This window comes from Burkholderia sp. SRS-W-2-2016, assembly GCF_001931485.1.
Classification (GTDB): domain Bacteria; phylum Pseudomonadota; class Gammaproteobacteria; order Burkholderiales; family Burkholderiaceae; genus Paraburkholderia.
The window spans coordinates 1-57,671 of the sequence record NZ_MSDV01000037.1; the positions used below are offsets into that span (position 1 = coordinate 1).

General features: G+C 65.4%; 42 protein-coding genes and 1 tRNA gene (1 of these 43 running past the window's edge). 15 read left to right on the plus strand and 28 right to left on the minus strand.

Going from position 1 to position 57,671, the window contains the following annotated elements; genetic code table 11:
* Nucleotides 1-194: 194 nt before the first annotated feature.
* Both BTH42_RS16815 and BTH42_RS16820 read right to left on the minus strand, forming a co-directional pair.
* Complete coding sequence (locus BTH42_RS16815) at nucleotides 195-1,610, minus strand: lactate utilization protein B (RefSeq protein ID WP_075301381.1); 1,416 nt, start codon at nucleotides 1,608-1,610, stop codon at nucleotides 195-197.
* A 34-nt stretch (nucleotides 1,611-1,644) separates the two neighbouring features.
* The gene (locus BTH42_RS16820) at nucleotides 1,645-2,367 is read right to left on the minus strand and encodes a (Fe-S)-binding protein (protein WP_075301383.1); all 723 of its coding nucleotides are present in this window, start codon (nucleotides 2,365-2,367) and stop codon (nucleotides 1,645-1,647) included.
* A gap of 177 nt (nucleotides 2,368-2,544) precedes the next feature.
* Between BTH42_RS16820 and BTH42_RS16825 the strand changes: the two genes are divergently transcribed.
* On the plus strand, nucleotides 2,545-3,375 hold the full coding sequence (locus BTH42_RS16825) for an IclR family transcriptional regulator (protein WP_075301385.1): 831 nt from the start codon (nucleotides 2,545-2,547) through the stop codon (nucleotides 3,373-3,375).
* A 93-nt stretch (nucleotides 3,376-3,468) separates the two neighbouring features.
* Here BTH42_RS16825 and pbpG read toward each other — a convergent pair whose 3' ends face one another.
* The gene (gene pbpG, locus BTH42_RS16830) at nucleotides 3,469-4,665 is read right to left on the minus strand and encodes a D-alanyl-D-alanine endopeptidase (protein ID WP_075301387.1); all 1,197 of its coding nucleotides are present in this window, start codon (nucleotides 4,663-4,665) and stop codon (nucleotides 3,469-3,471) included.
* A 783-nt stretch (nucleotides 4,666-5,448) separates the two neighbouring features.
* Here pbpG and BTH42_RS16835 point away from each other — a divergent pair.
* A complete protein-coding gene (locus BTH42_RS16835; RefSeq protein WP_075301389.1) occupies nucleotides 5,449-6,021 on the plus strand; it encodes a phasin family protein in 573 nt (190 codons plus the stop codon).
* 353 nt (nucleotides 6,022-6,374) lie between these two features.
* Here BTH42_RS16835 and lpdA read toward each other — a convergent pair whose 3' ends face one another.
* The 3 genes from lpdA to aceE form a co-directional block, all read right to left on the minus strand.
* Nucleotides 6,375-8,138 (minus strand): dihydrolipoyl dehydrogenase, encoded by a 1,764-nt coding sequence (gene lpdA, locus BTH42_RS16840; RefSeq protein WP_075301391.1) that lies wholly within the window; start codon nucleotides 8,136-8,138, stop codon nucleotides 6,375-6,377.
* Between the two features lie 132 nt (nucleotides 8,139-8,270).
* Nucleotides 8,271-9,896 (minus strand): dihydrolipoyllysine-residue acetyltransferase, encoded by a 1,626-nt coding sequence (gene aceF / locus BTH42_RS16845; protein WP_075301393.1) that lies wholly within the window; start codon nucleotides 9,894-9,896, stop codon nucleotides 8,271-8,273.
* Between the two features lie 83 nt (nucleotides 9,897-9,979).
* Nucleotides 9,980-12,676, minus strand: a complete 2,697-nt coding sequence (gene aceE / locus BTH42_RS16850; protein ID WP_075301395.1) for a pyruvate dehydrogenase (acetyl-transferring), homodimeric type — start codon at nucleotides 12,674-12,676, stop codon at nucleotides 9,980-9,982.
* Between the two features lie 276 nt (nucleotides 12,677-12,952).
* On the opposite strand from aceE, the gene fixL reads away from it, so the two are divergent.
* The 3 genes from fixL (at nucleotide 12,953) to folD (ending at nucleotide 17,410) form a co-directional block, all read left to right on the plus strand.
* Nucleotides 12,953-15,469 carry an oxygen sensor histidine kinase FixL gene (gene fixL / locus BTH42_RS16855; protein WP_075301397.1) on the plus strand — a complete coding sequence of 839 codons (2,517 nt, stop codon included), beginning with the start codon at nucleotides 12,953-12,955 and terminating at the stop codon, nucleotides 15,467-15,469.
* Complete coding sequence (fixJ, locus tag BTH42_RS16860) at nucleotides 15,466-16,110, plus strand: oxygen response regulator transcription factor FixJ (protein ID WP_075301399.1); 645 nt, start codon at nucleotides 15,466-15,468, stop codon at nucleotides 16,108-16,110. Before fixL ends, fixJ begins: the two co-directional genes overlap by 4 nt.
* A gap of 436 nt (nucleotides 16,111-16,546) precedes the next feature.
* Nucleotides 16,547-17,410, plus strand: a complete 864-nt coding sequence (folD, locus tag BTH42_RS16865; RefSeq protein ID WP_075301401.1) for a bifunctional methylenetetrahydrofolate dehydrogenase/methenyltetrahydrofolate cyclohydrolase FolD — start codon at nucleotides 16,547-16,549, stop codon at nucleotides 17,408-17,410.
* Between the two features lie 34 nt (nucleotides 17,411-17,444).
* On the opposite strand, the gene BTH42_RS16870 is transcribed toward folD, so the two are convergent.
* On the minus strand, nucleotides 17,445-18,563 hold the full coding sequence (locus BTH42_RS16870; protein WP_075301403.1) for an acyltransferase: 1,119 nt from the start codon (nucleotides 18,561-18,563) through the stop codon (nucleotides 17,445-17,447).
* A 384-nt stretch (nucleotides 18,564-18,947) separates the two neighbouring features.
* On the opposite strand from BTH42_RS16870, the gene BTH42_RS16875 reads away from it, so the two are divergent.
* Nucleotides 18,948-21,053 (plus strand): M3 family metallopeptidase, encoded by a 2,106-nt coding sequence (locus tag BTH42_RS16875; RefSeq protein WP_075301405.1) that lies wholly within the window; start codon nucleotides 18,948-18,950, stop codon nucleotides 21,051-21,053.
* Nucleotides 21,054-21,146: 93 nt separating this feature from the next.
* Here the strand turns inward: BTH42_RS16875 and BTH42_RS16880 are convergent, their stop codons facing one another.
* A complete protein-coding gene (locus BTH42_RS16880) occupies nucleotides 21,147-22,457 on the minus strand; it encodes an amidohydrolase family protein (protein WP_075301407.1) in 1,311 nt (436 codons plus the stop codon).
* A 213-nt stretch (nucleotides 22,458-22,670) separates the two neighbouring features.
* On the opposite strand from BTH42_RS16880, the gene BTH42_RS16885 reads away from it, so the two are divergent.
* Nucleotides 22,671-23,369 carry an aspartate/glutamate racemase family protein gene (locus BTH42_RS16885; RefSeq protein ID WP_075301409.1) on the plus strand — a complete coding sequence of 233 codons (699 nt, stop codon included), beginning with the start codon at nucleotides 22,671-22,673 and terminating at the stop codon, nucleotides 23,367-23,369.
* Nucleotides 23,370-23,470: 101 nt separating this feature from the next.
* Here BTH42_RS16885 and BTH42_RS16890 read toward each other — a convergent pair whose 3' ends face one another.
* Nucleotides 23,471-24,124: a LysE family translocator gene (locus tag BTH42_RS16890; protein ID WP_075301411.1), complete on the minus strand. Its 654-nt coding sequence runs from the start codon at nucleotides 24,122-24,124 to the stop codon at nucleotides 23,471-23,473.
* Between the two features lie 251 nt (nucleotides 24,125-24,375).
* Between BTH42_RS16890 and BTH42_RS16895 the strand changes: the two genes are divergently transcribed.
* A complete protein-coding gene (locus BTH42_RS16895) occupies nucleotides 24,376-25,305 on the plus strand; it encodes a LysR substrate-binding domain-containing protein (protein WP_256702068.1) in 930 nt (309 codons plus the stop codon).
* A gap of 77 nt (nucleotides 25,306-25,382) precedes the next feature.
* On the opposite strand, the gene BTH42_RS16900 is transcribed toward BTH42_RS16895, so the two are convergent.
* Nucleotides 25,383-25,459, minus strand: a tRNA-Met gene (locus BTH42_RS16900).
* 300 nt (nucleotides 25,460-25,759) lie between these two features.
* Between BTH42_RS16900 and xth the strand changes: the two genes are divergently transcribed.
* Nucleotides 25,760-26,536: an exodeoxyribonuclease III gene (gene xth, locus BTH42_RS16905; protein ID WP_075301413.1), complete on the plus strand. Its 777-nt coding sequence runs from the start codon at nucleotides 25,760-25,762 to the stop codon at nucleotides 26,534-26,536.
* A gap of 46 nt (nucleotides 26,537-26,582) precedes the next feature.
* Here xth and BTH42_RS16910 read toward each other — a convergent pair whose 3' ends face one another.
* The 4 genes from BTH42_RS16910 to glnA all read right to left on the minus strand — a co-directional run bounded on the left by BTH42_RS16910 (nucleotide 26,583) and on the right by glnA (nucleotide 33,148).
* Nucleotides 26,583-28,691, minus strand: coding sequence for a prolyl oligopeptidase family protein (locus tag BTH42_RS16910; protein WP_075301415.1), 2,109 nt, complete (start codon nucleotides 28,689-28,691; stop codon nucleotides 26,583-26,585).
* A gap of 169 nt (nucleotides 28,692-28,860) precedes the next feature.
* Nucleotides 28,861-30,399 (minus strand): nitrogen regulation protein NR(I), encoded by a 1,539-nt coding sequence (gene ntrC / locus BTH42_RS16915; RefSeq protein ID WP_075301417.1) that lies wholly within the window; start codon nucleotides 30,397-30,399, stop codon nucleotides 28,861-28,863.
* 34 nt (nucleotides 30,400-30,433) lie between these two features.
* Nucleotides 30,434-31,576 carry a nitrogen regulation protein NR(II) gene (glnL, locus tag BTH42_RS16920; RefSeq protein ID WP_075301419.1) on the minus strand — a complete coding sequence of 381 codons (1,143 nt, stop codon included), beginning with the start codon at nucleotides 31,574-31,576 and terminating at the stop codon, nucleotides 30,434-30,436.
* Between the two features lie 156 nt (nucleotides 31,577-31,732).
* Nucleotides 31,733-33,148, minus strand: coding sequence for a type I glutamate--ammonia ligase (glnA, locus tag BTH42_RS16925; protein ID WP_075301421.1), 1,416 nt, complete (start codon nucleotides 33,146-33,148; stop codon nucleotides 31,733-31,735).
* 471 nt (nucleotides 33,149-33,619) lie between these two features.
* On the opposite strand from glnA, the gene BTH42_RS16930 reads away from it, so the two are divergent.
* The gene (locus tag BTH42_RS16930) at nucleotides 33,620-34,084 is read left to right on the plus strand and encodes a rhodanese-like domain-containing protein (protein WP_075301423.1); all 465 of its coding nucleotides are present in this window, start codon (nucleotides 33,620-33,622) and stop codon (nucleotides 34,082-34,084) included.
* Between the two features lie 240 nt (nucleotides 34,085-34,324).
* Here the strand turns inward: BTH42_RS16930 and BTH42_RS16935 are convergent, their stop codons facing one another.
* From BTH42_RS16935 to hrpA, 5 genes are all read right to left on the minus strand, one after another.
* Nucleotides 34,325-35,170, minus strand: coding sequence for a molybdopterin-binding protein (locus BTH42_RS16935; RefSeq protein WP_075301425.1), 846 nt, complete (start codon nucleotides 35,168-35,170; stop codon nucleotides 34,325-34,327).
* Nucleotides 35,171-35,181: 11 nt separating this feature from the next.
* A complete protein-coding gene (locus BTH42_RS16940) occupies nucleotides 35,182-36,024 on the minus strand; it encodes an EI24 domain-containing protein (RefSeq protein ID WP_075301427.1) in 843 nt (280 codons plus the stop codon).
* 175 nt (nucleotides 36,025-36,199) lie between these two features.
* Nucleotides 36,200-37,201 (minus strand): sterol desaturase family protein, encoded by a 1,002-nt coding sequence (locus tag BTH42_RS16945; protein WP_075301429.1) that lies wholly within the window; start codon nucleotides 37,199-37,201, stop codon nucleotides 36,200-36,202.
* 81 nt (nucleotides 37,202-37,282) lie between these two features.
* On the minus strand, nucleotides 37,283-38,302 hold the full coding sequence (locus BTH42_RS16950; RefSeq protein ID WP_075301431.1) for a beta-propeller fold lactonase family protein: 1,020 nt from the start codon (nucleotides 38,300-38,302) through the stop codon (nucleotides 37,283-37,285).
* Between the two features lie 205 nt (nucleotides 38,303-38,507).
* Entirely contained in the window at nucleotides 38,508-42,485 is a 3,978-nt protein-coding gene (gene hrpA / locus BTH42_RS16955; RefSeq protein WP_075301433.1) for an ATP-dependent RNA helicase HrpA, read from the minus strand.
* Nucleotides 42,486-43,669: 1,184 nt separating this feature from the next.
* On the opposite strand from hrpA, the gene argA reads away from it, so the two are divergent.
* The 3 genes from argA (at nucleotide 43,670) to proP (ending at nucleotide 47,567) form a co-directional block, all read left to right on the plus strand.
* Nucleotides 43,670-45,058, plus strand: a complete 1,389-nt coding sequence (argA, locus tag BTH42_RS16965; protein WP_075301437.1) for an amino-acid N-acetyltransferase — start codon at nucleotides 43,670-43,672, stop codon at nucleotides 45,056-45,058.
* A 63-nt stretch (nucleotides 45,059-45,121) separates the two neighbouring features.
* Nucleotides 45,122-45,394, plus strand: coding sequence for an oxidative damage protection protein (locus BTH42_RS16970; RefSeq protein WP_075301439.1), 273 nt, complete (start codon nucleotides 45,122-45,124; stop codon nucleotides 45,392-45,394).
* Nucleotides 45,395-46,103: 709 nt separating this feature from the next.
* Complete coding sequence (gene proP, locus BTH42_RS16975; RefSeq protein WP_075301441.1) at nucleotides 46,104-47,567, plus strand: glycine betaine/L-proline transporter ProP; 1,464 nt, start codon at nucleotides 46,104-46,106, stop codon at nucleotides 47,565-47,567.
* 173 nt (nucleotides 47,568-47,740) lie between these two features.
* On the opposite strand, the gene BTH42_RS16980 is transcribed toward proP, so the two are convergent.
* The 7 genes from BTH42_RS16980 to BTH42_RS17010 all read right to left on the minus strand — a co-directional run bounded on the left by BTH42_RS16980 (nucleotide 47,741) and on the right by BTH42_RS17010 (nucleotide 54,781).
* The gene (locus BTH42_RS16980; protein WP_075301443.1) at nucleotides 47,741-48,265 is read right to left on the minus strand and encodes a metallophosphoesterase family protein; all 525 of its coding nucleotides are present in this window, start codon (nucleotides 48,263-48,265) and stop codon (nucleotides 47,741-47,743) included.
* Nucleotides 48,266-48,287: 22 nt separating this feature from the next.
* Entirely contained in the window at nucleotides 48,288-48,863 is a 576-nt protein-coding gene (locus tag BTH42_RS16985; protein WP_075301445.1) for a TMEM175 family protein, read from the minus strand.
* A gap of 117 nt (nucleotides 48,864-48,980) precedes the next feature.
* Nucleotides 48,981-49,352, minus strand: a complete 372-nt coding sequence (locus tag BTH42_RS16990; protein WP_075301447.1) for a cupin domain-containing protein — start codon at nucleotides 49,350-49,352, stop codon at nucleotides 48,981-48,983.
* Nucleotides 49,353-49,362: 10 nt separating this feature from the next.
* Nucleotides 49,363-50,766, minus strand: coding sequence for an FAD-containing oxidoreductase (locus BTH42_RS16995; RefSeq protein ID WP_075301449.1), 1,404 nt, complete (start codon nucleotides 50,764-50,766; stop codon nucleotides 49,363-49,365).
* Between the two features lie 178 nt (nucleotides 50,767-50,944).
* On the minus strand, nucleotides 50,945-51,133 hold the full coding sequence (locus BTH42_RS17000) for a hypothetical protein (protein WP_075301545.1): 189 nt from the start codon (nucleotides 51,131-51,133) through the stop codon (nucleotides 50,945-50,947).
* 177 nt (nucleotides 51,134-51,310) lie between these two features.
* The gene (locus BTH42_RS17005) at nucleotides 51,311-53,629 is read right to left on the minus strand and encodes a bifunctional diguanylate cyclase/phosphodiesterase (RefSeq protein ID WP_075301451.1); all 2,319 of its coding nucleotides are present in this window, start codon (nucleotides 53,627-53,629) and stop codon (nucleotides 51,311-51,313) included.
* Nucleotides 53,630-53,983: 354 nt separating this feature from the next.
* Entirely contained in the window at nucleotides 53,984-54,781 is a 798-nt protein-coding gene (locus tag BTH42_RS17010; RefSeq protein ID WP_075301453.1) for an SH3 domain-containing protein, read from the minus strand.
* Between the two features lie 291 nt (nucleotides 54,782-55,072).
* On the opposite strand from BTH42_RS17010, the gene BTH42_RS17015 reads away from it, so the two are divergent.
* Both BTH42_RS17015 and BTH42_RS17020 read left to right on the plus strand, forming a co-directional pair.
* Nucleotides 55,073-55,648 carry a lysozyme inhibitor LprI family protein gene (locus tag BTH42_RS17015; RefSeq protein ID WP_075301547.1) on the plus strand — a complete coding sequence of 192 codons (576 nt, stop codon included), beginning with the start codon at nucleotides 55,073-55,075 and terminating at the stop codon, nucleotides 55,646-55,648.
* 175 nt (nucleotides 55,649-55,823) lie between these two features.
* Nucleotides 55,824-56,573, plus strand: a complete 750-nt coding sequence (locus tag BTH42_RS17020) for an SDR family oxidoreductase (RefSeq protein WP_075301455.1) — start codon at nucleotides 55,824-55,826, stop codon at nucleotides 56,571-56,573.
* 117 nt (nucleotides 56,574-56,690) lie between these two features.
* On the opposite strand, the gene BTH42_RS17025 is transcribed toward BTH42_RS17020, so the two are convergent.
* Both BTH42_RS17025 and BTH42_RS17030 read right to left on the minus strand, forming a co-directional pair.
* Nucleotides 56,691-57,071 (minus strand): helix-turn-helix domain-containing protein, encoded by a 381-nt coding sequence (locus BTH42_RS17025; protein WP_075301457.1) that lies wholly within the window; start codon nucleotides 57,069-57,071, stop codon nucleotides 56,691-56,693.
* Nucleotides 57,072-57,160: 89 nt separating this feature from the next.
* Nucleotides 57,161-57,671, minus strand: the end of a protein-coding gene (locus tag BTH42_RS17030) for a PLP-dependent aminotransferase family protein (RefSeq protein ID WP_075301549.1). The gene runs 926 nt beyond the window's last position; only the last 511 of its 1,437 coding nucleotides appear in the window; its start codon lies beyond the right edge, outside the window; the stop codon is at nucleotides 57,161-57,163.

Consider the following 57,671-nt stretch of genomic DNA (forward strand, 5'->3'; position numbering starts at 1 on the left):
CCCCCCCCCCCCCCCCCCCCCCCCCCCCGCGCCCCCCCCCCCCGCGCGGCCCCCCCCCCCCCCCCCCCCCCCCCCCCGCCGCGGCCCCCCCCCCCCCCCCCCCCCCCCGCCCGTTTCACTCGCCTCACTCACTCGCCTCACCGGCTTCGCGCTCACGCGCCGCCGTTCAAACCATTCCCACCCGAACCGCCCGCTCAGCCGATATGGCTGCGCTGCGCCGCATACAGCTCCCTGAAAGTTCGTCCGACCGGCGCCGGCATCTCGCGCGTATTGGTCCAGCCCGCGCCGCCGAGCGGCAGTTTCGCGATCGACCGCTTGCTCCCGCCCATGCGCTCCAGCACCCGCACCGCCAGTTTGGTCACGAGCGCATAGGCATCCGGATGTAACGCGAACCAGCCCCACAGCGCGAGGCCCGCCCGCTCCTTCCACGGCCGCAGACGTCGCTCCATCTGTTTCTCGCGCAGCTTGCGCAACAGATCCGACAGCGGAATGCCGACCGGACACACGCTATTGCATTCGCCGCACAGCGTCGCGGCCTGCGGCAGGTCGAGCGCCTTGTCGATGCCGACATAGCTCGGCGTCAGCACCGAGCCCATCGGCCCCGGATAGACCCAGCCGTACGCATGGCCGCCGACCTTCTGATACACCGGGCAATGATTCATGCAAGCGCCGCAGCGGATGCAGCGCAGCATCTCCTGAAAGTCGCCGCCGATCAGCCCGGTGCGCCCACCGTCGACCAGCACCACATACATATGCTCGGGCCCGTCCTGATCGCCCGCGCCGCGCGGCCCGGTCAGCATCGAGAAATAGTTCGAGGTCGCCTGACCGGTCGCCGAGCGCGGCAGCAGACGCATCGCGGTCGCGAGATCCTCCAGAGTGGGCAGCACCTTCTCGATGCCGGTCACCGCCACGTGCACGCGCGGCATCACCGTGCACATGCCTTCGTTGCCCTCGTTCGTCACGACCACCACCGAGCCCGTTTCCGCGACGATGAAGTTGCCGCCGGTCACGCCCATGTCCGCACTCAGAAAATGCGGGCGCAGCATTTCGCGCGCCTCGCGCGTCATGTCGGGGATCTCGGTCAGACGCGGCCGGCCGTGGGTCTTCGCGAACAGGTCGGCGATCTCGTCCTTATCCTTGTGCACGACCGGCGCGATGATGTGGCTCGGCGGCTCGTTGTCGTTGATCTGCAGAATGTATTCGCCGAGATCGGTTTCGATCGACTGCACGCCCATCTGCCCAAGCACTTCGTTCAGGCGCATTTCCTCGGTGACCATCGACTTGGTCTTGATCACCTTCTTCACGTCGTGCCGGCTCGCGATCTCGCCAACCAGCCGCGCGGCGTCCTGGGTGCTCTCGGCGAACAGCACGGTCACGCCGCGCCGGGTCGCCTCGCGCTCGAAGGTTTCCAGCCATACGTCCAGATTGTCGAGCGCGCGATTGCGGCGCTCCTTCAACGCGGCGCGCGTCGCCGGAAAGTCGATCGCGGTCATCGCGTCCGCGCGCGCCGACACGAACTTGGTGGACAGCTTGGTCAGGTTCTGTTGCAGGCGCTGGTCGGCGAGCTTCTGACCGGCGCGAGCCTTGAACTGCATCGATTGAATCTGCATGGCAGCCTTGAGGGAGTCGGATCGGAGCGCGGGATTACACGTCGCCGGCCAGCACCTGCGCAATGTGCAGCACGCGGGTGGTCGAATCGCCGTTGCGGCGCAGCCGCCCTTCGATATTGAGCATGCAGCCGAGGTCGCCGAGCACCACGGTGCCCGCGCCGCTCGCCGCGATGTTCGCGCATTTTTCGTCGACGATCGCGGTCGAGATATCGCCGTATTTGACCGCGAACGTGCCGCCGAAGCCGCAGCAATGCTCGCAGCCCTTCATCTCGGTCACCGCGACGCCGACCTGCGCGAGCAACTCGCGCGGCTGCTTCTTCACGCCGAGTTCGCGCAAGCCGGAGCACGAGTCGTGATAGGTCACCTGCCCGGCGAACTCGCCCGGCTGCAGCTGTACCTTCGCGACGTTGACGAGGAAATCGGTCAGCTCGAACACCTTCGCGCGCAAGCGGCCGAAGCGGTTCATCAGCTCGGGATCGTCGCCGAACAGATCGCCGTAGTGCGCGCGGATCATCCCGCCGCACGAACCGGACGGGACCACCACGTAGTCGAACTGTTCGAATTCGCGCAGCGTTTTTTCGGCGAGATCGCGTGCGAGGGGGCGGTCGCCCGAGTTGTACGCGGGCTGCCCGCAGCAGGTTTGCGCGGGCGGCACGACGACCTCGAAGCCGGCGCCTTCGATCAGCTTGATGACCGAAAAACCAATTTCGGGCCGCATCAGGTCGATCAGGCAGGTAACGAACAATCCGACTCGCATGAGCCCTCCTTCGGGGAAACTTGCCTGATTATCCGCTGTTTGGCGCGGCAATACCAACGGCCGAACGGCATAGGACGCGGCTCACGCGGATTCGAAGCACCCTTCGACCGCGTTCGCTTTTTTCACCATACGAGATACAATCAGTTTTCGCTGTTTGACGCATCCACCGATTCTCATATGAGCGATACCAACCCGGATCCCAAAACTTCGATCCAGGTGATCGAACGCATGATGCGCCTGCTCGATGCACTGGCGGCGCATAGCGACCCGGTCAGCCTGAAAGAGCTGGCCCTCCGCACGGAACTGCACCCGTCCACCGCGCACCGCATCCTGAACGACATGGTGATGTGCCGGCTGGTCGACCGGTCGGATCCGGGCACCTACCGTCTCGGCATGCGCCTGCTCGAACTCGGCAATCTGGTCAAGGCGCGTCTGTCGGTCCGCGACGCGGCGCTCACGCCGATGCGCGAGCTGCATCGGCAGACCGGCCAGACCGTCAATCTGTCGGTCCGTCAGGGCGACGAAATCGTCTATATCGAGCGCGCGTATTCGGAGCGCTCGGGCATGCAGGTGGTGCGGGCGATCGGCGGCCGCGCGCCGCTGCACCTGACCTCGGTCGGCAAGCTGTTCCTCGCCGCCGACGAAGCGACCCGCGTGCGCGCGTACGCGACGCGCACCGGCCTGTCGGGTCACACGCAAAACAGCATCACCGATCTGGCCAAGCTCGAACGCGAGCTGTCGCACGTGCGCCAGCAGGCCTGCGCGCGCGATAACGAAGAGCTCGAACTCGGCGTGCGCTGCATCGCCGCCGGCATCTACGACGACACCGGCAAGCTGGTCGCGGGTCTGTCGCTGTCGGCGCCGGCCGACCGTCTGCAGGATTCGTGGCTGGGCCAGCTGAGCCAGACCGCGCTGATGATTTCGGAATCGCTCGGCTATCGGCCCCAGCCGCAGCAGGATCATGGGCATGGTCACGGGCACGGGCACGGACATAGCCACCATTCGTGACCGGCGCCCCGCTCATTCCGCCCCTGCCGGCGGCATAAAAAAAGCCTCGCATCCGCGAGGCTTTTTCTTTTACGGCTACCGAACCTGCAGGCTTCAGGTCCCCGCGCCGCCGGCATCGGCGCTGGTGATGCGCGGTTGCTCGCCGCCGCCGTTGTCGAGCCACGTGCGCAGACGCGTCGCATCGGCGAAGCGCGAATACTTGCCGGACGAATCGAGCAGCACCATGACCGTCGGCCGGCCGTGGATGGTCGCCTGCATCACGAGACACTCGCCCGCTTCGTTGATGAAGCCGGTCTTCTGCAGACCGATGTCCCACGTCGGATTACGCACCAGCGCGTTCGTGCTGTTGTAAGCGAGCGAGCGCTTGCCGGTGTACACCTCGTAGCTGTGATCGGTCGAGAACTTGCGGATCAGCGGATATTGATACGCCGCGTTGACCATCTTCACCAGATCGCGCGCGCTCGACACGTTCTGGCTCGTCAACCCGGTCGAGTTCTCGAAGTGCGTGTCGGTCATGCCGAGTTGCCTCGCCTTCGCGTTCATCGCCGCGAGGAAGGCCGGACGGCCGCCCGGGTAGTAGCGCGACAACGACGCCGCCGCGCGGTTCTCCGACGCCATCAGCGCGATATGCAGCATGTCTTCGCGCGACAGCACCGAGCCGACCGACAGACGCGAGCCGGTGTTCTTCTCGTAGTCGCGGTCTTCGTCGGTGACTTCGATCTGGTCGGTCATCGGCTCTTTCGAATCGAGCACGACCATCGCGGTCATCAGTTTCGTGATCGAGGCGATCGGCACCACCGCGTGCGAGTTCTTGTCGAACAGCGGCTCGCCGGTGTTCTGGTCGATCACGTAGGCGACGCTCGAACGCAGCATCAGCGCGTCCGGCGTGTCGTGCAGGCCGAACGCCTGGCCGACCGTCGGCGGACGCGGCTCGTACGCGACCCGGCGCACCGCCGAATGGTGACGGCCATTGGCGGCGGTAAACGACACGCGCTTGCGCTTGGCGCCGGCACGCGGCGCGTCGTCATCGGCGGCGGCCGCTTTCACGGCCGCGCTCTTGCCGGCCTTCGCGGCCCGGCTCGACACCTTCGCGGGAGCCGTGGCCGGGGCTGCCTTTTTGGCGGCCTTCGTGTGTTTGGTGGTTTTTGCGGTTGCAGCAGAAGTGGCTGCAAAAGTGTCGACCGGCGCGGCGAACGCTGCCGCGACGGCCAGCGACACGGCCACCGACAGAGCGGTGTTGCGCGCCGCGCCGTGGAGCACTTTTAGCGACGAAAACATGTCGGTTTTCATGGGTGTTCAGTAGGGAGCGGCGAGAGGTTTCCGCAAGTGTAGTAAAGCAACGAAAAATTAGCAATTTGAAGCACTTATACGCGCTCCTTAAACCGGCTTGTAAGCTCCGATCGTAAAAACACGAATAAGTGCCGCGCATCGATCGAAAAAAGCGATCGTCGCTAGCCATGCCTCGCTATTGCCGCCGCTCAATGGAATCGAGCAGATCCTTGCAGCTTAACGGCAATTTCGAGACAACCTTGATCCGGGGAACTACGGTCGGTGCATCGGCGGGTATCGCGCCGCCGTGCGGTGAAGGCGTTGCGGGCAAGCGACACACACTGTTAAGCGTCTGCCGAAAGTCGCTAACGCGCGTTCGACTATCGCACTTTCTTAACGTTCCGCAGCACTTTGTGGTTTACATCGAATTTGTGATGACGGCTTTTTTCAGGGGACGAATCGTAGCATCCAGACGCTATCCTGCCTGCATATGCGTTTTGGTGGGGAAAAATAATTTCCGGCACGCGCACCAACTAGTCTTTTATCCCGCACCGGAACGGTGCGACAAAAAATCATCGCCTGTCATCCGTATGACATGCCTACTGCATAAGGTCTTGTTTTATTAGCGTTTTCCCTGAATTGTGCGGCGCACAAAAAGTGCTTGACATTATTTGTGACCATCCTAAAATGGGAACCATTGCTGCGATGCACAAATACATCGCGGTCCGGGCAGACGATCCACTGCGTCTCGCCACCAACCCAATGCGGTCCGCACAGACCGACCGCGATCCAGGAGCGTAAACGATGACTCTGCTGACCCCCGAACAATTCGCCGCCGCCCAGAAAGCCAACTTCGAAACGCTGTTCGGTCTGACGACCAAGGCATTCGAAGGCGTTGAAAAGCTGGTTGAACTGAACCTGCAAGTCGTGAAGTCGACGCTGGCGGAAAGCCAGGAAAACGCCCAGCGCGCGCTGTCGGTGAAGGACGCGCAGGAACTGCTGGCACTGCAAGCGAGCCTCGCGCAGCCGGTCGCCGAAAAGGCGCTGTCGTATGGCCGTCACGTGTACGAAATCGTCTCGGCAACGCAAGGCGAATTCACCCGCGTCGCTGAAGCGCAATTCGAAGAGCAAAACCGCAAGGTCCAGGCTCTGGTCGAAAACGTCGCGAAGAACGCACCGGCTGGTTCGGAAACCGCCGTCGCCGTGATGAAGTCGGCTATCACCGCCGCCAACACGACGTACGAAACGGTCCACAAGGCAACCCGCCAGGCTGTCGAAATCGCTGAAAGCAACTTCAATGCAGCTGCAACGGCCGCATCGAAGGCAGCTTCGCAAGCTGCTGCGCAAGCATCGCGCGCTGCCAAGAAGACCGCCTAAGCTTTACGGCGTTCAGGCATCGCGACGCCAGGCTTCGGCCTGGCGTTGTCGTTTCTACGCCAGCCAGCGCAGCCGCTGCGCCGGCGTCACCGCAAGCAACAGCGTCGTGCCGTTGCCGCTCATACAGCGTGATTGGCCGAACGCTCCGATACGTCGAATGACGTATCGTTTGCCCGGCCATCGCGCCGGGATTTTTTTGTCCGCCGGCCGGCATCTGCACTCGCAACCGAGTTCGCACGCGTAGACGCACACACCGCACCAAACAGAAACGGCGCGCTCCGCAAGGAACGCGCCGTTTTGCATTTGCCGCCCTGCCCCGCCCGTATCTCGCGACGCAGGCGGAACCGCTGGCTTTACTTCTTCTTGACCGGCGGCAGATCGGTACAGACGCCTTCGTACAGCTCGGCGGCCATCCCGACCGATTCGCCGAGCGTCGGATGCGGATGGATCGTCTTGCCGATATCCGTCGCGTCCGCGCCCATTTCGATCGCCAGGCACACTTCGCTGATCAGGTCGCCCGCGTTCAGACCGACGATACCGCCGCCGATCACGCGATGCGTTTCCTCATCGAACAGCAGCTTCGTGAAGCCTTCGTCGCGGCCGTTGGCGATCGCGCGGCCCGATGCGGCCCACGGGAACACCGCCTTGCCGAACTTGACACCTTCGGCCTTCAGCTGGTCTTCCGTCTTGCCCGCCCACGCCACTTCCGGATCGGTGTAAGCAACCGACGGAATCTGCATCGCGTCGAAGTACGCCTTCTCGCCATGCGCGGCTTCCGCCGCCACGTGACCTTCGTGCACCGCCTTGTGCGCGAGCATCGGCTGACCGACGATGTCGCCGATCGCGAAGATGTGCGGCACGTTGGTGCGCTGCTGCTTGTCGACGTCGATGAAGCCGCGATCGGTCACCGCGACACCGGCCTTGTCCGCGCCGATGCGCTTGCCGTTCGGCGTACGGCCGACCGCCACCAGCACGAGGTCGTAGCGCTGCGGTTCGGCCGGCGCTTTTTCACCCTCGAACGTCACGTAGATGCCGTCGTCCTTCGCTTCGGCCGCGGTGGTCTTGGTCTTCAGCATCACGTTGGCGAAACGCTTGCTGTTGTACTTCTCCCAGACCTTGACCAGATCGCGGTCCGCGCCGGCCATCAGGCCGTCGAGCATTTCGACCACGTCGATCTGCGCGCCGAGCGTCGAGTAGACGGTCGCCATTTCCAGACCGATGATGCCGCCGCCGATCACCAGCATGCGTTGCGGAATCTGGCGCAGTTCGAGCGCGCCGGTCGAATCCACCACACGCGGATCTTGCGGAATGAACGGCAGCTTCACCGCTTCCGAACCCGCGGCGATGATCGCCTGCTTGAACTTGACGACCTTCTTGCCGCCCTCGCCCTGCACTTCCATGTGGTACGGATCGACGAACGAACCGGTACCGACGACCACTTCGACCTTGCGCGCCTTCGCCATGCCGGCGAGACCGCCGGTCAGCTTCTTGACGACGCCCGACTTGAAGTCGCGCAGCTTGTCGAGATCGATCTGCGGCTTGCCGAACGTGATGCCGTGCGACGCCAGATCCGCCGCTTCGTCGATCACGAGCGCGGTGTGCAGCAGCGCCTTCGACGGAATACAGCCGACGTTCAGACACACGCCGCCGAGCGTCGAATAACGCTCGACCAGCACGGTCTTCATGCCGAGGTCGGCGGAGCGGAACGCAGCCGAATAGCCGCCGGGGCCCGAACCGAGCACCAGCATGTCGCATTCGATATCGGCGCCGCCCGCATAGCTGCCGGCTTGCGGCGCGGGCGCCGCGGCCTTCGGTGCGGCAGCGGGCGCGGGCGCTGCGGCGGGAGCCGGCGCCGGAGCCGCGGCGGCCGCGCCGCCAGCCGCTGCCTCGACCAGCGCGATCACCGTGCCCTGCGAGACCTTGTCGCCCGGCTTGATGCGCACTTCCTTGACGGTGCCGGCGGTATCGCTCGGCACTTCCATCGACGCCTTGTCGGATTCGAGCGTCAGCAGCGACTGCTCTTTCTCGATGGTGTCGCCCGGTTTGATATTGACTTCGATGACGTCGACGTCCTTGAAGTCACCGATGTCCGGCACTTTTACTTCGACGAGACTCATAGTGTCCCCTTCTCCTGTTGATCGGTGATGAGTCGCGCCCCCTGCGGAGCGCAACACGCGCGAATGCGCGGACGGCGCGACGCGGATCAGTCGAAACGATCCGCACCCGCGCCGTTACAGCTCACCAGCCGGTCAAAGAATCACACGCCGGAAATCGGCAAGAATCGCACCCAGGTACGCATTGAAGCGCGCCGCTTCCGCCCCATCGATCACGCGATGGTCATACGACAGCGACAGCGGCATCGTCAGGCGCGGCACGAACTGCTTGCCGTCCCACACCGGCTTCATCGCGCTGCGCGACAGACCGAGAATCGCGACTTCAGGCGCGTTGATGATCGGCGTGAAATGCGTGCCGCCGATCCCGCCCAGCGACGAGATCGAGAAGCAGCCGCCCTGCATCTGGTCCGGCTTGAGCTTGCCCTCGCGCGCGGCCTTCGACAGATCGGCCATTTCCTTCGCGATGTCGATCAAACCCTTCTTGTCCGCGTCGCGGATCACCGGCACCACGAGGCCGTTCGGCGTGTCCGCCGCGAAACCGATGTGGTAGTACTGCTTGAACACCAGGTTATCGCCGTCGAGGCTGGCGTTGAAGGTCGGGAATTTCTTCAGGGCCGCGACGCAGGCCTTGATCACGAACGCGAGCATCGTGAACTTCACGCCCGCCTTTTCGTTTTCCTTGTTCAGCTTCACACGCAGCGCTTCGAGCTCGGTGATGTCCGCTTCGTCGTTGTTCGTGACGTGCGGGATCATCACCCAGTTGCGGTGCAGATTCGCGCCGGAGATCTTCTTGATGCGCGACAACGGCTTCGGATCGACCGGACCGAACTTCGTGAAGTCGACCTTCGGCCACGGCAGCAGGTTCAGCTCGCCACCACCGCCCGCGGCCGGCGCGGCACCAGCCGGCGCGGCGCGCTGGCCGGTCATCACGCCCTTCACGAACGCGGTCACGTCGGCCTGGGTGATACGGCCCTTCGGACCCGTGCCCTTGACCTGACCGACGTCGACGCCGAGTTCGCGCGCGAACTTGCGCACCGACGGCGACGCGTGGCTCGGATGGCGCGAACCGCCCTCGCCGGCCGGGATCAGCGGCGCCTGCGCGAGCGCGGACGGCGCGGCCGGTGCCGGGGTCGGCGCGACCGGTGCGTCGGACGGCTTCTCTGCCTGCTTCGGCGCGGCGGCCGGAGCCGGTGCCGCGGCGCCGCCTTCCGCTTCGATCACGACGATGACCGAGCCTTCCGACACCGTATCGCCAACCTTGACCTTCACTTCCTTGACGACGCCGGCGGCCGAGCTCGGCACGTCCATCGTCGCCTTGTCGGATTCGAGCGTGACGAGCGACTGCTCTTTCTCGACCCGATCGCCGACCTTCACCGCGATCTCGATCACGGGAATGTCTTTGTAGTCGCCGATATCCGGGACCTTGACTTCCTGGGTACCGCCGCCCGCCGCGGGCGCGGCGGCCGGAGCCGCGGCAGGCGCCGCAGCGGCAGCCGGTGCCGGGGCGGGAGCCGCCGCACCCGCGGCTTCCAGCACGACGATCAGCGAGCCTTCCGACACGTTGTCGCCGACCTTGACCTTCACTTCCTTGACGACGCCGGCCGCCGAACTCGGCACGTCCATCGTCGCCTTGTCCGATTCCAGCGTAACGAGCGATTGCTCTTTCTCGACGGTATCACCCGCCTTCACCAGCACCTCGATCACAGGAATGTCCTTGTAATCGCCGATGTCCGGCACCTTGACTTCGATCGCTTGACTCATTGTTAGTGTCTCCTGGGCCGCGCACGCCGCCCGCCCCCCGGTTCGAGGAGCGGACGTGTGCGACATGGCACACGGGTGATGCCTTAGACGGTCATCGGGTTGGGTTTGGCGGGATCAAGGTTGTACTTCTTGAGCGCCTCGGCGACCACCTTGCGTTCGATCGTGCCTTCGTCCGCCAGCGCGTTGAGCGCGGCGACCGTGACCCAGTAGCGATCGACTTCGAAGAAGTGACGCAGCTTTTCACGCGTGTCCGAGCGGCCATAGCCGTCGGTGCCCAGCACGACGAAGCGTTGCGGCACGAACGCGCGGATCTGCTCGGTCAGCGCGCGCACGTAGTCGGTCGACGCGATCACCGGGCCCGGCGCATCCTTGAGCAGCTTCTCGACGTGCGAGAGCTTCTTCTCTTCGGTCGGGTGCAGCAGGTTGAAGCGCTGCACTTCGTGACCTTCGCGCGCCAGTTCGGTGAAGCTCGGCACGCTCCACAGATCGGCGTTGACGCCCCAGTCGTTCTTCAGCAGGTCGGCGGCGGCGATCACTTCGTTGAAGATCGTGCCCGCGCCCATCAGCTGCACGTGCGGCGCCTTCTTGTCGGCGCTGACCTTGCGGAACGAGTACATGCCCTTGATGATGTCCGCGGCTACGGTGTCGCCCTGCGGAATCGCCGGGTGCTCGTAGTTCTCGTTCATCACCGTGACGTAGTAGTACACGTCCTCCTGCTCCGCGACCATGCGGCGCAGACCGTCCTGCATGATGACCGCGAGTTCGTAACCGAACGTCGGGTCGTAGCTGATGCAGTTCGGCACCGAAGCGGCCCACAGCAGCGAGTGGCCGTCTTCGTGCTGCAGACCTTCGCCGTTCAGCGTCGTGCGGCCCGCGGTGCCGCCCAGCAGGAAGCCGCGCGAACGCATGTCGCCCGCCGCCCATGCGAGGTCGCCGATGCGCTGGAAGCCGAACATCGAGTAGAAGATGTAGAACGGGATCATGATCTCGCCGTGCGTCGAGTACGACGTCGCGGCTGCGATCCAGTCGGCCATGCCGCCGGCTTCGTTGATGCCTTCCTGCAGGATCTGACCGGTTTCCGACTCACGGTAGAACATCAGCTGGTCGGAATCTTCCGGCACGTACTTCTGGCCGTCCTGATTCCAGATACCGATCTGGCGGAACAGGCCTTCCATACCGAAGGTACGCGACTCGTCCGGCACGATCGGCACGACGCGCTTGCCGAGCGCCTTGTCCTTGAGCAGGATGTTCAGGATCCGCACGAACGCCATCGTCGTGGAGATCTCGCGGCCTTCGCCGGTGCCCTTGAGCAGCGGATCGAATGCCGACAGTTCCGGCACCGGCAGCGAGTCGGCCTTCTGGCGACGCGCCGGCAGATAGCCGCCGAGGTCCATGCGCTTCTGGCGCATGTACTCGAGCTCCTTCGAGCCTTCTTCGAACGTCAGGTACGGCACGTCGACGATCTGCTCGTCGGTGATCGGCAGACGGAACTGGTCGCGGAATTTCTTCAGCTGCTCCACCTGCATCTTCTTCTGCTGGTGGGTGATGTTCATCGCCTGACCGGCTTCGCCCATCCCGTAGCCCTTGATCGTCTTCGCGAGGATGACGGTCGGCTGGCCCTGCGAGTTCGATGCTTCGGTGAATGCCGCGTAGATCTTGTGCGGATCGTGACCGCCGCGGTTCAGATTCCAGATGTCGTCGTCGGACCAGTCGGCGACCAGCGCCTTCAGTTCCGGCGTGTTGAAGAAGTGCTCGCGCACGAACGCGCCCGACTCCGACTTGTAGGTCTGGTACTCGCCGTCGACGACTTCCATCATCCGGCGCATCAGCGCGCCCGACTTGTCGCGCTGGAACAATGCGTCCCAGCGGCTGCCCCAGATCACCTTGATGACATTCCAGCCGGCGCCGCGGAATTCGCTTTCGAGTTCCTGGATGATCTTGCCGTTACCGCGCACCGGACCGTCGAGGCGCTGCAGGTTGCAGTTGATCACGAACACGAGGTTGTCCAGACGCTCGCGGCCGGCCATGCCGATCGCGCCGAGCGATTCCGGCTCGTCCGTTTCGCCGTCGCCGAGGAAGGCCCAGACCTTGCGTCCGTCGGTCTTCGCGATGCCGCGCGCCTGCAGGTACTTCATGAAGCGCGCCTGGTAGATCGCCATGATCGGGCCGAGACCCATCGACACGGTCGGGAACTGCCAGAAGTCCGGCATCAGCCACGGATGCGGATACGACGAGATGCCCTCGCCGCCGACTTCCTGACGGAAGTTGTCGAGCTGCTTGTCGGTCAGGCGGCCGAGCAGGAACGCGCGCGAGTAGACGCCCGGCGACGAGTGACCCTGCACGAACACGAGGTCGCCGCCATGCTCTGCCGACGGCGCATGCCAGAAGTGGTTGTAGCCGACGTCGTACAGCGTGGCGGCCGACGCGAACGACGCGATGTGGCCGCCGACGTTGGTTTCCTTGCCGGCGCGCAGCACCATCGCCATTGCATTCCAGCGGGTGTACGAGCGGATCCGGTGTTCGATGTCCTGGTCGCCGGGGTTTTTCGCCTGGCGCGCGACGGGAATCGTGTTGATGTACGGGGTGTTGGCGGAGAACGGCAGATGTTCGCCATGCACGCGCGCGAATTCGATCTGCTTCTCGATCAGGTAGTGGGCACGGTCAGGGCCAACAGCAGAAATCACGCCATCCAGCGCTTCCAGCCATTCGCCGGTTTCCTGGGGATCGTCGTCTTTCTCGGCGGCGACATATTTCATGACTTCGTCGGGTACAGCGGACATGCTCGTCTCCTGGGTATGGGGAACGCACTTTGAACAGACCACGCGGAACGCAGTAACGACCGCGGCAGCTCCGGCCGATTGTAATAAGGGTCCCGACGTCCGCGCAAGGAAATTTTCAAATTACGAGATCGATTCTCATAATGCGGAAAATTGCTGCACTGCAACCTGATTTGACTGCTAATCGACGAATCAGTCGGCTAGTTTGCGCCGATTAACGATACTTTCCGTGCTTTTTTGCGTCATTTGTCAGGGACGTGCTGCGCTACAATGCCACGCATGTTGACCGAACGGCTTTTCTCACGCTCGGCGCGCACCGCCGGTTCGCCAGCGGATTCGTCGCCGTCTCCTCGCTGGCACCATGGCCCATGGTGGTCCAATTCGTATTTGCTGACGCCGCTGCTGTCGATCCTGGTTTTCCTGGTCGTCATGAGCCTGATTCTGTGGAGTCTGAACCGGCGCGAGCAGCAACAGCAGGAAGACACGCTGTACCGCAACGTGGCATGGGCGCAGCAGCAGATCCGCCTGTCGATGACCGGCGCGCAGGAACAGATTCAGGCGCTCGCGCGGGATCTCGCCGCCGGCCATGCGGACCAGCATTCGTTCGAGGTCAGCACCACGGACATCATGCAGGGGCACCCCGAAATCCTCTACATGAACTGGTATACCGGCCAGCAGCAGCCGCGCTGGCCGAACGCGGCGCCGCCGGTGCTGGGCCAGCGGCTCGCGCGCCCGAACGACGCGCAGATGGACGAAGCGGTCAAGTCCGGTTTCGCGGAAGCGCGCAACACCCGCCGCCAAGTGTATTCGCCGCTCATCTACGACGACCTCGGCAACGGCTTCATCACGCTGCAAACCCCGATCTTCCGCGACCGCGAATTCCTCGGCACGATCGCCGCGGTGTTCTCGGTCGAAGGGATCCTGAAGCGCGATATCCCGCCCGAGCTGTCGGCCAAATACAAGATCTCGATCATCGACGTGAACAACCGCGAGTTGACCACCACGTCGACCCGCCCGCGCCTGCCGCGCGACATGTTCTACGACCTGCCGCTCGATCCGCCCGGCCAGGGCATTTCGGTGCGCGTGTACGCGTTCCCGCAAATCACCAACTTCACCAACAACACGCTGGTGTGGCTGGTCGCCGGTCTCTCCTGCTTCGTGCTGTGGAGCCTGTGGAGTTTGTGGAAACACACCCGCCAGCGCTTCGAGGCGCAGCAGGCGCTGTACGCGGAAGCGTTCTTCCGCCGCGCGATGGAAAACTCGGTGCTGATCGGCATGCGCGTGCTCGACATGCACGGGCGCATCACTCACGTGAACCCGGCGTTCTGCCGGATGACCGGCTGGGATGAAAGCGACCTCGTCGGCAAGAGCGCGCCGTTCGCGTACTGGCCGCGCGACGCGTACCCGGAAATGCAGCGCCAGCTCGACATGACGCTGCGCGGCAAGGCGCCGTCGTCCGGCTTCGAGTTGCGGGTGCGCCGCAAGGACAGTTCGACCTTCCACGCGCGGCTCTACGTGTCGCCGCTGATCGACAGCTCGGGGCGTCAGACCGGCTGGATGTCGTCGATGACCGACATCACCGAGCCGAAGCGCGCGCGCGAGGAACTGGCCGCCGCCCACGAGCGCTTCACGACCGTGCTCGAAAGCCTCGACGCGGCGGTCTCCGTGCTGGCCGCCGACGAAGCCGAGCTGCTGTTCGCGAACCGCTACTACCGCCACCTGTTCGGGATTCGCCCGGACGGCCATCTGGAACTGGCGGGCGGCGGTTTCGACAGCTCGCAGGCGTCGTCCGATTCGATCGACATGGTCGACACCTATGTCGGCCTGCCCGCCGCCGCGCTGACCGAAAGCACCGCCGACGCGCAGGAAATCTATATCCCCGGCATCCAGAAATGGTTCGAGGTGCGTCGCCAGTACATTCAGTGGGTCGACGGCCATCTCGCGCAGATGCAGATCGCGACCGACATCACGACCCGCAAGCAGGCGCAGGAGCTGTCGCGCCAGCAGGACGAAAAGCTGCAGTTCACCAGCCGCCTGATGACAATGGGCGAAATGGCCTCGTCGCTCGCGCACGAACTGAATCAGCCGCTCGCCGCGATCAACAACTATTGCTCCGGGACCGTCGCACTGGTTAAATCCGGTCGGACGACGCCCGACAACCTGTTGCCCGTGCTCGAAAAGACCGCGCAGCAGGCGGTGCGCGCCGGCATGATCATCAAGCGCATCCGCGAGTTCGTGAAGCGCAGCGAGCCGAAGCGCCAGGCGACCCGCGTCGCCGATATCGTCGCGGACGCGGTCGGGCTCGCCGAGATCGAGGCACGCAAGCGGCGGATTCGCATCGTCACCGATCTGCGCTCGCGCCTGCCGGTGATCTACGTCGATCCGGTGCTGATCGAGCAGGTGCTGGTCAACCTGCTGAAGAACGGCGCCGAGGCGATGGCCGAGGCCCGCCCGAACGCGGTCGATCCGGTGATCCGGGTGGTCGTGCGGCTCGAGGGCGGCTTTGTCTGCATCAGCGTCGTCGACCAGGGGCCGGGCGTCGACGAAGCAACCGCCGAGCGCCTGTTCGAACCGTTTTACAGCACCAAGTCCGATGGTATGGGCATGGGGCTGAACATTTGCCGTTCGATTATCGAATCGCACCGCGGCCGTCTGTGGGTGGTCAACAACGTCGAATCCGACGGCCACATCACAGGCGCCACCTTCCATTGCAGTCTGCCCATTGGGGAGCCTGACGGCCCGAGCAACGGCGGGTCCGAGGCGCCGACACCACAAACCGTTACGGGAGAGCTATGAACAGCCCAGTCACCACACAGGAAACCGTCTTTGTCGTCGACGACGACGAGGCCGTGCGAGATTCGCTGCGCTGGCTGCTGGAGGCGAACGGCTACCGCGTGCAGTGCTTTTCGAGCGCCGAGCAGTTCCTCGACGCATGGCAGCCGCACCAGCATCCGGGCCAGATCGCGTGCCTGATCCTCGACGTGCGGATGTCCGGCATGAGCGGGCTCGAGCTGCAGGAGCGCCTGATCGCCGACAACACGCTGCTGCCGATCATCTTCGTGACCGGCCACGGCGACGTGCCGATGGCGGTCTCGACGATGAAGAAAGGCGCGATGGACTTCATCGAGAAGCCGTTCGACGAAGCCGAACTGCGCAAGCTGGTCGAACGCATGCTCGACAAGGCACGCAGCGAAAGCAGCAGCGTCCAGCAGCAGCGCGCCGCCGCCGAGCGGCTGGGCAAGCTGACCGCGCGCGAGCATCAGGTGCTCGAGCGGATCATCGCCGGCCGCCTGAACAAGCAGATCGCCGACGACCTCGGGATCAGCATCAAGACGGTCGAAGCGCATCGCGCGAACATCATGGAAAAGCTGAACGTCAACACGGTCGCCGATCTGCTGCGACTCGCGCTGTCGAACAAGCCGCAGGCCGCGCAGTAAGTACCGCGGTCGTTGCGCGCGCGTTGCGCAGTTGAGCCGCGCGCGCATCCTCACCGCGGCGCGCGCGGCTTCTTCATCGGAAGGGCTGCGCGTGCCGGACGGGCGCCAGCCCGATAGCGTCCCCACCGCGCCTCATCGCGCTCCCCTCGCATCTGCACGGCCCATCTCACAGCGCCGCCACGCCCCTCACCTTCGCCACACCCCGCCTCGAATCCCTGCGGAAGCCCGCCGCCGCGCCGGTATAATGTCCGACTTTGCCGTCGCGCTGCCCCAACCCGCCGTTGCATGCCTGCCGCGAACCGACAGATTCGTGCCGCGACGCGCCAACGCACTGCGCCATCATTGCGCCATTGAGCGTGCCGACGCGAACACTGCAACCGCGCCGCGCCAATCCGCTCCTGTCCCGATTCATTCTCGACTCAACGCTCGACCGACCATGACTGCCAAACTGATCGACGGCCTCGCCCTCTCCAAGACCTTGCGCGCCGACGTCGCCACGCGCGCCGCCGCCCTCACCGCCCGCGGCCATCAGCCGGGCCTCGCCGTGATTCTGGTCGGCGACAACCCGGCCAGCGAAGTCTACGTGCGCAACAAGGTCAAGGCCTGCCACGACAACGGCCTCGGTTCGTCGTTCGACCGCTATCCGGCCGACCTGTCCGAAGCCGACCTGCTCGCGCGCATCGACGAACTGAATCGCGATCCGTCGATCCACGGCATCCTCGTGCAACTGCCGCTGCCCAAGCATATCGACAGCCACAAGGTGATCGAGGCGATCGCGCCGGAGAAGGACGTCGACGGCTTTCACGTCGCCAATGCCGGCGCGCTGATGACCGGTCAGCCGCTGTTCCGTCCGTGCACCCCGTACGGCGTGATGAAGATGTTCGACGCTTACGGCATCGATCTGAAGGGCGCGAACGCGGTGGTGATCGGCCGCTCGAACATCGTCGGCAAGCCGATGGCGCTGCTGCTGCTCGAAGCGGGCGCGACCGTCACGATCTGCCATAGCAAGACGCGCGACCTCGCCGCGCACACCCGCAACGCCGATGTCGTGGTCGCCGCGACCGGCCTGCGCAACATCCTGACCGCCGAGATGGTGAAGCCGGGCGCGACCGTGATCGACGTCGGCATGAATCGCGACGACGCCGGCAAGCTGTGCGGCGACGTCGACTTCGCGGGCGTGAAGGAAGTGGCCGGCTACATCACGCCGGTGCCGGGCGGCGTCGGCCCGATGACGATCACGATGCTGCTGGTCAACACGATCGAAGCGGCCGAGCGCGCGGCGGACGCCGCGCAAGCCTAACCCACCAGGGCTAAGGCACTCAGGCACCAGGGCGCTAGCGCGCGGCCTGATCGCCGCGCGCGAGACCGGCCGCCGGCGCATCGCGCCGCGGCGCAAGCCGCGCGCGGCACCACGTCAACACCGGCCGCTCCACGTAGTGCCACGACAGCGCCGCGCACAGCAGAATCAGCGGCCCGGCCACCACGAGCGACATCCCGTGAGTCAGCTGCGGCGCGAGCGCCGCGATGCATTGCTGCACCATGAAGCCGTACAGATAGATCCCGTACGAATAGTCGTGACGCGGCACGAAGCGCCGCAATAGCGGCGTGGTGCCGATCCACAGCACGCCGTATGCGAAGGCCAGATAGAACAGCGGCTGCGCGCCGGCGGTATCGCGAAACACGGCGAACACCAGTACAAGCGCCAGCGCGACGAGCCCGCTCACACTGACCCGCTCGCGCCACCCATACAGCGCGATGCCGAGCATGAAGAACGGCTCCGGAAAAAACGAATAGCCACCGGGCGTCTCGGCGAAGTTGCGCATGCCGATCTGCAGATGCGGCGGCAGATGCAGGCGCAGCGCAAACGCCAGCAAGCCGAGCGCCGCCGCGAGCAACGCGCCGCGCGGGCTCGACAGCAGCCCGAGCAAACCGGTGACGATCACGATCAGATAACAGCGCACTTCTATCGGCAGCGTCCACAGCGGCGCGCTCACGTCGATCCCGAAGCGGTTGTGCTCGAACACGCCGGGCAGCGCCCAGCCGGACTTCAGCACGATCGTCGAGAAGTTATCGAGATTCGACCAGGTCATCCCGCTCGCGAAATACTCGCGCAGCGGCAGCGTCGTGAACAACGGTCCGAGGATGAACACCGTCACCACCGAGCCGAGCGCGACCGCCGGCCAGAGCCGCGCGATGCGCAGCGCGACGAAGCGCGGCACCGAGCGCTGGCGGTTGTAGCTGGCGGTCACGAGGATGCCGCTCAGCAGAAAAAACGCATAGACGCCGAGCGGGCCGAAACCGTCGAAGCCGAGCGCGTTCAGCACCCAGTCGGTGGTGCCGTCGGGCGCTTGCAGCAGGTACGAATGGCCATAGACGACCGCGACGGCGGCCATCAGTCGCACGAGGTCGAAGTTGTTGCCGTTGCGCGTGAGAGCGTGCGAAAGCGGTTTCATCGGGTTCTCTGAACGTAAAACGCCGCCGCCCGGCTGTCCAAAACCGCCAAGCCTGCGAAGGGCGTCAGCTTGTGCCACGACCGCCATCCGCACTGTTCGCTGTCGCACAGAAACACGCCTTGGGTCCTTGCGGCACGCGCCGTCCCGCTACTCGCAGCACCGAGCAGGCACAGGCGCAAGCGCGCCGCCGCGCCGATCCGCCCCGCCCGCGGCCACATCTGTTAATTTGTCTGCGACTGGATTGGAATCGGCTCACCCCGCCCCAATAATGTTCATACCCGGTGCCGCCATGCGCGCTCCGCCGCGCGTCAGGCAAGCATTGCCGCACGCTCCGCGCGAGCGCCGCCGCACCGCCCCGTTCACCCGCGTCAGACAGGAAGCCCTATGTCCACTACCGCCACGCATCAAGACAATCCGCTCCTCGATTTTTCCGACCTGCCGCGCTTTGGCGACATCCAACCCGAACACGTGACACCCGCGCTCGACGTGCTGCTCGCGAACGCAGCCGCCGCGGTCGAGCGCGCCGCGCTGCCGGCCACGCCGGCCTCGTGGGCCGACGTCGTCGAACCGGTCGAACGCGCGACCGAACCGCTGTCGCGCGCCTGGAGCGTGATCGGCCATCTGAACGCGGTCGCCGATACCCCCGAGCTGCGCGCCGTGTACGGCGAAAACCTGCCGCGCGTGACCGAGTTCTGGTCGAGCGTCGGTCAGAATCTGGCGCTCTACGAGAAGTACAAGACGCTGAACGCCAGCGACGAATTCGCCGCGCTCAATAGCGAGCGCAAGAAGATCCTCGGCAACGCGCTGCGCGATTTCCGTCTGTCGGGCGCCGAACTGCCGGAAGACCAGAAGCCGCGTTTCGCCGAATTGCAGGAGCGCCAGGCGGCGCTGTCGAAGGCGTTTTCCGATCACGTGCTCGACGCGACCAACGCGTATGCGTACACGGTCGAAGCCGGCAACGAAGCGCAACTGGCCGGCCTGCCCGAGGACGTGATCGCGGCCGCGCAGGAAGCGGCCGAGCGCGAAGGCAAAAGCGGCTACAAGTTCACGCTGCACTTCCCGTCGTATTTCCCGGTCATGCAGTACTCGGAAAACCGCGCGATGCGCGAAGCGATGTACCGCGCGTACGTGACGCGCGCGTCCGAACTGGGCGCGCAATACGGCAACGGCAAACCCGAGTGGGACAACACCCAGGTGCTTGCCGACGAACTGAAGCTGCGCGCCGAAGAAGCCGGCATGCTCGGCTACAACAACTTCGCCGAAGTGTCGCTCGCGCCGAAGATGGCCGAGTCGCCGGCACAGGTGATGGCCTTCCTGGAAGATCTCGCGACGCGCGCGCGTCCGCATGCGGAGCAGGACTGGCAGGAGCTGCAGGCATTCGCGTCGAACGAGCTCGGCATGAGCGATCTGCAGCCGTGGGACATGACCTTCGCGGCCGAGCGTCTGCGCCAGAAGCGCTATTCGTTCTCCGAGAACGAAGTGAAGCAGTACTTCCCGGAAGACGCGGTGTTCAAGGGCCTGTTCAAGGTCACCGAGACGCTCTTCGGCGTGCGCATCCGTCGCGATGAAGCGGCCGTGTGGCATCCGGACGTGCGCTTTTTCCGTGTCGAGAATCAGGACGGCGGTCTCGTCGCGCAGTTCTATCTCGACCTGTATGCGCGCGAAGGCAAGCGCGGCGGCGCATGGATGGACGATGCGCGCGGCCGTCACAAGCTCGCGCACGGCGCGGTGCAAACGCCGGTCGCGTATCTGACCTGCAACTTCTCGGCGCCGGTCGGCGGCAAGCCCGCCTGCTTCACGCACGACGAAGTGATCACGCTGTTCCACGAATTCGGCCACGGCCTGCATCACATGCTCACGCGCGTCGATGAACTCGGCGTGTCGGGTATCAACGGCGTCGAATGGGACGCGGTCGAACTGCCGTCGCAATTCATGGAGAACTTCTGCTGGGAGTGGGACGTGCTGTCGGATATGACTTCGCACGTCGATACCGCGAAGCCGCTGCCGCGCGATCTGTTCGACAAGATGCTCGCCGCGAAGAACTTCCAGAGCGGCCTCGGCACGCTGCGGCAGATCGTGTTCTCGATGTTCGACATGCAGCTGCACACCGGCTTCGATGCGAACGGCGCGACCAGCGCGAACGATCTCGCGCGCGAGATCAACGAGCGCTTCCACGTGGTGCCGCAGGCGCCGTTCTCGCGCTGGCCGAATACGTTCAGCCATATTTTCGCGGGCGGTTACGCGGCCGGCTACTACAGCTACAAGTGGGCCGAGGTGCTGTCGGCGGATGCGTACGCGGCGTTCGAGGAAGCCGCGCAGGCGGCCGGCAGCGTGCTCGATCAGAGCACCGGGATGCGCTATCGTCGCGAGATTCTGGAGGTTGGCGGCAGCCGTCCGGCGATGGAATCGTTCAAGGCGTTCCGCGGCCGCGAGCCGAATATCGATGCGCTGCTGCGCCACAACGGGATGGCACCGGGCGCCGCGCATTGAGACACTGACGCAACGGTAGCGACAAAGAAAACCGGCGGTCTGCGCGAGCAGGCCGCCGGTTTTTTATTGGCGTTTCACCGCGATGCGACCGCGCTACGCGCGATGCAGTTTGAAGTCCACCTCGCGCGGCCGCCCTTCGATCGACAACGACGCCCGCGCGGCCGGCGCACGGCTCACCACCCTGCCCCGGCTCACGACCGCGAGCCGCGCGGCGCGCAAACGGAGCGCGTCGATTTCGTCGCGCGCATCGAGCAGCACGAGATTGGCCGCGCAGCCGGGCGCGATCCCGTAACCTTCGAGACCGAGAATCCGCGCCGCGTTGACGGTCACCGCGTCGAAGCACGCGCGCATCCCGTCGATGCCCGTCATCTGCGCGACGTGCAGCCCCATGTGCGCGACTTCGAGCATGTCGCCCGAGCCGAGGCTGTACCACGGGTCCATCACGCAGTCGTGGCCGAACGCGACGGTGATCCCGGCGGCCAGCATCTCCGGCACGCGGGTCATCCCGCGCCGTTTCGGATAGCTGTCGCTGCGCCCCTGCAGCGTGATGTTGATCAGCGGATTCGCGATCGCGGCGACGCCCGACTCGCGCATCAGCGGCAGCAGCTTGCTCACGTAGTAGTTGTCCATCGAATGCATCGAGGTTAGATGCGAACCGGCGACGCGGCCATGCAACCCGAGCCGGTGCGTTTCCGCCGCAAGCGTTTCGATATGGCGCGACAGCGGATCGTCCGATTCGTCGCAATGCATGTCGACCCGCAAGCCCTGCTGCGCCGCGTACTCGCACAGCATGCGCACCGACTGCGCGCCGTCGGCCATCGTGCGCTCGAAATGCGGAATCCCGCCGACCACGTCGACGCCCATGCCGATCGCGCGCTTCAGGTTATCGAACGCGCCGGCGCTGCGCAGCAGTCCATCCTGCGGAAACGCGACCAGTTGCAGATCGAGATACGGCGCGACGCGACGCTTCACTTCCAGTAGCGCCTCGACCGCGAGCAGCCGCGAATCGCATACGTCGACGTGGCTGCGGATCGCCAGCAGGCCGCGCGCGACCGCCCAGTCGCAGTACTGCAGCGCGCGCTCGATCAGCGCGTCCTGCGTGAGCTCGGGCTTCAGCTCGCCCCATAGCGCGATCCCTTCGAGCAGCGTGCCCGACGCGTTCACGCGCGGCAGACCGTACGACAGCGTCGCATCCATATGGAAATGCGGATCGACGAACGGCGGCGTGACGAGCGAGCCGGCCGCATCGAGTTCTTCGCGCGCGCTCGCGGCCAGATACGGCTCGACCGCGACGATGCGGCCGGCGTCGATGCCGATATCGACCGGCTCGTGAGATTGCCTTGACGGCGGCAGCAGTTGCGCGGCGCTGCGCGGTAGCGTCGCGCGGCGGATGATCAGATCCATGTATCGCTCCCGTTGATCGCTTCGGACTCGCTACGATTCTAGCGGCGCCAGAAAAGCGCGCGCGGGTCGTGTCGTGTGTGTGCTCCGTGATGGCCCTGGCCGCTCATCACTGCACCGAGGCGTACCGGCGCGCGCGGTGCGATCCGTACCGGCGTCGTACGCCGCGACGCGCCTATACTCGCCGTTTCGGGCAAGCATTCACGGAGCGTACAGATGAAAACGATCGGCGTGATCGGCGGCATGAGCTGGGAGTCGTCCACCGAGTATTACCGGCTGCTGAACCGTCACGCGAAGGCGCGCCTCGGCGGCCATCACAACGCGCGCAGCCTGCTGCTGACGGTCGATTTCGCCGAGGTCGAAGCGAACCAGCGTGCCGGCGACTGGGCCGCGCTCGGCAAGCAGATGGCCGATGCCGCGAGCCAGCTCGAACGCGGCGGCGCCGATCTGGTGATCCTCGCGACCAACACGATGCATCGCGTGTGCGATTCGATCGAGCGGGCGATCAGCGTGCCGTTCCTGCACATCGCCGATCCGACCGGCGAGGCGCTGCGCGCGGCGGGCGTCGAACGGGTCGGCCTGCTCGGCACCCGCTATACGATGGAGCAGGAGTTTTATACCGGGCGGCTGCGCGAGCGCTTCGGCCTCGACACGCTGGTGCCCGACGACGCCGAACGCGCGGACGTGCATCGGATCATCTACGACGAGCTGTGTCACGGCAATGTGGAAGGCGAATCGCGCCGCGTGTATCAGCGCGTGATCGAGCATCTGGCCGCGCGCGGCGCGCAGGCGGTGATTCTCGGCTGCACGGAAATCACGCTGCTGATCAAACCGGAGGATTCGGTGCTGCCGGTGTTCGATACGACCGCGTTGCATGCGCAGGCGGCGGTGGAATGGGCGATCGGGCCGGCGTGAACTTGTCTGAAACGACACGCTGAAAGTCAAAGTCAAAAAGCCCGCATCGCTTGCGTGATGCGGGCTTCGACTTATCGGTCAAGGTATCGTCGATTCGATCATCAGGCAAGGTTTCCACTCATACCGTGCAAGAGGGTGTACACGCCTGCCCCAACCGCCACGACCAGCAGGAATCCGGAAGACAGAATGGAAATCCACTTGCGCCGCTGCTGAAAAATCCCGCTTCTCATCGCAACGGCGTAGCTCAGCAAAATCAGGAAATCACACACAATCCACAGCGCCGTCAGGATCGCGAGACTCGTTTTGAGGTGACTTGTGATGCCGACGAATTGAGGGAAGAACGCTATAAAAAAGATGATGTCCTTCGGATTCGAGATTCCAATGAGGAACCCGTGAAGGATCTGTTTCGCGCCACTCAACCTCGCTAAAGGCGTGGCGGGTACACGATGATTTGCGTCCTTTGCGGAGGCAAGTTCGCTGAGCAATCCCCTGATTGCCGTCCACGCAAGGAAAACGCATCCTGCAAGACTGATCCACGACAGCCATGTCTGATCGACGGTGAAAAGACCCATGATCACGAGAGCGGCCATCGCGATCAGTACTAGCGATGCCCAGTTCGCTCCGAGAGACGTCAATAGCGCCTGCCTGAATCCACCACGCGCGGCGGCATTCAGAACGTAGACGACAACCGGTCCCGGTACCGCGATCATCAAAGTGATCGACGTCAAATAGACGGACAGTAGAGCAAAGTTCAAGACGTTCCCCGTTCCAACTTGTTGTCGTCATCGATAACGCCAAATCCGGTGGGGACAAAACCGCCCTCATAGGCGCGCCCGCGTTCCCTCCGCACCCTCACCGCGCTGTCGCATCGCTCAACTATTACTCCTGGTCCAATCTTCACGCACATTTATCGTCACCCTCTGGAAGACCCAACTTACGGGGATATTGACGGCTTACATGAAGATTGAAAAATGGAAAGTCCTCCTGTTAAATAGGAGAAAAATTCATGATCAAGGAGCACTCGATGACCAGGCAGCTTCCGCCGCTGTACGCACTCAGAGCATTCGAGAGCGCAGCCAGGACAGGGGCGGCATCTCTCGCCGCAGAGGAGCTGCACCTGACTCAAAGCGCGGTGAGCAAGCACATCAAAACGCTCGAGGCTTATTTCGACTGCCAGCTATTCACTCGAAAGGGGCCGCGCATGCTGGTTACCCCTCAGGGCCAAATCTTCGCGGAAGGGCTGAAACATGGCTTCAAGCAGATCGAGGAAGCATGCGCGATCTTTCAGAGTCAGCGCGGCGTGCTTCGGCTCAAGGCACCCCCGACGTTGACAATGCGTTGGCTGCTATCCGCGCTGCGCGCCTATCGGGAAACGAACCCCGGGATCGCCGTTCAGACGTCGAGTATCTGGATGGACATCGATACCGTCGATTTTTTCAGCGAGCCTTACGACTGCGCCATTCTTCTCGGCTCCGGCGGCTTCGGGGCCGGCATCTGCAGCGTGAAGCTGTTCGACGAATGGTTGATTCCGATATGCGCGCCGTCTCTGTTGATCGACGGCAGCGTAGACCTGTCGGAGCGAGAAATCATCCATCCATCGCCCGACAGGAGAGACTGGCGACGATGGCTGGCCCGCGCGAACCTCGGCGTCAATGTCGATATGACGCGCGGTCAGGTCTTCGACACGCTGGAACACAGCAATGCCGCGGCGATTGCCGGGCACGGCATTTCGATCGGCGATCTCGCTTTGTGCGCCGACGCGATCACGAATGGGCAGCTCGCGCTGCCGTTCACGACCGCTGTGTCTACCGGCGACGGTTACTACATGGTGTGGCCGGAGCGATCCAGGAAGGACGCCGAGATCCGGCAGTTGCTGGCTTTTCTGGCGGGCGTCGCCCCTTCCATCGAGTATCCGGGGATTCACTACGTCGAATGAACCGGCCGGCCGGGCCGGCTGACGCTGAAAGTCAAAAAGCCCGCATGGCTTGCGCTATGCGGGCTTTCAACAAAACTTGGTTGCGGGGACAGGATTTGAACCTGTGACCTTCGGGTTATGAGCCCGACGAGCTGCCAGACTGCTCCACCCCGCGTCAGAGAAAAAAGATTATATCGGACCTTTCGCGAAACGTCAAACACTGGTGCGAATCTTTTTCTTCCGGCGCGCGTAGCGTGCACGCGTGCGGCGCTTCGCACGCGACACGCCCCGTCGCCCGTTATCCGCCCACACCCTGCTCGCGCACGATAAGATGCGGGGCTATCGGAACCTGGAATCGCCGCCGTGATGCATGCGCGATGCACTGCGATGTGCGATGCACTACGCGGCGATCGGTCAGAGCAAATAAGCGAGGCTCGAGCCAGCAAGCCCCGCTCCGCAACAAAGTGAGAACGACATGAAAATCGCGACGTGGAACGTCAACTCCCTCAAAGTCCGCCAGCAACACGTGATCGACTGGCTCGCGAGCAGCGGCACCGACGTGCTGTGCCTGCAGGAGCTGAAACTCCCCGACGAAAAATTCCCGCGCGCGGAACTCGCCGAGATCGGCTACCAGAGCTGGTACGCGGGGCAGAAAACCTATAACGGCGTCGGCATTCTGGTACGCGACGGCCTGCACGTCGAAGAAAGCAGCATCGTGCGCAATATCCCCGGCTTCGAGGATCCGCAGCAGCGCGTGATCGCGGCGACCATCGACGGCGTGCGCATCATCTCCGCGTATTTTCCGAACGGCCAGGCGCCGGGCACCGAAAAGTTCGCGTACAAGCTGCGCTGGCTCGACGCGTTGCACGACTGGCTCGCGACCGAGATGACGCTGCATCCGAAGCTCGCGTTGCTCGGCGACTACAACATCGCGCCGGAAGATCGCGACGTGCACGATCCGAAAGCATGGGAAGGTCAGAACCTCGTGTCGCCGGAAGAACGCGCAGCGTTCGTGCGGCTGATCGGACTCGGTCTGCTCGACGCGTTCCGCCAGTTCGAGCAGCAGGAAAAGATCTATTCGTGGTGGGACTACCGGATGATGGCGTTCCGCCGCAACGCGGGGCTGCGCATCGACCACATCCTGCTGTCGAAGGCGCTCGCCGATATCTGCACCGCGTGCGATATCGACAAGGCGCCGCGCAAGCTCGAACAGCCGTCGGATCACGCGCCGGTGTTCGCGCAACTGGGCTGACGCTCCGGGACAGCGGCGCAGCTGCGCGCGTCCCCGCGTTCCTCGCCTATGCGGCAGCCGCGTCGCCCAACACACCCCACAGAAAGCCGTACACCATCGCATCATGCTCGGCCTGCTCCAGTTCATCGGAGCCGCCGTGCCCGCCTTCCGTATTCTCCCGATACCACACCTGCGGCGCGCCCAGCGCCTGCATCCGCGCGGCCATCTTGCGCGCGTGGCCGGGATGCACGCGATCGTCGGCGGTCGAGGTCATCAACAGCACCGGCGGATACGCGACGCCCGCCGCGAGGTTGTGATACGGCGAATACGCGGCGAGCACGCGCGCTTCGTCGGCTTCGTCCGGGTCGCCGTATTCGTCGATCCACGACGCGCCCGCATGCAGCAGGTGATAGCGGCTCATATCGAGCAACGGCACTTCGCACACGACCGCGCCGAACAGTTCGGGCCGCTGCACCATGCACGCGCCGACCAGCAGGCCGCCGTTGCTGCCGCCCTGAATGCCGAGTTGCGCGGCGCTCGTCACGCCGGTCGCGCTCAGCGCTTCGGCGACCGCGATGAAATCGTCGAATGCGCGCTGGCGATGCTCGCCTTGCGCGGCCGTATGCCAGCGCGTGCCGAACTCGCCGCCGCCGCGAATATGCGCGACCACGTACACGCCGCCGCGCTCCAGCCAGCCAATCCCCTGCCCGGTCAGATAGCTCGGCAGCAACGGAATCGCGAAACCGCCATAGCCGCTCAGCAGACACGGCCGCGGCTTGCCTGGCTCTCCTGACGATGCAGCGTCCTTCGGTCCGATCACCGTGTACGGCACGCGCGTGCCGTCGGCCGATACCGCGTGAGCGCGCGTCACGCAGAAGCGCGTCGCGTCGAACTGGGTCGGCCAGCGGTCGAGCAATTCCCATTCGGCCGCTTCGTCGCCGGCCAGATCGGTGAGCCAGTAGGCCGGCGGTTGCAGATAGTCGTCGGTGTCGACGAACACCTCGTCGTTCAGCGTCGATTCGACCGGCGATACGTCCACCTGCGCGTCGCCGTGCGCGGCGAACACCCGCTCGCGCCACTGCCATGTGCCGTCGTCGCGCTGCGTCGGCGTCCAGATCAGCGTCTTGCTGCGCACGTCGTCGAGATACGACACGATCAGATGATGCCGCGTGTGCGACCACTCGCAGGCCGAGGTCCGCTCGTTCGGCATGAACAACGGCGTCACGTCGCGCTCGCCGCGCAGGAACGCGTCCTCGCGAATCGCCAGCAGCGCGCCGCCCGGAAAATGCGTGCCGTCGTCGCGCGCCCAGTCGAGCCGCGGTTCGAGCAGCAGCCAGCCCTGCCATGCGCCGACCGCGACGTGCTCGGGCACCTCGTAGCGACGCCATGCGCCGGTCGCCGCATCGAGCGCATAGGTCTGCGAATCGAAAAAGTCGACGCTGCTCGTCACCGTATGGCGCCGGTCGATCGGGTCGTAATGCGCGTCGACGCCGATATCGTCGAACTCGCCGCGAAACACCACCGGCGCGTCAGCGAGCGCACTACCGCGGCTCCAGCGCCGCACTTCGCGCGGATAGCCGGAGCGCGTGAGCGTCTTGCGGCCGTTGTCCCAGCCGATGTACAGCGTGTCGCGATCGATCCATGACGCGGTGTGCTTGCCGGCTTTCGCAATCGCGAAGCCGCCGTCGACGAAGCGCTGCGCGTCGAGGTCGAATTCGCGCATCACGACCGCATCGGAGCCGCCCGGCGACATCGTGATCAGCGCGCGATCGCCGTCCGGATAGAGGATGTCGAGATCGACGCAGACCCACGGCGTGCCTTCGGCCGCGCCGAGCGCGTCGAAGTCGAGCAGGTTCTGCCAGACCGGCGCGCCGGCCCGCCAGGCGGCCCACGTGGTGCGTCGCCAGATGCCGCGCGGATTGCGCTCGTCCTGCCACAGATCGTAGGCCCAGTCCTTCCAGCGGTCCGGAATCACCGGACGTTCGCGCGGCAGATAAGCATCGGCGAGGCGCCGCTTCAGAGTCTCGAACGCCGCGCCGCTGCACCACGCGGCGCGCGTGCGCGCGTTCTGCGTTTCGACCCACGCGAGCGCGTCGGGATCGTAGAGCGCCTCGAGCGGCAGGAATGGATCAGGGGAAAGCGGCCACTGGAACGGCACGGAAGAAGAAGCTGGCATCGTCGGCTGTCGAATCGGAACAGCGTTGATTATGCCTGTTGCGCGCGGCATGGACCGGTGGGAAGGCGCGGCGCGCCGCGAGCCGCGGCATTCGAAGCGAGCGCGACCCGCAAAAACGACGAAGGCGGCCTGCGCCGCCCTCGCCTGCCGCGTCAACTCAAGCCGGCCATCACGGTTCGAGATTCAGTTCCTGAATCTTGCGCGTGATCGTATTGCGGCCGATCCCGAGCCGCTCGGCCGCCTCGACCTTGCGGCCGCGCGTGAAATCGAGCGCCTCGCGGATCACCGCCGCTTCGAAGCGGCGCGCCAGTTCGTCCATCACGTCGGCCGCGTTTTCGCGCAGCATCCGCGCGACTTCGGTGCGCAACCCGCCTTCCCACGCGCTCAGCGCACTCGCGACCGCCGCCGCCGAGACCGCCGACGCGCCCAGCGGATGCACCGCGCCTCCCGCACCGAGACCCACGCCGGCCAGCGACGCAGCGCCGTTCAGCGCGCTGCCGTCGGTCGCCGCGACCGCGTTCGCACTCGCGGCCAGATCACTCGTGCCCACCGACGCCGGCCCGAGATCGGGCGGCAGATCCTTGATCTCGATCGTCTGCGCGGGCGCCATCACGGTCAGCCAGTTCGCGAGATTCTCCAGTTGCCGCACGTTGCCCGGAAACGGCAGCGCGGCCATATACGCGAGCGCCTCGTCGGACACGCGCTTCGGCTCGACGCCGAGATCGCGCGCGCTCTTTTGCAGGAAGTGGCGCGTCAGCAGCGGAATGTCCTCGCTGCGCTCGCGCAGCGCGGGCAGCCGCAGCCGGATCACGTTGAGCCGGTGATACAAGTCCTCGCGGAACAGCCCCTGACGCACGCGCGATTCGAGGTTCTGATGAGTCGCCGCGATCACCCGCACGTTCGAGCGCAGCGGATTGTGGCCGCCGACCCGATAGAACTGCCCGTCCGACAATACCCGCAACAGACGCGTCTGCAGATCGAACGGCATGTCGCCGATTTCGTCGAGAAACAGCGTGCCGTTCTCGGCCTGCTCGAAGCGCCCCTGGCGCATCGCCTGCGCGCCGGTGAACGCGCCGCGCTCGTGGCCGAACAGTTCGGACTCCAGCAGATCCTTCGGAATCGCCGCGGTGTTCAGCGCGATGAACGGACCGTTCGCGCGTGGGCTATGTCGGTGCAACGCGCGCGCGACCAGTTCCTTCCCGGTGCCTGATTCGCCGGTAATGAGCACGGTCGCCGCCGAATGCGACAGCCGCCCGATCGCGCGAAACATGTCCTGCATCGCCGGCGCCTGGCCGAGCATCTCGGGCGCCTCGGCGACGCGCTCGTCGACGATCTGCTCGCCGCGCATGCTTTCGTCGACCGCGCGGCGGATCAGCTCGACCGCCTTGTCGATATCGAACGGCTTGGCGAGATACTCGAACGCGCCGCCCTGAAACGCGGCGACCGCGCTATCGAGATCGGAGAACGCGGTCATGATGATGACCGGCAGCCCCGGCACCTTGTCGCGCACGGTTTGCAGCAGTTCGAGCCCGGAGCCGCCCGGCATCCGGATGTCGGAGACCAGCACCTGCGGGCTGTCGTGATCGAGCGCGGCCGACGCTTCGCGCACGTTCGCGAAGCTGCGGGTCGCGAAGTTTTCGCGGGCCAGCGCTTTTTCGAGCACCCAGCGAATCGATTGATCGTCGTCTACTATCCAGATCGGCTTCATATAGGTCGGTCAGAAGTCTTGAGTGCTTGTGAAGTCAGTAGTCGAGCGGCAGCAGAATCTGAAACTCGGTATGGCCCGGCCGGCTGTCCACTTCGATCAGACCTTCATGCTGCTGCACGAAGGTCTGCGCGAGCGTCAGACCCAGACCGCTGCCGTCCTCGCGCCCCGACACGAGCGGATAGAAGATGCGGTCGCGAATCTCGTCCGGAATGCCCGGGCCGTTATCGATCACATGCAAGTCCAGTGCCAGCTTGCACAGACGTTTTGAAATGGTGATCTTGCGCGCGATGCGGGTGCGCAACTCGATCTTCGCGTCGCCCTGCGAGATGCGCTCGCGCAGCGCCTCGGCCGCATTGCGCACGATGTTCAGGAGTGCCTGGATCAACTGCTCCTTGTCGCCGCGCAGGTCCGGCACGCTGACGTCGTAGTCGCGCTCGATCGTCAGGCCGCGCGGAAACTCCGCGAGAATCACCTGGCGCACGCGCTCGCAGACCTCGTGAATGTTCACGTCGCCGACGATATGCGGATGCCGGTGCGGTTCCAGCAAACGGTCGACCAGTGTCTGCAGCCGGTCCGACTCCTTGATGATGACCTGGGTGTACTCGCGCAACTCGTCGCGTTCGCGCTCGCCGAGCTCGAACTCGAGCAGCTGCGCGGCGCCGCGAATGCCGCCGAGCGGATTCTTGATTTCGTGCGCGAGATTGCGGATCAACTGCTTGTTGACCGCGGTCAGGTCGTTGATGCGCTCTTCGCGGTCGGTGCGCAGATGCCGCTCGTTCTCGAACAGCTCCAGCAGCACGTAGTCCTGCGCGCTTTCCAGAAAGCCGACGATCGCATGCACGTGCAGCGGTTCGTGGCCCGGGCGTTCGAGCACCGCGTCGAGATGGGTCGCATGAAAACGGTGCGCGGCGATCGCGGTGATCGTCGCGACCAGTTCGTCCGCGTTCGAGAAGATGTCCGGCCACGCCATCTGCGTGAGCTGGCGGCGCGACATCTCCAGCATCGATTCGGCCGACGGATTCGCGAACGCGACCCGCAGCGTGCGCTTCTCGAGCACCAGCACCACCGTCGGCAGCGCCTCGAAGCCCGGCAGCAGGCCGGAGCTCAAAAGCGGCACGTCGTCCGACAGCGTCTGTTCGTGTCCTTTCCTTGCCTTGATCAGATTCTTCAGAACCATCTTGCAGTCTGGCCGGTAGGAAATGGTGATAAATCGGAAAGAGCGGCTTTGCAGCGCTTCGTAACGAAAAAGGGACGGCGCCGCCGTCCCTTTATGACCGATCGCGAGCGTCGGACCAGGCGCTTCGCCGTATGACCGGCGAAGCGCAATGGCCGCTTACAGCGAGTAGTACATTTCGAATTCGAGCGGGTGCACCGACTGACGATAGCGCTGCAGCTCGCCCGTCTTCAGTTCGATGTACGCGTCGAGCATCGAATCCGTGAACACGCCACCGCGCGTCAGGAATTCGCGGTCCGCGTCGAGTGCGTCGAGAGCCTGGTCGAGGCCGGCGCACACGGTCGGGATCTTGGCATCCTCTTCCGGCGGCAGGTCGTACAGGTTCTTGTCGGCGGCTTCGCCCGGGTGAATCTTGTTCTGCACGCCGTCCAGACCCGCCATCATCAGCGCGGAGAAGCACAGGTACGGATTGGCCAGCGGATCCGGGAAGCGCGTTTCGATACGACGGCCCTTCGGATTCGACACGTGCGGAATACGGATCGATGCCGAGCGGTTGCGTGCCGAGTAAGCGAGCTTGACCGGTGCTTCGAAGTGCGGCACGAGACGCTTGTACGAGTTGGTACCCGGGTTCGTGATCGCGTTCAGCGCGCGAGCGTGCTTGATGATGCCGCCGATGTAGAACAGCGCGAATTCCGACAGGCCGGCGTAGCCGTTGCCCGCGAACAGGTTCTGACCATCCTTCCAGATCGACTGGTGCACGTGCATGCCCGAGCCGTTATCGCCGACGATCGGCTTCGGCATGAAGGTTGCCGTCTTGCCGTACGTGTGCGCGACGTTGTGGATGATGTACTTCATCTGCTGCAGCCAGTCGGCGCGCTGAACCAGCGTCGAGAACTTGGTGCCGATTTCGTTCTGGCCTTGACCCGCCACTTCGTGGTGGTGCACTTCGACCGGGATGCCGATCTGTTCGAGCAGCAGGCACATTTCCGAACGGATGTCCTGGAACGTGTCGACCGGAGCGACCGGGAAGTAGCCGCCCTTGGTGCCCGGACGGTGGCCGGTGTTGCCGCCTTCGAATTCCTTCGACGACGACCACGGCGCTTCTTCCGAACCGATCTTCAGGAAGCAGCCCGACTGATCCGTGTTCCACTGGACCGAGTCGAAAATGAAGAATTCCGGTTCCGGACCGAAGAACGCGGTGTCGCCCAGACCCGAGCTCTTCAGGTACGCTTCGGCGCGCTTCGCGAGCGAGCGCGGGTCGCGCTCGTAGCCCTTGCCGTCAGCCGGTTCGACGACGTCGCAGGTCAGCACGAGGGTCGACTCCTCGAAGAACGGGTCGATGAAGGCGGTGTTCGCATCGGGGACCAGCAGCATGTCCGACGCTTCGATACCCTTCCAGCCGGCGATGGACGAACCGTCGAAAGCGTGGCCGCTTTCAAACTTGTCTTCGTCGAAATGCGACGCCGGCACCGAAACGTGTTGCTCTTTACCGCGCGTGTCGGTGAAACGGAAGTCGACAAACTTGACGTCTTCGTCTTTGACGAGTTGAATGACGTCGGCCACGGATTTACTCATAACCTATCTCCTGGATTAACAAATTCGGCGGATTTCAGCCGCCGCCCAATCTAGCTGACACGCCCCGGCGCGTCCACCGAAAACGGCGTCGCGAGGCAGGAAAATCTGCTGGGTCGCATCGATCGGCACCAATAAAGCAGATAGCGTGCCAGCCTTTGACCTCGTCCCACCGCTTCGAGCGCACAGCCTTGTCGCGCTTAGGTCTGCGCGCGGTGCATCCGGCCCGCATGAGCGCCCGGGTCAATCCGCCCGCAGCACGACGCACCAGTTTCGTGCATTCACCGCTTTGGAAAACCCGGACCTTACCATTTTGGTGCATTTCCCGGAAATTGCACCAGATTTGCGCATCGGCACGCTCACCCAAATGTCAGACCGACCGGCTGCGTTTCCCGCTGCGGCGGGCTCACAGCCGCATTCAGCGTGCATGCCGCGCGCTAGAATATTCATTTGGTCCGAAGGAGATTGACGCTCATGAGCACGCTCGAACAGCTGTACGCGCAGGCGGACACCCGCCGCACCGAGAATCAACTGCCCTACGCGGGCGCGGTATCGCCCGCCGAGGCGTTCGAACTGCTGCAACTCGACCCGCGCACCCGTCTCGTCGACGTGCGCACCCGCGCCGAGCTCGACTGGGTCGGCCGGCCGGTGACCGGCGACGGGCAATACGCGCACGTCGAATGGACCCGCTATCCGGGCGCGGTGCCGAATCAGGAGTTCGTCCAGCAACTCGCGCAGGTCGCGTCGCCCGACACGCCGGTGCTGTTTCTGTGCCGCAGCGCCGCGCGCTCGAAGCTCGCCGCGATCGCCGCGACCCAGGCCGGCTTCACGAAGGCGTATGACCTGCTGGAAGGCTTCGAAGGCGACAAGGACAGCCAGGGGCATCGGAAGACGGTGTCGGGTTGGTGTTTTCGCGGCTTGCCGTGGATCGGCGCGTAACACGAGCTACGCGTCATAGCCCGCGCCTGACAGTGCCGGAAACGGCGCGCGCCGGCGACACATCGAATGCATCGTCGGCGCGTGCTGTGACACTGATATGTCGCGCGGCGGGTGCGCACTGAAGCGGCTCTTTATCTCAAGCCGGGATCGCCTGCTTCACTGAGGCGCCGCGCTGCCCGAATCTGTCGTCACGCGCGGCAATCGCGCGCTGCAGCAACCCGGGCCGCTATTTCATCATGCCTAGCTACGCGGCTTGCCCGCCGCCGCAGCCGCGGCGGCCGCTTCCGGCTCGACGATATCGCCGCCGAGCAGATGCACGCCTTCGCGCAATTTGACGAACGCCGCCGCGACCGCTTCCGGTTCGCCCTTCACACCGAGATCGATGTGATGCCGCGCATAGACGCCGCCGCGTTCCGCGTCGCCGACGCTCGGCAGGCTGAACACCCGCACGCCCGGAAAATCGCGTTCGATCTTCTCCATCAGCGGCGTCACGCGCGACTCCGGCAACTCGAACACCAGCAGCGATTTCTCCGCGTGCGGCGTGGTGTGATGCAGGTGCACGTAGTACGTGTCGAGCACCCATTCGATCATCGGCCACGCCATCACCGGGAAGCCCGGCACGAAATGGTGATGGCGGATCGAAAAGCCGGGAATCTTGTTGTAGCCGTTCGGGATGATCGCCGCGCCCTGCGGGTACGTGCCCATGTTCAGCCGGTGACGGTTCTCCGGCGAATCGAGGTCGAGCGGCGAGCCGTCCTTCGGCTGATACATGTCGCGGATGCGCTCCTGAATCAGCTTCGCCGCCTCCGGATGCAGTTCGAGCGGCACGCCGAGCGCGGCCGCCGCGCACTGGCGGGTGTGATCGTCCGGGGTCGCGCCGATGCCGCCGGTCGAAAACACGATGTCGCCCGATGCGAACGTGCGCCGCAGCGTTGCGACGATCCGCTCGGGATCGTCGCCGACGTATTCCGCCCAGCCCAGCGACAGACCACGCGCGCCGAGCAACTCGATGACCTTCGGCAGATGCTTGTCGACGCGTCTGCCCGACAGGATTTCATCGCCGATGATGATGACGCCGAATGCCATTGCCGCCCTCTTTAGTTTGATCGATAGGAAACCGACGCGACCTGATACGCGCCGTCTTGATGCTCCGCGCGCATGCGTTGCAGTGCGCGCAGACAGTAGTAGCCGAACCACAGCGCCGAGAACACGAGGATGAACGCGTAAATCCAGATCGTCACCGTCGTGATCACCGGGAACAGCACGATGAGCCACACCGACGATGCCCACAGCAGCGTCGGCACCGAACCGAGCAGCCCGCTGACGATGCCGATCAGCAGCAGCGGCCAGCGATGGCGCCGCACCAGCTCACGGCGTTCGTCGGCGCTCGCATGGAGCGCGAGCGCGTCGTAGCACATCACCCGATACGTGAGCCAGCCCCACAACAGCGGCGGAATCAGCGCGAAGAACGGCGGCACGAGCCACAGCGGCAACGTGACGACCAGCAGCAGCAGACAGACCAGAGTGGTCGACAGCGCCTGACCGAGGCTACCGTACCACGTTCCGCCGCGGCGCATCTCCAGCTCGGGGAAGTGGCGCGCGGCGAGAAAGCGGATCACCGCGGGCATCGACAGCAGCGCGATCAGCAGCAGCACGGTGACGACGATCAGCGGAATCGCCATCGCGATCACGATGAACGGCGCGATCACCGCATGCAGCGCGGAAAAACCGAGCCAGTCGAACAGGCGATAAAGCGTGACCGTGAACGACCAGTCGTCGAGCCACGCGCGGGTCGCGCCGGTCAGCGTCTGCCAGAAGAACCACAGCATCATGCCCCAGCCGACCGTCGCGACGATGAACGGTTTGAAAGTCAGCCACAGCATGCGCGGGTGAAACGCGCTTGCGAATGCGCGTCCGAACGAGCGCAACAGATCAGTCATGCGAGCCAGTGCCTGCGAACGAAACGATTGGGAAGAAAACGCGCGGTGCGCCGGCCGGCGATGCCGGGGCGCGCAAGCATGCGCACGAACGTGCACAGCATAAACCACCGGACGCGCCGCCGGGACAGCCGAACGACGCGCTCGCGAGGGTCATCAAACAGGATTAAAACGGCAGTCAGACAGCCGCGGCGTCGTTGCCGGACGCGTGGCGCTTGCCGGGGAACAGGCGTCGCCCGATGCGCGCGAACGCGAGCCAGTGCTGCGCCCAGAAACCGTCGCCATAACGACGGCCGTCGAGCTGGTCGCTGATGCCGGTCGGCTCCATCTCGCGGCTCCACGACACGCTGCGAAACAGCATGTCCCACCACGGAAACAGCACGCCGAAGTTGCAGCCGTACTTGAGCCCTTCGTGGCCGTAACCGATCGCATGATGACGGCGGTGGAAGGTCGGGCTCACCAGCAGCCGTTCGCCGAGCCAGCCGTAGTGGAGCCGGATATTCGCGTGCTGCACGCTCTGCGCGAGATTGGTGATCGCGACCAGCACGACGAACTGCGACGGCGGCACACCGATCACCAGCGCGATCACCGCGAAAAACGACGCCTGCAACAGATTGTCGAGCAGATGGTTGCGGTCGTCGGACCACAGCGACATCTGGCGCTGGCTGTGATGCACCGCGTGCAGCTCCCACCACACGCCGATCCGGTGCTGCCAGCGGTGATACCAGTAGCCGGCGAAATCGAGCACCAGCAGATACATCACGAAGGTGACGAGCGGCTGGGTGGTCACGCCGGGCCACAGGTTGTCGAGACTGACGTTAGCGATGCCGTGCAGCCGCAACCAGCCCTGCACGGTGTCGAAGAACGGTTGCAGCGCGAAGAAGAAGAACAGATTCAGAATGCCGAGCTTGGCGATCCACGTGTACAGCACGTCGACCCGCACCGCCTTGCGGCTTTCCCACCGCTCGACCGGACGCAGCGCCTCGAGCGGGCGCAGCACCGCGTACATCGCGAGGACTTCCAGCACGCCGACGATCACCCAGTACAGCGCGTCGTAAGTGTCCTCGTCGTAGTCCATCAGGTTGAAACGGAACAGCAGCGGCTGCACCACGTCGACATACAGCCATGTCTGGATGGCTGAAACGAAGCTGTCGAGCGAAGAGAAAATCAGATGGAACATGGTGCTGGCCTGGTTGCTGCGTCCGTCGTGTATCGCGCGGGCGCCTGGCTGCTATCAGCCGGCGGGCGCCCGGAAGCTTCGTCAGGCACCGTTAGGCGAGGTGACCGGCGCGCGATTGAAGAAATAAATACCGTGCGGCGAGCGGCCCACCGCGATCGTCTGGATCAGCTTGCGCGTGCTCAGATCGATGATGCCGATGTGCTTCGCGAAGCGGAACGTAACCCACAGATAGCGTTTGTCGGCGGAAAGTTCCATGTCGTCCGGTCCCGGCATCAGGCCGGTGATATCGCCGACGTTGGTGAGCGTGTCTTCGTCGATGATGCTGATCGTGCTCGCGACCCGGTTCGACACCGCGACGTGCTTGCCGTCCGCCAGCGAGCGGAAGTTGTGCGCGCCCTTGCCGGTGTGAATCGTCTTGACGACCTTCTGGTTGCGCCAGTCGACCACCGCGACGTAATCCTCGCCGGTCATGCCGACCAGCAGATACTTCTCGCCCGGCGTCATCCACAGACCCGCCGGCACCTTGCCGACCTTCATCTTCCACTTCACGGTTTGCGTAGCGAGGTCGATCGCGGCGAGCTCGCCCGAGACCTGCAGCGTGACGAATACCGTTTTGCTGTCGTTCGTGAACGCCATGTGGCTCGGCATCACCGCGAGCGGCAGACGCGACGCCAGCGTCATCTGGTTCTTCTGGCTGTCGTAGTGATAGATGTCGAGGCGGTCGAGCCGCAGGCCGGTGGTAACGAGCCACTTGCGGTCCGGCGAGAAACCGATCTGATACGGGTCCTCGATGTTCTCGACCCAGCGCTGCAACTGCCCGGTTTTCGGGTCGACGAACATCAGATTGTTCGACACCGAATTCGCGACGATCAGCGAGGAATTGTCCGGCGTCGCCATCAGGTGATGCGGTTCCTTGCCGGTGGGCACCGTGCCGACGACCTGGCGGCTGTTCTCGTCGATCAGACTCAGCGTGGCTTCGCCGGAATTGAGCACGATCACGTTATTGGCGTGGGCCGCCGGAGAAAAAAAGCCTGCGGCGGCGACCAGCGCCGCGGTCGCGGCGAACGTGGCAGTCAAGCCGGGAAGAAAAAATTTACGCATGAAAACTCGCTTCGGAGAACAACTGTCATTGTAGAACGTTTGCCGCGCCGAGCGGTTGACGCAAATCGTGGCCGGAGCGTCGAAAACGATGACCAGCGACAAGGGCGCAGCGCCGCGCTTTTTCTACATTGCCGCGAGCGGGCCGCACTCGCGCCCGGCACCCGGCGCCCGACGAGCGCCGCCGCTTGCCGGGGCGCCCCGCGCCCTAGCGCTGCATCGATTCCCACACCTTGTGCAGCCGCTTCACCGACACCGGCATCGGGGTGCGCAGCTCCTGCGCGAACAGCGAAATCCGCAGTTCTTCGAGCAGCCAGCGAAATTCCGCGAGACGCGGATCGACCACCCCGCCGCGCTGCGACACCGCGCGTTGATAGTGCTGCTGAAGCGGCTGGAATTCGGCGAACTGGCGCGCGTCGCGCGCCGGGTCCGCGCGCAGCTTGTCGATCCGCAGCGCGATCCCCTTCAGGTAGCGCGGGAAATGCGCGAGCTGCGGATACGGCGTATCGATAATGAAGCGCTTGCCGATCAGCGCATCGAGCTGACTCTGGAGATCCGCGTAGGCGGCCGCGAACGGCTTGGCCTGCAGCATCTTTTTCGCGAGGCTCGCGTATTCGGCGAGGATCTGGCCGACCAGCCGCGAGATTTCCTGCGCGAGCAGCGTCAGGCGGCTGCGCCCTTCGTCGCGGCGGGTGTGGAAACTGGCGTCGTCGTCCGGCAGCGGGTCTTGCAGACAGGCGCGATCGAGCGCGGTGTCGACCAACTGGTCGCGCAGTTCCTCCTGGGTGCCGCGCGGCATGAACTGCATCGCCATTTCGCGCAGACCCGGCAGGTTCTTCTCCAGATACTTGATCGGCTCCTTCAGTTGCAGCGCGAACAGCCGGCGCAAGCCCGCGCGATGAATCCGCGCGGCCTCTTCCGGCGAATCGAACACCTCGACGTCGCAATGCGCGCCGCGATCGACCAGCGCCGGATAGCCGAACAGCGTCTGCCCGCCGCGGCGGATTTCGAGCAGTTCGGGCAGCTTGCCGAAATTCCACGTGGTCAGGTTTTCGTACAGCGCGGTGCCGGGCGCGCCATCCTGCGCGGCGGTTTGCGGCGCGTTCGCGCCCTTGCCGCCCGACGGCGAACGCGCCGCGCCGGTCGCACCCGCCGGCGCTGCCTGACCCGCCTGCGCGGGCGTCGCCACCCCGCCGCCGCCCGCATCGGCCAACGCCGCGCCGGCCGCGCTCGACACCAGCTTCTGGAAATGCTGCTGCGCCTGGCCGCCGAGTTCGGCGCGCAGTTGCGACAGGTTGCGGCCCATCGCGAGCTGGCGGCCGTGCTCGTCGATCACCTTGAAGTTCATGAACAGATGCGCGGGCAGCATCTCGAGCTTGAAGTCGGACTGCTTCATCGCGACCTGGGTCTGCTCGCGCACGTCGGCGATCAGCGCTTCGAGCAGGCCGCCCGCGCCGAAGCGCGGCATCCCGTGCCGCTCGGCGAAGCCGGCCGCGTAGTCGGGCAGCGGCACGCAGTGCCGGCGCAGCTTCTGCGGCAGCGATTTCAGCAGCAACTGCGCCTTTTCCTTGATCATCCCCGGCACCAGCCATTCGCAGCGGCGCGCGTCGACCTGGTTGAGCGCATAGAGCGGCACCGCGAGCGTCACGCCGTCGCGCGGCGTGCCCGGCTCGAAGTGATAGGTGAGCGCCATTTCGATGCCGGCCATCGTCAGCCGCTTCGGGAACAGCTCGGTCGTCACGCCGGCCGCTTCGTGGCGCATCAGGTCATCGCGCGACAGATACAGCAGCCGCAGTTTGTCCTCCGGCTGGCCGCTCTTTTTCACCTCGTCGCGATACCAGCGCTCGAACGACGCGCCGGTATGAATCCCCTCGGGCAGCGCCTGATCGTAGAAGCCGAAAATCAGCTCGTCGTCGACCAGCACGTCCTGGCGGCGCGACTTGTGTTCGAGCTGCTCGATATCGGCGAGCAACTTGCGGTTGTGCGCGAAGAACGCGAGCTTCGTGTCGAACTCGCCTTCGACCAGCGCGCCGCGAATGAACAGCTCGCGCGCTCGCGCCGGGTCCTGCTTGCCGAACGCGACACGGCGCCGGTGATAGATCGGCAGCCCGTACAGCATCGCGCGTTCGAACGCGGACACCTGCGCCGGGCGCTTTTCCCAATGCGGCTCGGACAGCGATTTCTTCAGCAGATGCGCGCCGACCTTCTCGACCCACTCCGGCTCGATCTTCGCGATACAGCGCGCGTACAGGCGGCTCGTTTCGACCAGTTCGGCGGCCATCACCCACTTGCCGGCCTTTTTCACCAGCGCCGAGCCCGGCCACAGATAGAACTTGATGCCGCGCGCGCCGAGGTAGTACGGCTCATCGTCGGCCTTCAGACCGAGGTTGCCGAGCAGACCGGTTAGCAGTGCCAGATGAATCTGCTCGAACGTCGCTTCCGCTTCGTTCAGCCGCCAGCCGTGCTCGCGCACCACCGTCAACAGTTGCGAGTGCACGTCGCGCCATTCGCGCAGCCGCAGTTGCGACAGAAAATTCTTGCGGCATTCGTCCTGCAACTGGCGGTTCGATTTCTTGTGCGCGATCGCTTCTTCGAACCAGTTCCAGATTTTCAGCCACTGCAGGAATTCGGAGCGCTCGTCGGCGAACCGGCGATGCGCCTGATCGGCCTGCTCCTGCGCTTCGATCGGGCGGTCGCGCGGATCCTGCACCGACAGCGCGCTCGCGATGATCAGCACTTCCTTCAGCGCCTGCTGGTCGCGCGCCGCCAGAATCATCCGGCCGACCCGCGGGTCGAGCGGCAGGCGCGCGAGTTCGCGGCCGAGCGGGGTGAGGTCGTTGTCGTCGTCGACCGCGCCGAGTTCGTTCAGCAGTTGATAGCCGTCGGAAATCGCGCGGCCCGGCGGCGGTTCGATGAACGGGAAGGTTTCGATCGCCGTCAGATGCAGCGACTTCATCCGCAGAATCACCGATGCCAGCGACGAACGCAAAATCTCTGGATCGGTGAAGCGCACGCGGCCCTGGTAGTCGCTTTCCTCATACAGACGGATACAGATGCCGTCGGCGACGCGCCCGCAACGGCCCGCGCGCTGGTTCGCGGCGGCCTGCGAAATCGACTCGACCTGCAGCTGCTCGACCTTGTTGCGGTACGAGTAGCGCTTCACGCGCGCGAGGCCGGTGTCGACCACGTAGCGGATGCCGGGAACCGTCAGCGAGGTTTCGGCGACGTTGGTCGCGAGCACGATGCGGCGCGCGTTCGATGCGCGGAACACGCGTTCCTGCTCGGCGGCGGAAAGACGCGCGAACAGCGGCAGGATTTCCGTATGCGGCGGGTGATGCTTGCGCAGCGCTTCGGCGGCGTCGCGAATCTCGCGCTCGCCGGGCAGGAACACCAGCACGTCGCCGGGGCCTTCGCGGCACAACTCGTCGACCGCGTCGACGATCGCTTCCATCAGATCGCGATCGGCTTCGCGCTGGGTTTTCGGGCGCTCGCGGCCCGCGGGAGTCGCGCTGCTCGCGGTGCCCTGCGCGTTCTTCACCGCCGGGCTGTCCTCGACGACCGGGCGATAGCGGACCTCGACCGGATACAGGCGGCCGCTCACTTCGATCACCGGCGCGGGTTTGTCGTCGCTGCCGAAATGACGCGCGAAGCGGTCGGCGTCGATCGTCGCCGACGTCACGATCAGTTTCAGATCGGGGCGCTTCGGCAGGATCTCTTTCAGGTAGCCGAGCAGGAAGTCGATGTTCAGGCTGCGCTCGTGCGCTTCGTCGATGATCAGTGTGTCGTACGCCTTCAGCAGCGGATCGGTCTGCGTTTCGGCGAGCAGAATACCGTCGGTCATCAGCTTGACCGATGCGCCCGCGGCGAGGTTGTCGTTGAAGCGCACCTTGTAGCCGACCACTTCGCCGAACGGCGTGCCGAGTTCTTCGGCGATGCGCCGCCCGGTCGCCGACGCGGCGATCCGGCGCGGCTGCGTGTGGCCGATCAGGCCGCTGCCGCCGGCACCGAGGCCACGCCCCAGCGTCAGGCAGATTTTCGGCAGCTGGGTGGTCTTGCCCGAGCCGGTTTCGCCGGACACGATCACGACCTGGTTTTGCGCGATCGCGCGCGCGATCTCGTCGCGGCGGCCGGAGACCGGCAGCGCTTCGGGGAAGGTGATCGGCGGGATCGGGTTGGGGGTGATCACGCGCGGGAGGCGTGGCTCGCGGGGCTCGCGTGGCGGGTTCGGTTTGCGGGGTTCGCGCGCTTGCTGCGCGTCGCGCGGTGCATCCGGCTTGCGAGCTTCGGCTGTTGCGCGCGGTTCGTGTTGAGCGCGCGGTTCGCGTGCTTCCCGCGCCTCGCGTGGTGCGTTCGGCTGACGTGCTTCAGCCGTTGTGCGTCGTTCGTGCGGAGTGCGTGGTTCGCGCGCTTGCTGCGCGTCACGCGGTGCATCCGGCTTGCGAGCTTCGGCTGTTGCGTGTGGTTCGTGTTGAGCGCGCGGTTCGCGTGCTTCCCGCGCCTCACGTGGTGCGTTTTGCTGACGAGCTTCGGCCGTTGTGCGTCGTTCGTGCGGCGTGCGCGGTTCGCGCGTTTCCTGCGCGCCGCGCGACGCATTCGGCTTGCGAGCTTCGGCAGTTGCGCGTGGTTCGTGTTGAGTGCGCGGTTCGCGCGTTTCCTGCGCGTCGCGCGATGCATTCGCCTTGCGAGCTTCGGCCGGTGTGCGTGATTCGTGCTGCGGGCGCGGTTCGCGCGTTTCCTGCGACTCGCGCGGCGCATTCGGCATGCGAGGCTCGGCGGCTCCGCGCTGTTCAGCGGCTGCACGCGGCTCCCGCACTTCGTGCGTTTTGCGCGACTCTCGCCTTTCATCTTGTCCCTGGCCGCCCTCGCCCCGGCGTTCGTGACGCTGACCGCCATGCTCATGCGTCTTCACCGCCGGAGACGTCTGCTCAGTCGTCGCGGGCGCGTGCCGCGACTGCCCGCCTTGCGCGCGCCCGGAATCCCGCCCGGCTTCACGGCCACCATCGCGCCGCGCCTTTTCCGCTCGCGGTTGCGGTTGTGCTTGCGCCGCCGGCGCGACCTTCGAAGCCTGCGCCGCCTTCCCAGCCTGACCAGCCTGCCCACCGGCATCGGCATACTTCGCCGCGCCGCCGGTCAACGGCCGATCAGCCGCACGCGCGACCACCAGATTATTTTTCAGTTCGGACAACTGCGCGGACAACGACGCGGCCGACCGCTCGCGCGACGCGCGCGGCGGGTTGGATTCGGTGCCCTGCACAGTGCTGCGCGACGCATCACCGGGGTTCTTTTGCGCGGCGCCGGACGCCGGTTTCTCGTTCGCCCCAGCAGGGCTTTTGGGTACATTCGACATGGGGGCGCATTATAATCCCGGGCATGAATTCCCAAACCGACCTCGTCCCCGCGCCCGCGAGCGTTCCGGCCCCCGCCGGCACACCGGAAACCCTCGCCCAGCACGCGCAATTCGTCGACTGGATGCGTTCAGTCGCCCCTTACATCCACGCGTTTCGCAACAAGACGTTCGTCGTCGGTTTCGGCGGCGAAGTGGTGCATCAGGGCTTGCTGAATGCGCTCGTGTCGGACATCGCGCTGCTCCAGGCGATGGGCATCCAGATCGTGCTGGTGCACGGTTCGCGCCCGCAGGTCGAGGAGCAGATGAGCCTTCACGGCGTCGAGTCGGAGTTCTCCCACGGCATGCGCATCACCGATGCCCGCGCGCTCGAATCGGCCAAAGAAGCGGCCGGCGAAGTGCGTCTGGACATCGAGGCCGCGATCAGCCAGGGCTTGCCGAATACGCCGATGGCGCACGCGCACATCAGCGTGGTGTCGGGCAACTTCGTGACCGCGCGGCCGGTCGGCATTCTGGACGGCGTCGATTTCCAGCACACCGGCCTCGTGCGCAAGATCGACGCGGATTCGATCCGTCATTCGCTCGCGAGCCGCAAGCTGGTGCTGCTGTCGCCGCTCGGTTTCTCGCCGACCGGCGAGGCGTTCAATCTGTCGATGGAAGACGTCGCGTCGGCCGCCGCGATCGCGCTGCGCGCCGACAAGATCGTGTTCCTGACCGAAACGCCGGGCCTGATGGAACCCGGTGAAGAAGGCGCGGAACTGATCCGCGAACTGTCGCTCGACGACGCGTACAAGCTGCACGAAAGCGGCGAACTGACCGGCGACACCGCGTTCTATCTGAAGCATTCGATCCGCGCGTGCCGCGGTGGCGTGCCGCGCGCGCACATCATCCCGTACGCGCTCGACGGCAGCCTGCTGCTCGAACTGTTCCTGCACGACGGCGTCGGCACGATGATCTCGTACGAGAATCTGGAAAGTCTGCGCGAAGCGACGCCGGACGACGTCGGCGGCATTCTCGCGCTGATCGAGCCGCTCGAAGCGGACGGCACGCTGGTACGGCGCGGCCGTCACCAGATCGAGCGCGACATCGATCATTTCTCGGTGATCGAGCACGACGGCGTGCTGTTCGGCTGCGCGGCGCTGTATCCGTATTCGCAGGAGCGCATCGGCGAAATGGCGTGCCTGACGGTCGCCCCCGAAGCGCAAGGCACCGGCGACGGCGAACGCCTGCTCAAACGCATCGAGCAACGCGCGCGGGCGCGCGGCCTGACGCGTATTTTCGTGCTCACCACCCGCACCGAACACTGGTTCCTCAAGCGCGGCTTCGTCAAGGCCACGGTCGACGATCTGCCCGAAGACCGCCGCCGCCTCTATAACTGGCAGCGCAAGTCGCTGGTGCTGATGAAACATATCTAAGCGGCCCCATCTGCACCGCACTGGCGATTGCCCACCCCACATCGATTACAGGAGAAGCACAGCATGACTCGTATGGTTCAATGCGCGAAGCTCGGCAAGGAAGCCGAAGGCCTCGATTTCCCGCCGCTGCCGGGCGAACTCGGCAAGCGGATCTACGAAAGCATTTCGAAAGAAGCGTGGCAGGACTGGTTGAAGCAGCAGACCATGCTGATCAACGAAAACCGCCTGAACATGGCCGATCCGCGCGCGCGCCAATACCTGATGAAGCAGACCGAAAAGTTCTTCTTCGGCGAAGGCGCGGACACCGCGTCGGGCTTCGTGCCGCCGTCGGCGTAAGCCGGCGCGTCACCCGCAGCGCCCACCGAAAAATCCGCGCCGCGAGCGCGGATTTTTTTCGCCCGCGTTTCGCCCGCACCTCGCCCGCACCTCGCCTTTCATCTCAAAAATCGGCGTCAAAAATGTTCTAAACGGTTCGCTTTTAAAACCGATGCGACCCCGCTGAAAGCCCCGCCCCGCAATGGATCGAGCGGCATCGCAGGGGGTGTCCGCAAAGCCCGGTTTGCACGATCCTCGCTCATCGTGCTAACATGTGCGTCGTTTCAACGGCAATTCACCTTCATTCGCGTTCGTTTCAAACCGGCTGCGCGCACCCAATCCAGCGCGTGTCCCCACCTGAATCGAGCTGTTTTTAAACAAGAAGGCTCGTCGGTCGTTTCCCCGCGCAAGCGGAAAAATTCAAGACCGGCCTTTTTCGTTTCAAGCCTTCCAGTGGCGCTGGGTCGAGCCTGTCGGCCATCCAGCGTCCGTCATGTACCTGCCCCCCTTCCACGGCCACGCAGGTGCAAAGTCAGCACAATCCAGACGAGTGTTCTTTCGCGACCAGTTCGCGAGGCACGGGCGTTGGTTTTTTTTCTCGACGCCTCCTGTTCCGCCGCCGGGCCACCGGTGCCGCGGCCAGCCTTGCATTGCTCGCGAAATTGCACTCCCCCCGGCAACCGTGGCGGAACGCATCATGAGTTTCGTCGCAGTCATTGGAGTTTTAACCTTGACCGCTTCCAGCAACGGCTTCTGGCGACACCAACAAGAACAACGCCTGTCCCTCGACGACATCACCGTCGTCGATCACTCCCTTCTCAAGCGTGCCGTCGGCGCAATGGCGCTCGGCAACGCGATGGAATGGTTCGATTTCGGCGTGTACAGCTACATCGCTGTCACGCTCGGCAAAGTGTTCTTCCCGTCGTCGAGCCCGTCCGCGCAGTTGATCGCGACCTTCGGCACGTTCGCCGCCGCGTTCCTCGTGCGGCCGATCGGCGGCATGGTGTTCGGCCCGCTCGGCGACCGCATCGGCCGTCAGCGCGTGCTGGCGATGACGATGATCATGATGGCGCTCGGCACCTTCGCGATCGGCCTGATCCCCGATTACGCGACGATCGGCATTCTCGCGCCGGTGCTGCTGCTGGTCGCGCGTCTGGTGCAAGGTTTCTCGACCGGCGGCGAGTACGGCGGCGCGGCGACCTTCATCGCCGAATTCTCGACCGACAAGCGGCGCGGCTTCATGGGCAGCTTCCTCGAGTTCGGCACGCTGATCGGCTACGTGCTCGGCGCGGGCACGGTCGCGTTGCTGACCGCGCTGCTGTCGCACGATGCGCTGTTGTCGTGGGGTTGGCGCGTGCCGTTCCTGATCGCCGGTCCGCTCGGTCTGGTCGGTCTGTATATCCGTATGAAGCTCGAGGAAACGCCCGCGTTCAAGAAGCAGGCCGAAGAGCGTGAAGCGGAAGACCGCGCGGCGCCGCAGCAGTCGTTCGGCCAGTTGCTCGCGCAGCAATGGAAGCCGCTCCTGCTGTGCGTCGGCCTCGTGCTGATCTTCAACGTGACCGACTATATGGCGCTGTCGTATCTGCCGAGTTATCTGTCGGCGACGCTGCACTTCAACGAAACGCACGGCCTGTTCCTCGTGCTGCTCGTGATGGTGCTGATGATGCCGATGACGCTCGCCGCCGGTCGCCTGTCCGACACCGTCGGCCGCAAGCCGGTGATGCTGCTCGGCTGCGTGGGCCTGTTCGTGCTGTCGATTCCGGCGCTGCTGCTGATCCGCATGGGCACGGTGCTGCCGGTGTTCGGCGGGCTGATGATTCTCGGCGTGCTGCTGTCGTGTTTCACCGGCGTGATGCCGTCGGCGCTGCCGGCGCTGTTCCCGACCCGCATCCGTTACGGCGCGCTCGCGATCGGCTTCAATATTTCCGTGTCGCTGTTCGGCGGCACCACGCCGCTCGTGACCGCATGGCTGGTCGACCGTACCGGCAATCTGATGATGCCCGCGTACTACCTGATGGGCGCGTCGCTGATCGGCATCGTGTCGGTGCTCGCGCTGCGCGAGACCGCCCGCAAGCCGCTGCTCGGCTCGGCGCCGTGTGTGGCGTCGCGCGCCGAAGCGCATGCGGTGCTGCGCGGCGAGCGTGAAGCCGAAGAGATGGATGAGCGTTTCGCGGCGGCGGCAATGCGCGCGTAATCAGCCGCGTGCCATCCGCCTGCCATCCGCGTTCCAAGGCGCCACGCGTTCGAACGATTCGAGCGCAGCGGCGCCAACGTAAAACGGGCCGGCGAAGTTCGCCGGCCCCATCGAGATGATCGGTTTGACCGAAACAGCCCGCCCGGCTTTCGCCGGTGCGGGCTTTTTTTATGTCACGTCAGCAGCGCATCGAAACTCGCGCTGACCTGCGCGCTTTCGATCGTCAGCATCCCCGCGCTGATCGGCAGCTTGAAACGCCGCGGCCCGGCGCTGCCCGGATTGACGAACAGCACGCCGTCGCGCTCGACGATCGACGGCTTGTGCGAATGGCCGCTCACCACTACGCGGATACCTTCGTCGCGCGGCACACAGCCGAGGTCGGCGATGTCGTGCACGACCAGAATCGTCACCTGCTGCACGCTCAGCCGCGCATGGGTCGGCAGCGAAGTCGCCCACTCGCCGGTGTCGTTGTTGCCGCGCACGACGGTGAGCGGCGCGATTCGCGCGAGCGCGTCGAGCACCTCCGGCTTGCAGATATCGCCCGCGTGAACGATCGCGTCGCAGCCTTCGAGGTAGTGCAGCGCTTCGGGGCGCACGAGGTTGTGCGTGTCGGAGATCAGGCCGATGCGGGTCGCTGACGAAGGTGACGAAGGTGACGAAGGTGACGAAGGTGACGAAGAGGACGAACGGGCGGTCATGGTTTCGTCGCGAGCAGCGTGCTCACGCTTCCATCACGTGTTCGATGCGCCGGTCCGGCACGAACCACCACGCGGCGGCGAGCGCATACAACACCGCCGATACCCACGGCAGCACGAACGCAAGCCCGATACCGATCAGATAGATCACCACCGACACCTTGCCCTTGAAGTCGGCACCGACCGCCCGCGCGATCGCCGAGTCCCTGCCGTGCTCGGCGATCAGCATATGGATCAGGATGAAATACGCGATCGCGGACATCAGCAGCACGATCCCGTAGGTCGCGGTCGGCCACGCGGCCAGATGGCTTTCGCCGATCCAGTGAGTGACGGCCGGCAGCAACGACAGCCAGAACAGCAGATGCAGATTCGCCCACAGCACGCGGCCGTTGACCTTCTGCACCGCATGGAACGTGTGATGGTGGTTGTTCCAGTAGATGCCGACGTAGATGAAGCTCAGCACGTACGCGCAGAACACCGGCACGACCGGACGCAACGCGGCGAGATCGTGGCCCTCGGGCACCTTCAGTTCGAGCACCATGATCGTGATGATGATGGCGATTACGCCATCGCTGAAGGCTTCGATGCGTCCCTTGCCCATGCGAGTTCCAGTGATGAATGCGGTTAGGCGCACAGCCCGCGCGTTGCGCGCGGGCCGCGCCGCTGCCGATTATCGATGATCGCGCGCGGCTTTGTCGATGCGCTCAGCCCCGCGCATTCAGCGCGCCGGGTCGGGCGGGTAATGCACCGCGAGCCATATGCTGGGCTCCGTCTCGCTGGTCCACGCGACGCGGTGACGGCGATGCGCTTCGATCAGTACATGGTCGCCGGGCCGCAGACGCAGCGGCTCGGACTCGCCGTCGAATTCGAGTGTCGCCGCGCCGCTCAGCAGCACGACCCATTCGGCGCGCGGGCTGTCGTACCAGAAGCCCGGCGGACTCGCCTGCCCGGTCGAGACGATCCGCTCGACCGTCACGCCGCCCCGCTCGACCAGCGTGTCGAACTGCTCATCGGCGGGCGATGACGGTTGCTGCCCGGCGATGGCGGCGAGGTGAGCGAACAGATTGCCGGTGTCGAGTGTCTGTTTCATAGATCGCGCGTCACCGCTCCAACGGCTTCAGGCCATCGAGCAGCGTCGGCACCAGTTCGCTGATCGTCGGATGCACGTGCATCGCGTATTGCAAAGTCGGGTACGGCGCGCCGGCGCTCATGATGTCGATGAACGTGTGAATCGCCTCGTCGCCCTCGATCCCATGAATCGCCGCGCCGAGGATCTGCTTGCTGTGCGCATCGGCGAGCACCTTCATGAAGCCGTCGGTCTCGCCGCGCTCGCGCGCGCGGCCGACCCGCACCATCGGCATCGTTGCGATCAGCGCGTCGCGGCCGCTCGCGCGCACCTCGTCCTCCGACATGCCGACCCGCGCGAGCGGCGGATCGACGAACACCGCGTACGCCATGATCCGCGTATCGACGCTGCGCGCGCCGCCGTCGAGCAGATTGGCCGCGACGATCTGGAAATCGTCATAGGAGGTATGCGTGAACGCGCCGCGACCGTTCACGTCGCCGATCGCCCACACGCCGCGCACGCTGGTGCGCAGTTGACCGTCGACGACGATCATCCCGTGCCGGTCGACCTCGATACCGGCGAGGTCGAGCCCGAGGTCATCGGTATTCGGCTTGCGGCCGGTCGCGAACAGCAGATGCGACGCTTCCATTGCCGGCAGATTCTGCTCGAAGCCGATGCACACATCGGGCGCGCGATGCGGATGCGGCTCGACCCGGGTCGGCTGCACGTTGAAATGAAACTCGATGCCCTCGCGCGCAAGCACCGTGCGCACCGACTCCGCGAAATCGGCATCCTCGCGGCTGAGCACGCGCTCGCCGCGCACCAACACGCTGACGCGGCTGCCGAAGCGGCGAAACGCCTGCGCGAATTCGAGCGCGATATAACTGCCGCCGACGATCACCAGATGATCCGGCAGCTCGGTCAGCTCCAGCAGCGTGGAGTTCGTATAGTGGGCAATCCGCTGGATTCCTTCGAGCGGCGGCACGATCGCGCGCGCGCCGGTATTGATGAAGATTTCGTCGGCGCTCAGCTCGTGCAGCAGCTGGCCATCGCGGCCGCTGATCGCGAGCGTATGCGCGCCGGTGAAGCGCGCGTGCCCATTGAACACCGTGAGATTGCGCGTGCCGCGCAGCCATTTTTCGACCCCGCCGCGCGACTCGCCGATGATGCGATCCTTGCGCGCCTTGACCGCCGCGAGATCGACGCCGATCGAGCCGCCCACCTGCACGCCGAGTTCGCCCGCGTGACGCGCAACGTGCGCAGCGCGAGCGCTCGCCACATACGACTTGGTCGGCGTGCAGCCGACATTCACACAGGTCCCGCCGAAATCGCCCCGCTCGATCACCGCGGTCCGGCGGCCGCTCTGGGCTAGGCGTACCGCGAGCGGCGAGCCGCCCTGTCCGGTACCGATCACGACTGCGTCGAAGTGCTGTGGCATGGCGACTCTCCCGGGGCGGGTGCAGGTCGTAGCATCTTACGCTTAGTGCCACGCGCCGCGATGCGCGAGTCGATACGCGTTTTGCGGGGCAATTCGTTGAGGTGGGTACCGTTGATTACCGCGCGTGGGCCGCCGCGCGATCAGTTCGGATTACTGCTTATCCTTTTCCGCGCGCAACTCACCCGTGGCAGTGCACCGCGCAGATCAATTCGCGCGAGCGTTGCAGCGCCGCCTGCGCGCCGCGCGTCGCGACCACCCAGCCGACCTGGCCGAGATTGAAGTCCTGCGACACCATCACCTGCATCAACGCGACCATCGGCAGCACGACCGACGGCCGGTAAAGCTGGTTCCTGATCAACTCCGACATGATGACTCCCATCGCGCGGCCGCCGCTTCGGCAGCACGCCTGATTAACCGTTTCGATGGGATGAATTGTAGGGAGCGCATCGCCGCCGATAAATAGCGGCAATGCGAAGTCAGTTGTTCGGCAATCTGAACAATCGCGCCGGCACGTGAGCAGCCGGCGCCGCGCGCGGTATGCGCATCAGGTCGCCTTCGCGATCCCGACCGCCGGCCGCGCGTCGCACAGCGTGCGCGCATACGCGCTCGCGCCGACCGGCCGGCTGTACAGATAGCCCTGCTGCTTGTCGCAATCGATCGAGCGCAGAAACGCCGCCTGCGCGGCCGTCTCGACCCCTTCGGCGGTCACGTTCATGCCGAGCGAGTGCGCCATCGCGACGACCGCCTGGGTGATCGCGATCGAATCGCGGTGATCGGGCAGCCCGGCAACGAACGAACGGTCGATCTTCAGGTTATGCAGCGGAAAGCGCTTCAGATACGACAGCGACGAATAACCGGTGCCGAAATCGTCGACCGAAATGCGCACGCCCATCGCGCTCAGCGCGCTGAGCATCGGCAGTACCGCGTCGCTGTCGCTCATCAAGAGGCGCTCGGTGATCTCGAGTTCGAGCGCGGACGGTTCGAGCCCCGACTGTTCGAGGCAGCGTTCGATCCGCTCGAGCAGCCCGTCGGTGAACTGCCGCGGCGACAGGTTCACCGCGACGATCAGATGCGGCGCGAGCGTGCGGCGCCATTGCGCGACCTGCCGGCACGCGTGTTCGAGCACCCATTCGCCGATCTCGACGATCAGGCCCGCGTCCTCGGCGACCGGAATGAATTCGCCCGGCGACACGTTGCCGAGCTCGTTGTTGTACCAGCGCAGCAACGCCTCGGCGCCGATCGTCAGGCCGCTGTGGCTATCGACGATCGGCTGGTACACGAGGCTCAGCTCGTTGGCGGCGAGCGCGCGCCGCAGCGACTGCTCGATCGTGAAGCGGCGCTGCAGATGATGGTTCAGCTCGGCGGTGAAGAACTGGAAGTTGTTGCGGCCGCGCTGTTTCGCGTGATACATCGCCGAGTCCGCGTTGCGCATCAGCGTCGCGACGTCCTGGCCGTCCTCGGGAAACAGGCTAATGCCGATCGACGCGCCCAGGTAGTACTCGTTGCCGGCCACCGCGAACGGCACCGCGATCATGTCGAGGATCCGGTGCGCAAGGCCGATCAGCTCGCCGGTGTTGCCGTACGCGCTCGCGACGATCACGAACTCGTCGCCGCCGACCCGCGCCAGCGTGTCGCCGCGCCCGACGCACGCCGACAGCCGTTCGGCGACGCTGCACAGCAGCGCGTCGCCGGCCTCGTGACCGGCGGTGTCGTTGACCTTCTTGAAGCCGTCGAGATCGACGAACAGCACCGCGACGCTGGCAAGCTCGGCGGCGCCGTCGTCCGCGCCGCGCGACGCGAACAGATCGCGCATCCGCTCGCTCAGATACGCGCGGTTGTAGAGCCCGGTCAACGAATCGCGGGTGGCCAGAAATTTCAGCTGGCGCTGCGCCTCGCGCACCGGGCCGATATCGGAAAACGAAATCAGCACCGAGTCCGGCTCGCTCTCGCCGGGGCGCAGGATCGGCACGACGTTTTCGGTGATCCACACCACCTCGCCGCCGCTCAACTCGATGCCGACGGTCACGCCGAGCATCGGCCGGCCGGTCGCGAACACATGCGCGACCGGGCGGTCGGGGGTATTGATCAGGCAGCCGTCCTCGCTGTACGCGCGCGCGATCACCGTATCGATATGGCGGCCGACGAACTGCGGACTCGCGTGCAGCATCCGTTGCGCGCTCGGATTGCAGGCCAGCACGATGCCGGCGCGCGACTGCACGACGATCCCCTCGCTCAGATGATCGACCACCAGCCGGTGCCGCTCCTCGCTATGCGCGAGGCGCTGCGCCATCGTGTCCTGATGGACCGCGAGACCGACGCTGCCGCCGATGTCGCGCAGCATCGCCTCTTCCTCGGGGGTGGGCCGGCGGGCGACGTGATAGTAGACCGCGAACGCGCCGAGCACGATGCCGACGTCGTTCTCGAACGGCACCGACCAGCACGCGCGCAGCCCGTACGGCAACGCGAGATCGCGGAACGATTCCCACAGCGGATCGGTTTCGATGTCGTCGGCGATCACGAGGCGCCGCTCGAACATCGCGGTGCCGCACGAGCCGACCCGCGGACCGATCTCGGCGCCGTCGATCGCGGCGCTCAACACCGGCGGCAGCGACGGCGCGCCGCCGACGCGCATATGGCGGCCGTCGGGATCGAGCAGCAGGATCGAGCAGGCCGAGCCCGCACCGAGCAGCGCTTCCGCGCGGCGGCAGACTTCGTCGAGCAGTTCCGGCAATGGCGTGTTGCGGGTGATCAGCCGCAATACGCTGCGCTCGGACGCGAGCACCTGCTCGGCCCGTTCAGGCCGGTAGCGCACGCCGTCCGGCGCGGCTGCCGTGATGCCACGTGATGTCGCTTCGCAACTCATAGATGCGCCCCCCAACCGAACATCGGCAAATTAGTGTTCGTGGCACACCCGGGTTTACACGAACCCGGCTCAAAAATCCGCGATGCATCGCGCGCGACGGTTGCGGGGCGAAATGGGCAACCGCCGGTTGATGCGGAAACATCGTACTGCGGTTCTGCTGTGTTGCGGGGTTGCGGTTCTGCGGTTCTGCGGTTCTGCGGTTCTGCGGTTCTGCGGTGGTGCTGCGATAGAGCGGGCGGGGACGCGAGGCGCGGCCGGTGGCGCGTGACCGGGCGGCGCTGCAACGGCTAGCCGCCGGAGCGCCGCGGCCAGCCGCGGTGTCACGCACCCGCCAGCCGCGGCGGGTGCGCGGGATCAGTTGTTGCCGCCACCAGGCGGGTGGTTTCCACCGCCACCGCCACCGCCCGGCGGACGATTACCGCCGCCCTGCGCGCCACCGCCCGGCGGACGATTACCACCGCCACCCTGCGCGCCGCCGCCCGGCGGGCGATTGCCCGCGTTACCCGGCGGCCCGCCTTCCGGCCGGTTGCCCGCGTGGCCGGGAGGTTGTCCGCCGGGACCTTGCCCGCCGGGCGGGCGGCCACCGGCATGGCCGGGCGGTCGATTGCCTTCATTGCCCGGGGGCCGGCCACCCGCGTTACCCTGCGGCCGCCCGCCGCCGTGACCCGGCGGCGGTCCGCCGACGTGGCCCGGCAACGTCTGCCAGTTCGGCGGGTGCCCGGCGCCGGGCCGCGGCGCCGGCGGCGGCGCATGGCGCGCCCAGCGCGACTGCTGGCCGTACCACGGCTGGCCGCGGTAATGATTGCCCCAGTAATCGGAGAGCGAGAACGCGAGAATCGGCAGGCCGATCGCCGCGCCGTAGTTCATCAGCGGCACGTTGCCGCCCTGATACGGCGAACTGAGCAGCGATGCATAAACCCAGCCGCGCACATTCGGCGTGGCCACGTCGCACCACTGATAGTTGCTCAGGCACCCCATCACGGACACCGGGACGCCTCCGGGCAGTTGCGTGACGATCGGGTAATCGGATGCGGGACCCGCGCGCACGTTGACCCGGCTCGTCGTATAGGCCTGCGACTGCGCATCGGCCGCAACAGGCAGCGCCAGCAGTCCCGCCGCCACGTAACAACCCAGAACGAGTTTTTGTTTCATTCTTTCTCCCGTTTTCGAAAGCCGCTTTGAACCAGCCGGCATCAAGGTGCTGCTGAACTCCCCCGACACGCCCCTTCTTATATATAGACGTTGCGGCGCACAAATGACATCCGCGCGCCGCCCGGCCGCCGGCGGGCCCGGCTAGCGTTTGCACGGCGCGTGCCCGCCCGCGCCCCGCGCGGCAAGATCTGGTAACAACCGGCCGAACTGCCGCGCTGTTCGAGCGTGCGCGCAGGGCCCGGGCGACCGATCATCGACGGCATCATCAATCGACTCGCCGCCGGGACCACCATGAACCTCCTCCGCCCACTTGTGCTCGCCGCCGTGCTGCTCGCGCCGCCGTGCGCCGACGCCACCAGCTTCGACTGCCAGCGCGGCCGCTCGCCAACCGAGCGCCTGATCTGCAGCGACGCCGCGCTGTCCGCGCTCGACGACACGCTCGGCCAACTGTACTGGAATGCACGCCGGCGCGTCACGCAGCGCCGGGCGTTTATCGACGACAGCGACAGCAAGTGGACATGGCGCGAAACGAACTGCCGCGATAGCGCGTGTCTGCAAGCGTGGTACACGACCCGGATCGACGAATTGCGGCAACTGCTGGCGAGCCTGCCGGCGGCCGCGCGGCATTCCGCAACCGCGGTCGCGACCGCGTCCGCGACCGGCGGCGCCGCGCCGCTCCGGCAATGCACGGCCGCGCAGCCGGGTCTCGTGGTCAACGAGCAGTGCGCGAGCGTGATCGGACGGCACGGCGGGAAGTGGAAATATCGGCCGGACGGTGGCGACTGGTTCTGCGGTGTCGCCACGCTGAGCGCGGCCGCGACACCGTCGATTGCGGACACAGCGCTGCAGGCGAGCGCCAATCGATGATCAGCGCGCGGCGAGCGCGGCGCGGCACCCTAAGCTAACGGGAGCCGGCGCAAAGACGGGCTCCCGCCAACTCATGCGAAAACTTCGAACGAGTCCATCGGGAAAGTGGTACGGCACGCACGTCGCTGGCGCGCATTATCCGTATCACCAACCCTCACTCTTTCGGAGAAATGAAATGACCCGCTTTCAAAACAGCACTGTTCTGGTCACCGGCGGCAGCAGCGGTATCGGCTTCGCGGCGGCGCAAGCGTTCGCGCGTGAAGGCGCGCGCGCGATCATCACCGGCCGCGACGCCGATGCGCTCGAAACCGCGAAGGCCGCGCTCGGCGATCACGCGATCGCGCTTCGCAACGACGCCGGTTCGGTCGCCGCGGCCCGCGAGCTGGCCGCCGCGCTCGATGCGCAAGGCGTGCGGCTCGACGCGGTGTTCATCAACGCCGGCATCGCGAAGCTCGCGCCGTTCACCGCGATCGACGAAGCGCTGTGGGACGCGACCTTCGACATCAACGTGAAGGGTGCGTACTTCCAGATTCAGGCGCTGCTGCCGCTGCTGAACCGCGGGGCGTCGATCGTGCTGAACGGCTCGATCAACGCGCACATCGGCATGCCGGCGTCGTCGGTGTATGCGGCGAGCAAGGCCGCGCTGATTTCGCTCGCAAAGACGCTGTCGGCGGAATTGCTGCCGCAGGGCGTGCGGGTCAACGTGATCAGTCCCGGGCCGGTGCGCACGCCGCTCTACGGCAAGCTCGGGCTCGACGCCGCGACGCTCGATGCAACCGCCGCGCAGATCGTCGCGCAAGTGCCGCTCGGCCGCTTCGGCACGCCGGACGAACTCGCGTCGACGGTGCTGCACCTCGCGGCGCCGGAGTCGGCGTTTATCGTCGGCACGGAGATCATTGTCGATGGGGGGATGAGTCAGCTTTAAGCACGCGCGGCGCGGAGGCTGGTGTGGCGTAGCGGGTTTGGTGCCGCGCGGACTAGCGCCACGCAGACCAATACCGCGCGCACCGGTGCGGCGCGGATTGGTCCCGCGCGGCACGGCTCAGTGAAGCGTGGGCGGCGTGGCCGGGCCGTCGTCGCCGGCGGGCCCGCTGCCGTCTCCTTCGTCATCGCTGTCGTCGCTGTCGTCGGTGCGGGCGCCCTCGCCCGCGCCTCCGTCGCCATTCCCAAACAGCTCGCCGCACAGATCCGCGCCGAGTTCGCTGAGGCTGGCGGCGCCGGTGCCGTCGTCGTTGACCAGCGTCGTGACGAGACCGCCGTCCGCGAGCGCGGTCAACTGACGCCGCAAGCTGCTCATCGGCACACCCGCCTGCTTCGACAGCTTCGCCAGCGACCACGCGCGCCCCGGCGTCTCGCAATGCGCACGCCATAGCTGCGCGAGAATCGCGGCAAGCTGCGGGTCGAAGTCTTCGTCGTCACTCATGCGGGTCTCCTCGTTCAATTGGGTTTTGGCCACGTCCTTCGGTTGCGTCAATTAACACGCCGTCGCTGCATGCCGCGTGCCATTCACACTCACGCAGCCGCCATCGCGCTCACCAGCTCGCCCAGCGTCTTCAGCGCCGCTTCCGCCTGCGCGGTCCACGGATAGCTGTAATTGAGCCGGATGAAATGCCGGTAGTCGTTACGCGTCGAAAACATCAAGCCCGGTCCGACCGTGATGCCGCGCGCGAGCGCCGCCTGATACAGCTGCATTGCATCGACCTGCGGCGGCAGTTCGACCCACAGCACGTAGCCGCCCTGCGGCGTCGACACCCGCGTGCCGACCGGAAAAAAGCGCAGCACCAGCGCGCTCATGATGCTCGCCTGCTGCCGGTACACACGCCGCAGATGCCGCAAATGACGATCGTAGCCGTCCTGGCGCAGATAGTCGGCGACCGCGACCTGCGGTACCGACGGCGTCGTCAGCGTATTCAGAAATTTCAGCTTCTCGACCTGCGCGCGATACCGTCCCGGCAGCGCCCAGCCGATCCGGTACGACGCGCTCAGGCTCTTCGAAAACGACGCGCAGTGCAGCACCAGTCCT

Excerpts from the sequence above, each read along its gene's own strand:
- BTH42_RS17000 (WP_075301545.1), bottom strand. The coding sequence starts at position 51,133 with ATGTCGGAGTTGATCAGGAACCAGCTTTACCGGCCGTCGGTCGTGCTG.
- fixL (WP_075301397.1), top strand. The coding sequence starts at position 12,953 with ATGTTGACCGAACGGCTTTTCTCACGCTCGGCGCGCACCGCCGGTTCG.
- aceF (WP_075301393.1), bottom strand. The coding sequence starts at position 9,896 with ATGAGTCAAGCGATCGAAGTCAAGGTGCCGGACATCGGCGATTACAAG.
- BTH42_RS16820 (WP_075301383.1), bottom strand. The coding sequence starts at position 2,367 with ATGCGAGTCGGATTGTTCGTTACCTGCCTGATCGACCTGATGCGGCCC.
- BTH42_RS17020 (WP_075301455.1), top strand. The coding sequence starts at position 55,824 with ATGACCCGCTTTCAAAACAGCACTGTTCTGGTCACCGGCGGCAGCAGC.
- BTH42_RS16995 (WP_075301449.1), bottom strand. The coding sequence starts at position 50,766 with ATGCCACAGCACTTCGACGCAGTCGTGATCGGTACCGGACAGGGCGGC.
- BTH42_RS16950 (WP_075301431.1), bottom strand. The coding sequence starts at position 38,302 with ATGCGTAAATTTTTTCTTCCCGGCTTGACTGCCACGTTCGCCGCGACC.
- aceE (WP_075301395.1), bottom strand. The coding sequence starts at position 12,676 with ATGTCCGCTGTACCCGACGAAGTCATGAAATATGTCGCCGCCGAGAAA.
- BTH42_RS16970 (WP_075301439.1), top strand. The coding sequence starts at position 45,122 with ATGACTCGTATGGTTCAATGCGCGAAGCTCGGCAAGGAAGCCGAAGGC.
- BTH42_RS16910 (WP_075301415.1), bottom strand. The coding sequence starts at position 28,691 with ATGCCAGCTTCTTCTTCCGTGCCGTTCCAGTGGCCGCTTTCCCCTGAT.
- fixJ (WP_075301399.1), top strand. The coding sequence starts at position 15,466 with ATGAACAGCCCAGTCACCACACAGGAAACCGTCTTTGTCGTCGACGAC.
- BTH42_RS16935 (WP_075301425.1), bottom strand. The coding sequence starts at position 35,170 with ATGGCATTCGGCGTCATCATCATCGGCGATGAAATCCTGTCGGGCAGA.
- BTH42_RS16880 (WP_075301407.1), bottom strand. The coding sequence starts at position 22,457 with ATGGATCTGATCATCCGCCGCGCGACGCTACCGCGCAGCGCCGCGCAA.
- BTH42_RS16990 (WP_075301447.1), bottom strand. The coding sequence starts at position 49,352 with ATGAAACAGACACTCGACACCGGCAATCTGTTCGCTCACCTCGCCGCC.
- glnA (WP_075301421.1), bottom strand. The coding sequence starts at position 33,148 with ATGAGTAAATCCGTGGCCGACGTCATTCAACTCGTCAAAGACGAAGAC.
- BTH42_RS16835 (WP_075301389.1), top strand. The coding sequence starts at position 5,449 with ATGACTCTGCTGACCCCCGAACAATTCGCCGCCGCCCAGAAAGCCAAC.
- BTH42_RS16940 (WP_075301427.1), bottom strand. The coding sequence starts at position 36,024 with ATGACTGATCTGTTGCGCTCGTTCGGACGCGCATTCGCAAGCGCGTTT.
- lpdA (WP_075301391.1), bottom strand. The coding sequence starts at position 8,138 with ATGAGTCTCGTCGAAGTAAAAGTGCCGGACATCGGTGACTTCAAGGAC.
- BTH42_RS17005 (WP_075301451.1), bottom strand. The coding sequence starts at position 53,629 with ATGAGTTGCGAAGCGACATCACGTGGCATCACGGCAGCCGCGCCGGAC.
- BTH42_RS16930 (WP_075301423.1), top strand. The coding sequence starts at position 33,620 with ATGAGCACGCTCGAACAGCTGTACGCGCAGGCGGACACCCGCCGCACC.
- BTH42_RS17010 (WP_075301453.1), bottom strand. The coding sequence starts at position 54,781 with ATGAAACAAAAACTCGTTCTGGGTTGTTACGTGGCGGCGGGACTGCTG.
- BTH42_RS16815 (WP_075301381.1), bottom strand. The coding sequence starts at position 1,610 with ATGCAGATTCAATCGATGCAGTTCAAGGCTCGCGCCGGTCAGAAGCTC.
- BTH42_RS16895 (WP_256702068.1), top strand. The coding sequence starts at position 24,376 with ATGATCAAGGAGCACTCGATGACCAGGCAGCTTCCGCCGCTGTACGCA.
- BTH42_RS16825 (WP_075301385.1), top strand. The coding sequence starts at position 2,545 with ATGAGCGATACCAACCCGGATCCCAAAACTTCGATCCAGGTGATCGAA.
- BTH42_RS17025 (WP_075301457.1), bottom strand. The coding sequence starts at position 57,071 with ATGAGTGACGACGAAGACTTCGACCCGCAGCTTGCCGCGATTCTCGCG.
- pbpG (WP_075301387.1), bottom strand. The coding sequence starts at position 4,665 with ATGAAAACCGACATGTTTTCGTCGCTAAAAGTGCTCCACGGCGCGGCG.
- BTH42_RS16875 (WP_075301405.1), top strand. The coding sequence starts at position 18,948 with ATGTCCACTACCGCCACGCATCAAGACAATCCGCTCCTCGATTTTTCC.
- BTH42_RS16945 (WP_075301429.1), bottom strand. The coding sequence starts at position 37,201 with ATGTTCCATCTGATTTTCTCTTCGCTCGACAGCTTCGTTTCAGCCATC.
- BTH42_RS16885 (WP_075301409.1), top strand. The coding sequence starts at position 22,671 with ATGAAAACGATCGGCGTGATCGGCGGCATGAGCTGGGAGTCGTCCACC.
- argA (WP_075301437.1), top strand. The coding sequence starts at position 43,670 with ATGAATTCCCAAACCGACCTCGTCCCCGCGCCCGCGAGCGTTCCGGCC.
- BTH42_RS17015 (WP_075301547.1), top strand. The coding sequence starts at position 55,073 with ATGAACCTCCTCCGCCCACTTGTGCTCGCCGCCGTGCTGCTCGCGCCG.
- BTH42_RS16870 (WP_075301403.1), bottom strand. The coding sequence starts at position 18,563 with ATGAAACCGCTTTCGCACGCTCTCACGCGCAACGGCAACAACTTCGAC.
- ntrC (WP_075301417.1), bottom strand. The coding sequence starts at position 30,399 with ATGAAGCCGATCTGGATAGTAGACGACGATCAATCGATTCGCTGGGTG.
- BTH42_RS16985 (WP_075301445.1), bottom strand. The coding sequence starts at position 48,863 with ATGGGCAAGGGACGCATCGAAGCCTTCAGCGATGGCGTAATCGCCATC.
- folD (WP_075301401.1), top strand. The coding sequence starts at position 16,547 with ATGACTGCCAAACTGATCGACGGCCTCGCCCTCTCCAAGACCTTGCGC.
- glnL (WP_075301419.1), bottom strand. The coding sequence starts at position 31,576 with ATGGTTCTGAAGAATCTGATCAAGGCAAGGAAAGGACACGAACAGACG.
- BTH42_RS16980 (WP_075301443.1), bottom strand. The coding sequence starts at position 48,265 with ATGACCGCCCGTTCGTCCTCTTCGTCACCTTCGTCACCTTCGTCACCT.
- xth (WP_075301413.1), top strand. The coding sequence starts at position 25,760 with ATGAAAATCGCGACGTGGAACGTCAACTCCCTCAAAGTCCGCCAGCAA.